Here is a 47,328-nt window from a genome sequence, read left to right as displayed (position 1 = left end):
GCGTTCTTCGCACCCGAGATCGGAATGCTGCCGTTCAGACGATGGCCACCGACTATGCGTATGCGATCCATGCTCTCTCCGGGCTCGAAAGAGAACCCGCTCCCGTTTCTCTACGCGACGTGGACGATTGGCGCGGAGCTTGCGCCCGGCGTGGTTAACGCGTCGTTAAGCGTGCCGTGTGTCGCGATCGCCGGATCAGACGCGGACGAGATCGACGCCGTTTTCCTGCATCGTCAGCTCGACGATGAAATCGTACCGGTCCGCCCGGTAGGTCGAGCGCGTGAATTCGAGGACCGTCCCGTCCGCCGTGTAGCTGCGCCGTTCGAGGACGAGCACGGCGGAATCCGGCCGCACCGACAGGAGTTCGGCATCCCGCGGCGAAACGGTATCGGCGGAAATGCGCTGAAGCGCGCGAACCGGCGGGCGCCCGCGCTGAGCGAGCGTCTCGTAAAGCGAATCTCCGATCTCGGCGATGTCGCCGATGAGGCTGTGTTCGATCGTCACCCGTTCGATCGCCATCGGAACATCGTCGGCAAGCCGCAACCGGTTGTAGCGCAACACACGCGCTTCGGAGCCGAGGCCGAGTGCCAGCATCTCCTCCGAAGCGGGTTGCGCAACGGTTTTTTCGAGCACTACCGAAGACGGGTTCATCCCCCGCGCGCGAATTTCCTGAGAAAAACTTCGCAACCCCCACAGCCGTTGCTCCACGCGCGGGATCACATAGGTGCCGGAGCCGTGTCGCTGGTCGAGCAGGCCTTCGGCGACGAGGACGTCGATCGACTTGCGCACGGTGGTTCGCGAAACGCCGATGAGCGCGGAAAGCTCGCGCTCGGGCGGAAGGGGCGAGGTGGAATCGAAATGGCCACTGAGGATTGCGGCCCGCATGCGCTCGGCAAGCTGCATGTAGATCGGCCCGCTCGCCTTCGCGTTCAGGTTCAGCCATTCGACGAGCTTTTCCTGCTCGCCGACGCTCGGGCATTTCGCGGTCATCGGGCCCTTCCGCCGAAGTTTTTCACAGCCAGTTGCGCTGCCGCCAGCGCGACGTCGATCGCCTCGAAGCGTATCTGCACGTCGCCAAGCGCTTGCCTGAACGTGTCGCGCAGCACGGGCGAAAGCGACGGAACGCGGCCGGTAACGTGGATCGGGAGCCGCCCGCAACGGGCGCGAAGTGCGTTTGCCAGAAGGGCGAGTTCGTCGCCGGCGCGTTTCATCAGATCGGCGGCAATAGGATCACCCTCGCTTTCGGCGGCGCTGACGGCAACGGCCAGTTCGCCGAGTTTTCCCCGGCCGTTGCCGTAGACGTAGCCGCGCACCGTATCCCAGTCGTATCCATCGATCGCCGCGAAGAGGTGGCGCGCGAGGATCGCCGTTTCGGTAGGCCGGCCGTTCCGGTCGATATCGCGGAAGACGGCTTCGAGCGCGCGCAAGGCGAGCCAGCTTCCCGAACCGGCATCGTCGATCAGCGGACCGCGTCCGCCGACGCGCGTCGACGTTCCGTCGGGTGCGACATGAAGGCCGATCGTACCCGTTCCGGCCGCGATCAGATGACCTTCGCCGGGCGAGAATGCGGCGTGATAGGCGAGTTCGGCGTCGTTGAAGAGGCCGATGGCATCGACCGGCAGATCGAGGACGTCGGCGAGGATCCCCCGCGCGGTCGGTTCGACCGGCGCGCCGAGGCCGGTGATGCCGGCGACGGTCGCCGTGATCGCATGCGGTCTGCAGGCCGTCGCGATCTCGGCGATCGCCTCATGGAATTCGCTTCGCGCGGCATCGCTGAAAAGGTTACCGGTGCCGCCACCCGCCACGCCGCGGACGATGAGGGTTCCGTCACGATCCACGAGCGCGAAACGCGAACCGGTGCCGCCCATGTCGATACCGAGGAACGTCGTGTTCATGCGGGAGAAACCCGTGCGGCGAATGCGCGGGTGATCTCGCGCGGATTGGTGATCATCGTGCCGACGACGACGGCGTGCGCACCGGCGTCGATCGCCGCCCTTGCGAGTTCTGGTGTGTTGAAGCGCCCTTCCGCGACGACCGGAACGGTGCAGCGGCTCGCAAGCGCTTCGATCAGCGCGAGATCGGGCAGGGCGGGGACCGGGCCGCCGGTATGGCCGGCGAGCGTCGTCGCGACGTAGGCCGCGCCCATCGCCTCGGCCGCGATGCCTTCTTCGAGGGTGGAAATGTCGGCGAAGACTGGACGATCGAGTTCTTCGCGGATGCGGCGCACGAGGACCTCGGGTGCTTCGCACGGATGGGGGCGATGCGTGCAGTCGAGTGCGACGATATCGGCGCCGGCACGCGCGACGGCCTCGGCCGCTTCGAAGCTCGGCGTGATGTAGACCGGATGGTCGGAGAAGATCTTGTTGATGCCGATGATCGGCAGTCCGGCCTCGCGTGCCGCCGCGATGTCCTCGGGGCCGTTGACGCGAAGGGCACCGGCACCGCCTTCGGCCGCCGCACGCGCCATCGCGCCCATGAACTGCGGGCCGTGCAGCGGGTTGTCGACGCGCGCCTGGCAGGAGACGACGAGGCAGCCTTTGGGAATGGCGCTCATTTCACGGCTCCCGAGGTCATACCGTTGATGAACTGACGCGACAGCACGATGTAAACCAGGGTGATCGGCGCCGCGGCCAGCGTCAGGCCCGCGAAGAGCACGCCCCAGTTCGTGTTGTATTCGCCCATGAAGGTCGTCAGCCCCTGCGGCAGGGTCTTCAGCGATTCCGTCTGGATGAAGACCAGGGGGAAGAAGAAGTCGTTCCAGATCGGCACGAGGTTCTGGATGGCGGCGATGACCATGGCGGGGCGCGCCAGCGGCAGAATGACTGACCGCATGATCTTGAACTCGCTTGCACCGTCCATGCGGGCGGCGTCCTCGAGGTCGCGCGGCAGGGTTCGGATGAAACCGGTCATGATGAAGACCGTCGAGGGCAGGCCCATCGCCGTATAGACGCAGATCAGCGAAAACTGCGTATCGAGAAGGCCGAGATCGCGCATGAGGATGAAGAGCGGAATGATCGCGAGCTTCAGCGGCACGGTCAGGCCGGCGATGAAGAAGAGGAGCAGCAGGCCGGACCCGCGAAAGGCGTAGCGCGCGATCGCGTAGGCGGCCATCGTTCCGAGGATCAGGATGAAGCCGATGGAAAGACCGGTGACGAGCACGGAATTGAAGAGGTAGCGCACGAAGCTCGTGCCGGTGGCGATCGCCTCGAAATTCGAAAGGTTCTGGAAATTGGGCAGCGCGAACGGCGAGGAGAAGATCTCGGCATTCGTCTTGAACCCGTTCAGCACCATGACGAGGATCGGGAACAGCATGATGAACGTGTTCGCGATCAGGAAGATCTGCAGGAGCGCGTCCTGCGTGAAGACGCCGAGGCCGGAGCGCTCGCGCGCGGCGGCGTTTCGGGAAGCGTCCACCGCCGTCATAGCTCGATCTCGCGCTTGCGCAGGTGCACCGTCCAGAAGCCGGCGACGACGGCAATGAAGAGGAAGGTGATGACGGCGAGCGCGCTACCGTGGCCGAAGTCCTGCGTGCCGGCGCTCTGGTTGCCGAAGGCGGTACGGTAGAAATAAAGGCCGAGAACGTCGGTCGAGCCGTAGGGCGAGCCGTCGACGCCCGCCATGATGTAGGGAAGTTCGAACCAGTTGAACGAGCCGATGAAGGTGAGGATGAAGACGATGGTCGCGCTCGGCGCGATCAGCGGCCAGACGATGCGCCTGAGGATCGAGAGTTCGCTGTCGCGGTCCATGCGGGCGGCATCCATGATCTCGCCCGGGATGCGCTGCATGCCGGCGAGATAGATGAGCGAGGGAAATCCGATCCAGTGCCAGGCGTTGACGAGAATGAGCGCGCCGAGCGCCGTCGAGCTCTGTCCGAGCCAGGGTTGGGCGAGCATGTCGAGGCCGATCGCCCGCAGTGTCTGGTTCACCAGACCGAAGAGCGGATTGAAGAAGAGCTTCCAGACGAAGCCGACGATGATCGTCGACAGGACGACCGGCAGGAAGACCGCGACGCGATGGAAGCGCGCGCCCGGCAGGTTGCGCCATAGCGCGTAGGCGATCAGGAAGCCGATGCCGTTCTGCACGACCATCAGCACCGCGAAGACGACGATGTTGTGCAGGAAGGCGTTGCGGGTCCACGTCGCGAAGGGTTCGCGGAAGAGCACGTCCCGGAAGTTCTGAAGGAAGACGAAGTCGCCCTGCGCCGCGCCGTTCCAGTCGAAGAAGGCGTAGCCGAGCGCCGTGACGATCGGGTAGACCGTGAAGAGCGCGAGGACGAGAACCGGGGGCACGATCAGACAGGCGATCCACAGGCCGCGTCGCGTTATCCGCATTCCGAACATCGCCTCCTCATTCCCTTCGTCGTTGCCCGGCAATGTCGCACGCCGCCGTTCGCCACGCCGGCGCGCGCACGTGCTGTTACTGGTTCTGGAACGGCTTGTAGTACGTTGCCAGATCCTTGGTCAGCTTGGCGCCGACTTCCTTCGGCGTGGCCTTGCCGGCCATCATCTTCTGGATCTGCTGTTGCAGAACCACCGAGCCACTCGGCTTTTCGTAGCGGAAATCGACCAGCATGACGTAGGGGATCGATGTCGTGTTCAGATCGGCGATACGCGAGAGCAGCGGCGACTTGAACTGCACGCCGGGAACCGGGGAAACGTTGCCGAGGCCGTTCGCGAAGGCCTGGCCGAACTTCTTCGAGGCAAGGAACTTCAGGAACTCGAGCGCCTCCTTCGGGTGTTCGGTTTTGGCGTTGGCCGCATAGCCGCCATCGTAGAAGACGCTGACGAGCGCATCCTTGCCGGTCTTTTCCGGCGGAGCGGGAAAGACGCCGATATCGAGTTTGGGATTCTGCTGCTTGAAGTTGGCGATCTCGAACGACCCGCCGGCGAACATGCCCGCCATGCCCGACGCGAAGAGTTGCTGGGAGGAGGGGTAGTCGATCCCCGTGAAACCGTTGGGGAAATATTTCTTGACCGCGTCGAGCTTGGCGAGCGCCTCGACGAAGCGCGGGTCCTCGAACGTCGCCTTGCCGGCCTGCAGGTCGTCGTAGAAGCCCTTGCCCATGATGGACGAGCCGAGCGCGAAGACGATGGTCTCGTTCTGCCAGGCGGTCGCCGTACCGTTCGCGAAGGGGTAGATGCCGGCCTGCTTCAGCTTCTTGCAGTCCGCCATCAGGTCGTCCCAAGTCTTCGGCGGCTCGATGCCGTTCTTCTTAAAGACTGCCTTGTTGTACATGACGAGCATGGTCTGCGAGGCGAAGGGGACGGCGTAGACCTTGCCGTCGGAGCGCAAGGTCTCGGCCTTGATCGCCGCCTTCGGGAACGTGTCGAGCGCCGGGATCTTGCTGTCGAGATCCATCAGGTAGCCTGGGCCCGCCACGGATTCGAACGCGCCGTAGGCACGCACCATCATCAGGTCCGGTCCCTGGTCGCCGGCGAGCGCCGTCGAAAGGATCGTGGCGTAGTTGTCCGCCTCGTACGCCTTGAACTTAATATGCGTGTCGGGATGGTCCTTCTCGAACATCGTGATGTACTTCTCGTACTGGCTCTTGTCCTCCTGGCGCCAGCTCCAGAACGTCAGATCGCTCGCGCTCGCGGGCACCATCGAAGCCGCGATCGCCGCTGCGCCGGCGGCGATACCAAGGGTCTTGAATACGGACACGTCTACCTCCTTGCCTGTTCCACTCGATTGAAATCCCCCCGTTCGTCGGCCAGCGAACCGTGCCGAAGTCGCCTGCCGCTTTCCGGGTCGAAGAAATGCAGCATGCCCGACCGCGCCTGCACGCGCACCGGTTCGTCCGGACCGTAATCCTCGTTCGGCGGAACGGCGACGGCGGCCATCGTGCCGTCGGCGAGGCGCACATAGGCGTAGGCCTCGTTGCCAAGATATTCCGTGTAGACCGTCTCGGCCTCGAAGCCTTCGGCCGTGCGGTCGCGGGTGAGCGTGAGGGCATCGGGACGCATGCCGAGCATGACGTCGCCCTTTGCGTCCGCCGGCGCATCGGCTTCGATCGCTCCGCCATCGGAAAGCGAAAAGCGCCGGCCCTCGCGCCGGGCGGTGACGAGGGTCATCTTCGGCGAACCGATGAAGGTGCCGACGAAGGCGTTGGCCGGCGTTTCGTAGAGTTCGCGCGGGCTGCCGACCTGTTCGATACGGCCCTCGTTCATCACGACGATCTTGTCGGCGAGCGTCATCGCCTCGATCTGGTCGTGGGTGACGTAGATCATCGTGCCGCCGATCTCGCGGTGCAGGCGGGCGATTTCCAGGCGCACCTGCGAGCGCAGGGCCGCGTCGAGGTTGGAGAGCGGCTCGTCGAGCAGGAAAACCTTCGGCTTGCGGGTGATCGCCCGGCCGATCGCGACGCGCTGGCGCTGGCCGCCGGAAAGCTCGCGCGGCTTGCGTTTGAGCAGCGGCTCGAGCTGCAGCATGCGGGCGGCCTCGTGTACGCGCCCGTCGATCTCGTCCTTCGTCAGGCCGAGGATGCGCACGCCGAAGGCCATGTTCTCGTAGACGTCCATGTGCGGATAAAGCGCGTAGGACTGGAAGACCATGGCGATGTCACGGCGTGCCGGCGGCACCCGCGTCATGTCCGCGTCGTTGACGCGCAGCGTTCCGCCGCTGATCGGTTCGAGGCCCGCGATCAGGCGCAGAAGCGTGGACTTGCCGCAGCCCGATGGCCCGACGAAGACGACGAATTCCTGGTCGGCGATCTCGAGATCGATCCCGTGCAGCACTTCGGTCTCTCCGAAACGCTTGGAAACCTTGTCGAGCGATAGCGTCGCCAACGTTCACCCCCGATCGATCCGTTGTTGCGACCCGAAGGTTTCATGAGCCGCTTGCGCAAGTAAAGGCCTTTATCCGAATTGGGCTCTATTAATATACCAATCAGGACCATCGAACATCGAGGTCCCCGGCGGGAGATCGAAACAATACGGCGCTTGGCCGGCCCGGCCGGAAGTTTCAGCTTCCGCCCCGAAGGCGGGGATCCAGTTCGTCGCGCAGCGCATCGCCGAAGAGGTTGAGCCCGAAGGCGACGACGACGATGGCGAGACCGGAGAAGATCGCCGGCCACGGATTGAGGAAGAGGAAGTTGCGACCCTGCGAAAGCATCATGCCGAGCGAGGGCGTTGGCGGCTGCGTGCCAAGGCCGAGGAAGGAGAGGGACGCTTCGACGAGGATCGCCGCCGAAAGCAGCAGGCTCACCTGTACGAGGATGACGCTGACGAGGTTCGGCAGGATGTGCATGAAGATGATGCGCAGGTCCGACGCACCGATCGAGCGCGCGGCGTCGACGTAGTCGCTCCGGGTGATGGCGAGCGCCGGGCCGCGCAGGAGCCGCGCGAAGATCGGAGAATAGACGATGGCGATCGCAAGGGCGGTCGGCAGGCTGCCCGCACCGAGCACGGCGATGACGCCGATCGCGAGCAGCATGATCGGAAAGGCGAAGAGGATATCCATCAGCCGCATGATGACGCGTTCGGCAAGCCCGCGGTAATAGGCGGCGAGAAGCCCGAGCGTACCGCCGACGAACAGCGCCACGAAGACGGCCGCCGCCGAGATCGTCAACGACGAGCGCAATCCGTAGATGAGACGGGACAGCACGTCGCGCCCGATCTGGTCGGTGCCGAGCCAGTGGACGGCACTCGGACCGGACATACGGTTGACGATGTCCTGTGCGAGCGGGTCGTAGGGGGCGATGAGCGGCGCGGCAAGCGCCACCAGGATCTCCAAGACGACGAGGCAGGCTGCGAACCGGAAGAGGCCGGACCGCCGACGCATGCGCGGCAGGGCGAAAAGGCGCGTGCGCTTCGGTGCGCCGGCCGCGACGGGGGCATTGTCTTCGATGCGGCTCATCGGTGCGATACCCGCGGATCGATGACGGCGTAGAGCAGGTCGACCACGAAGTTGACCAGCACGAAGACGAGCGTGACGAGCAGGATCGCGCCCTGAAGAAGGGGATAGTCGCGCTGCGAGATGGCGCTCAGAATGAGCTGGCCGAGGCCCGGTATCGTGAAGACCTGTTCGATGACGATCGCCCCGCCGAAGAGATAGCCGGCCATGATGCCGACGCTGGTGACGAAGGGGATGAGCGCGTTGCGAAGGGCATGGCGATAAACGGCGCCGCGTGCCGAAACGCCTTTCGCGCGCGCCGTGCGCACATAGTCCTGCTGCAGCGCTTCGAGAAGGGTGGAGCGCAGGAGCCGCGCGAGGTTCGCCAGGATCGGCAGGCTGAGGGCGAAGGCTGGCAGCAGCAGATGGCCAATATTGGCGAGCGGATCCTGCGAGAACGGGACGTAGCCGAGAATGGAAAGGTTCGGCGCGAGCGTCGAGAAGAGCAGGATCAGGAGAATGCCGAGCCAGAACGGCGGTATCGTCAGGCCGACGACGGAGGTCGCCTGGATCACCGGTTCGCCGGCGCGTCCGCGCACGCGTGCCATCAGAATGCCCGTCGGCACCGCCAGGACGACGGCGAGGAAGAGGGCGATGACGGTGAGTTCGGCGGTCGGTCCCGCATGGGTGGCGATCTCGTGGAGCACCGGCTTCCCCGTCCAGATCGACGCGCCGAAATCGCCCTGCACCACATTGCCGACCCAATGGAAATACTGTTCGTAGACCGGCTGGTCGAGGCCGAGGCGATGGCGCACCGCCGCGATGCGTTCGGGCGTCACCTCGGCATTCGCACCCAGCATGATCGCCACGGCGTCGCCGGGGATCATGCGGATGAACGAAAAGGCCAGCAGCGACACGCCGACGAGCACGATCGCCAGATCGAAAAGCCGGGCACGAAGCATCTTCATCGGTGGGCGGTTCCCTGCCGCAGCGGTGCTACTTCAGCGTCACGTCGGCGAGCGACGACAGCGAACGGTCGGCGCGCATGGTGAAGCCCTCGACGTCCGAACGCATCGCCGTATAAAGCTGCGCGTAGGTCAGGAACGCGACCGGACCCTTGCACGCCGTCATCTCCTGGATCGTGTCGTAGCTCTTCTTGCGAGCGGCCAAGTCCGTCTGCGTGCGCGCCTTTTCGAGGAGCGCGTCGAGCTGTTCGTTCTTGTAGTTGAAGACGTTCGTCGAACCGCCCGAATGGAAGGTGCGGTAGAAGTAGTTGTCGGGATCGGCCGATCCGCCGTTGGCCGAGATGAAGAGATCGAAGTTCGAGTTGCGCCAGTCCTGCACGAACTTGCCGATCTCCGGGCTTTCCAGCTTGACGGTGATGCCGACGGCCGAAAGCTCCTGCTGGATGATCTGCGCCATGACGCGCGTATCGTCGCGCGGCAGCACGAGAAGCGTGAGCTGGGTGCCGTCGGCAACGCCGGCTTCCTTGAGCAGGGAGCGTGCCTTGTCCTGATTGCTCGAATAGCAGGGGAAGGAGGAGACGGGTTCGGCCCAGTTCTTGAGTGCCGGAGAAAGCGGCCCGGCCGGAACGCCCGCACCGAAGAGTGCACCCTTCACCAGATCGCCGCGATTGATCGCGTAGTTGATCGCCTCGCGCACCTTCGGGTTGCCAAGCGGCTTGCGGTCGACGTTCATGCCGAGCAGCGTGTAGGAAAGCTCGACCGTATCGTCGAGCTTCACGTTCGGACGGCCCTTGAGCTGCAGCGCCGCCGAGGCGTCGATATTGGGGAGCATCTGGTACTTGTCGCTCGTCAGGCCGACCTGACGCGTGGCTGCTTCCGGCACGATGTCGAAGTTCACGCCGTCGAGCTTGGGCTCGCCCTTCTTCCAGTAGTTCTTGTTGGCGGCAAGCTTGATGCCGACGTTCTGCTGCCAGCTCACGAACTTGAAGGGTCCGGTGCCTTCGGGCGTCTGCTGGAGCGTATCGGTATCCTTGCGATACTTCGCTGGTACGATCGCGATCGAGCTCAGGGCGTCGAGCAGCGGTGCGGTCGGCTCCGAGAGGTGAAGGACGACGGTATGGTCGTCGGGCGTTTCGATCGAGGTGACGGTCGAGATGCGGCTTGCGAGCGGCGAGCCGGTGTCGACATCCTCCACGCGCTTCAGGCTGGCTGCGACGTCCTTGGCGGTCATCGCGCTTCCGTCGTGGAACTTCACGTCCTGCCGGAGGTCGAACGTATAGGTCTTTCCGTCGTCTGAAATCTTCCACGACTTCGCAAGCGAGGGCTCGACGGCGAGCTTGGCGTCCACCCGCGTCAGCCCCTCGTAGATCGTACCCTGGATCACCTGAAAGGAGGCGAACGACGTAACGATGTGCGGGTCGAGGCCGGAAGGCGAAGTGTCCATCGCGATATCGAGCGTGGCGGCCGAGGCGGGCAGGGCCGGCAGGCACGCGAATGCGACGGCAGCACCCAGACAGGTAGCGGCGAGACGTTTCGAGATCATGGACGAAAGCTTTCCCTTCGACGCGCGAAGCGTTCAAAAAGACGGTGCAGGCCTTGCGGCGACACGGCGAATGACCGTAGGGTAGTCCACATGCATACCAATTACAACGCCGATCTCGGAGGCGTCAGTTGACGGAAAGCGCCGAGCTTCGCGACGACGCCGCGGCGGCCGAAGCCGGGACGCCGGCGGATACCGTTCTCGAAGTCAGAAACCTCTCGCTCGCCGCATCGGCCGGCGCGCTCGTCGAGGATGTGAGCTTTTCGCTCGCGCGCGGCGAGACGCTCGGCCTCGTCGGCGAATCGGGTTGCGGCAAGACCGTGACGGCGCTTGCCGTGCTCGGTCTCCTGCCGAAGCCGGGCGTCGCGGTCGCCGGCGGAGCCATCCTTCTGGAAGGCCGGGATCTGCTGGCGCTCGACGATACGCAGATGGACGACGTGCGCGGCGACCACGTCTCGATGATCTTTCAGGAGCCGATGACGTCGCTGAACCCGGTCCTGCGGGTCGGCGAACAGATCGGCGAGGCGCTGAGCCTTCATCGCGACATGAAACGGGCGGCGGTCGAAGCGCGGGTCGGCGAACTCCTCGCGCTCGTCGGGCTGCCCGAGGCGCATCGCCGGCGCTATCCGTTCCAGATGTCCGGTGGCCAGCGACAGCGCGTGATGATCGCCATGGCGCTCGCCTGCCAGCCCGCCGTCCTGATCGCCGACGAACCGACGACGGCGCTCGACGTGACGATCCAGGCGCAGATCCTCGAACTCATCAAGCGCATGCAGAAGGAATTCTCGATGGGCTGCGTCTTCGTCACGCACGATCTCGGCGTCGTGGCGGAAACCTGCGACCGCGCGGCGGTGATGTATGCCGGACGCATCGTCGAGACGGGACCGGTCGACGCGCTCTTCCACGCACCGCTGCACCGCTACACCGACGCGCTTCTCGACACGGTTCCAGGCGGCGAGGAGGGTTGCGATATCGAGTTGCCCGCCATTCCCGGCATGGTGCCGCCACCGGGCGCCCGGCCGCCCGGTTGCGCCTTCGTCGAACGGTGCGCGCACGCGACGGAGCGGTGCCGCGAGGAACGCCCACCGCTCGTCGAGCGTGGCGCGCACAAGGCATGGTGCTGGAACCCCGTGCCATGACCAACATCCTCGAAGTGCGCGATCTGGTGAAGACCTATCCGGCGGCCGATGGCGGTCGCGTGCGGGCGCTCGATGGGGTCAGTCTCGACCTCGAACGCGGCGAGATCCTCGGCATCGTCGGCGAATCGGGGTGCGGCAAGAGCACGCTCGCCCGTTCGGTGATGCGGCTCGAGGAGCCGGATTCAGGCTCGGTCCGGCTCGGCGACACCGATCTGACGACGGCACGCGGCCGCGCGCTGATGCGTGCTCGTGCGCGCATCCAGATCGTCTTTCAGGACCCGTTCGGTTCGCTCAATCCCCGTCACCGCGTTCGCACGATCGTCGGCGAGCCGCTGGTCGTCCATGGTCGCAAGGGGGTCGATGCGCGCGTGCGCGAGCTGCTGGAAATCGTCGGGCTGCCGACGAGCGCCGGCGATCGATTGCCGCACGAGTTCTCCGGCGGCCAGCGCCAGCGCATTGCCATCGCACGCGCGCTCGCCCTTTCTCCCGAAGTCATCGTCGCCGACGAATCGGTTTCGGCGCTGGACGTCTCCATCCAGTCGCAGATCATCAACCTCCTCGCCCGGTTGCGGAAGGAGCTCGATCTCTCGATCGTCTTCATCAGTCACGACCTTTCCGTCGTGCGCCACCTGTGCGACCGGACGGAGGTCATGTACATGGGCCGCGTCGTCGAGGCGAGTAAGACGCGCGCTCTCTTCAAGGACCCGCGTCATCCGTATTCGCGGGCGCTTCTCTCGGCGATCCCGGTGCCGCCGAAGAAGGCTGTGCGTACCGAGCGCGGCGAACGCATCATCCTTTCCGGCGAACTGCCGGATCCGGCACACCGCCCTTCGGGCTGCGCATTCCATCCGCGCTGCTTCATGGCTGAAGAACTATGCCGGCATGAAGAACCGGCCCTGCTGCGCCGGCGTTTGGAAAAGGATATCGGGCAGGCGGATGAAGGCCGTCTGGCCGCATGCCATTTTGCCGGCGATCCCGTTCCGGGCGGTACATGATCCGGTAAGTAAGCAACGACTGACCGATGTGAATGCAGATTGGAACGACGAGCGACGATGTCCGACGATGAACCGAATGCGGTAGCCACCGAAAGCGCGAATGCGCGATACGGTAGTCTCGAACGTCTCGAGGGCGAGGCGCTGACGAACGCGCTGCTTGAAGGGCAGAATACGGCGTTCACCGCAATCGCCGACGCCGTTCCGGCTTTGACGCGCGTGATCGAACGCGCATCCAAACGTCTGCGGTCGGGCAATGGGCGCATCGTCTATGTCGGGGCGGGCACATCCGGGCGCATCGCCGTTCAGGACGGTGCGGAGCTTCATCCTACCTTCAACTGGCCGATGGAGCGGCTGGTCTTCCTTCTCGCCGGCGGTTCGGAAAGCCTGATGGTGGCAAGAGAAGGCGCCGAGGACGATATCGAGGCGGGGGCGAACGGGATCGCGGACATGGCATGCGGGCCGGACGACGTCGTCTTCGCGCTCGCGGCCAGCGGTACGACGCCCTACACGATCGCAGCGGTGGAAGCTGCCAAGCGGGCCGGCGCACTTACCGTCGGCATCGCCAACAATAAAGGTTCGCCGCTTGCGGCCACGAGCGAAGAGGCGATCGAGCTTTCGACGGGCGCCGAGGTTCTCGCCGGCTCGACGCGCATGGCCGCCGGCACGAGCCAGAAGATCGCGCTGAACATCCTTTCGACGGGGATCATGGTGCGGCTTAACAAGGTCTATCGTGGACGCATGGTCGACATGCGCACCACGAACGCCAAGCTTCGCCGGCGGGCCGTCGCCATGGTGATGGATCTTGCCGGATGCGACGCGGATGGCGCCGAACGTGCGCTGGAAACCACGAAATACGATCTGAAGACGGCCATCCTCGTCGCTCACGGGCACGCCCTGTCGCAAGCGAAGGCGATGCTCGTCGAATGCGATGGCGATCTCGGTGCAGCACTCGGCGAGGCCAGGGCGTGACGATCTCGATGTCGCAGGGGGAAGCCGATGCACGAACCTGAGGACATCGTCGAGCGCGCCTTCGCACCGGCGGCGCGAGCGGTCGACAGCGGCGCCATTCCATGTGCCGCGCTCGGCGTCGTCACACGCGAGGGAAAGCGCGCCGTGCGCTTTGCCGGTGCGGCTGCCCGCGAGCCGGAACACGAAGCCTTGACGCGCGAGCACTGGTTCGACCTCGCATCGCTGACCAAGGTCATCGCGACGACGCCGGCTGTCATCCGGCTTGCCGAACAGGGCACGATCGACCTCGACGCGACGCTCGCGAGCGCGATACCCGATCTTCGCCAATACGATACGGCCGGCGCGCCCGAACGCAGGCTCACCTTTCGCCAATGCCTGACGCACGCCACCCATCTGCCCGGCGTCGAACCCATCTATACCTATGGCAGCGACCCGGACACACTGCGCGCTTTCGTACTTCAGCGCGCCTGGAAACCGGGGCCGAGCGTCTATTCCGACATCAACTTCATCCTGCTCGGTATCGCGATCGAACGGCTGACGGGTGGTCGTCTGAACGACCTTCCGTTGGGCGAAAGCCTTCGCTACGGCCAGCCGCCGGGCCCGGCGGTCGCCACCGAGCAGTGCACGTGGCGAAGGCGCGTCCTGAAGGGTGAGGTCCACGACGAGAACGCCTTCGCGCTCGGCGGCGCTTCCGGCCATGCCGGCCTGTTCGGCACGGTGGACGGCGTGCTGGGTTTTGCAAGCACGCTGCTCGACGGCAGCGCCTGCTCGCCCGCGATGCTCGAAGCCATGCGCACGCCCGTCTTCAACGACCGAACGCTCGGCTGGCAAAGCCGCTATGCCGGCTGGCACGGCGGGGAGGCGTGCTCGGTGGATACGATCGGCCATACCGGCTTCACCGGAACGGGGCTCTGGATCGATTTCGAGAGCGGGCTCGCCTGGACGCTGCTGACCAACCGCGTGCACCCGACCCGCCACCGCGAAACCGGCATCGCGGCGTTGCGCGTCGAGACCGGAAACGCGGTTTCTGACGCGGCCGGCTAAAGCGGTTCAGGCTTATGCGGAAGCGCTCTGTTCGACCGTTTGCCGATCAGCGCGAGGCGACCTGCGTGGGCAGGTCGGAAAGGTCGGCGACCACGACCATCCGGTTGATCTTGCCGTTCTTGAAGGCCTTCAGGAACTTCGAATAGTTCTTGAACACCACGCAGCCATTGGACTCGCCGGGCCGGCCGGCCAGCATGTAGGTATGGGCAAGGAAGCCGTCGCGGCCGTATTTCTTTTGACCGTCGGCCGGCAGCATGCGCACGGCCTGCACGCCGTGGAAGAGGTGCCGGCGCATCGTCAGATTGTAGACGTTCACCGGCGTCGGACCGTGGTTCTTGGCGCGCGTGTAGCGCGGATCGTCGGTCATCCGGCCCATGCCGGAGTGGGCTTCGAGGGTCTCGCCGCCCGGCAGGTAGACCGTCGCGTCCTTGATCGAGTAGACGGCGACGTTGGTGCCGACGTTCGCCAGATGCGACTTGTGCGAAAAGCCGAAGAGCCGGCTTAGAAAGTTGCCGTTGCGTTTTGGTGCGGCCGCTTCCGGCGCAGCCGGTTCGGGCCGTACGGTTTCCAGCTTCGCGATCTTCGGTGTCGCGACTTTCCGTTCGACGATCTTCGGCGCGGCGATCTTGGGCCTGACGGTTTCCGGCCGGATCGTTTCGGGTGTCACGGTCTCGGGCTTGGCGTAGGCCAGCTCGTAGTTTTCCGGTGCCGTCGGCTCGGCCGTAAGCGCGGGCTGTGCCGTCAAGTTCGGCTGCGGACGGGAAGAGGGAAGTGGTGCGTCCGGGAGCGGCGCCGGGACATCCTCTACCGTCTCGGTCTCGACCGGCGTGGTCACGGGCTCGGCGACGGCGACCTCGATGGCGGTCGCTGCCGGGTTCTCCGCAGCCGGCTCGTTCGGCCTGCCAAGGGGCAGGGGAACGGTATCCACTTCGGGCCCGACCGCCTCCGCGACGACCGGCTCGCTTCCTTCGACCGGTTGCGCCGCCGATGCAGGCTCGGCCGCCGGGACGGCAGCCTCGGCCAGTTCGGGTCCGGCGTTCGGAAGCGAAAGTTCGGGCGCCGGTGTCGGAACGGGCACGTGCGAAGGTTGCAGGCCGCGAGCGAGGTTCGGGAAGGTGGAACCTCCCGCCATCGCCGAGCGGATCGTCCGCTTCGCATCGTCGGAAAGCGCCGGCTCGACGAGCGCCGCGCTCTCCGATGATGCGATGGGCGCACTCACGGGCCGTCCCGAGCGTGAAAGGGCGATGGTCTTCATGCCGCGCGGCGCATGGAATTGTTCATGCGGGCGCGTGACCCGGCTTGTGCGCACCAGCGTGACGCCGGGCGAGGGCCGCGGCAGGTCCGTATCGGGCGCGAGGCTTGCCGTCTCGAGGGTTTCGGAGCTGTGATCGCGCATGAGTGCGGCGGCGATCATCGGATCGGAACGCAGGCGGTCGACGACCGAGGGATTCAGAACGACGACGCCCGCAACGGCGGCCATCGCAGCGAAGACGCCCACGCCGACATATCGCGCGAGGCCGGAACCTCCGGCTTCATGTGGCTGAAGGGCCCAGCCGTCGGCGGCGATCCCCTCGAAGCATGTTTCGCTCGACATTCGATCCCCCGGCGGCATTCCCGATGCCCGCCGTCATTCGTACCCGATCCTACGAAGCGTTCTTACGTTCGCATTTCATGGGTCCCAGAATCAACCAACCGGGTAACCAAGTCCTTTATGTTTTGCCGTTTTTCGTTCGCTCGCGGTAAACGAACGGTAAGGCACGGCGCCCGGGCCCGTCAGCGGACCGCGCGGAATGTGCGCACGAGCAGGCTCTTAAGGGGTTTGGCATGGTGATAGACGGTTGCGACCGCACGTCCCCTGAACGTCGCGACGCTCGTCAGGTTGACGAGCGGTGAACCGGTGGCGCCGAAATTGCTCTTGTAGTTCCCGTCGCCCATGCCGAGATCGAAATAGCGGTCGCCACGGGCGTGGCGCGCTTCGATCAGGCCGAGCAGCGACTGGATGCCCGGCGAATAGCGGCCATACGTCTTGAGGCCGGCGCCGCAAAGCGTCGAGACGGTGAAGTCGGTGCCGACCATGCCGAAATCAGCGGCGATCAGACGGTCGCCGGCCGTCATACCGTAAGCGACCGCGCGACCGGTACGAAAACCGGTGCGCGCGAACCGACGGTAGAAGGCGAAATAGGCGGGTTCGTGCAGAAGGTCGCCGGCGAAGCGGGCGGTGCGTTCGGCATGGATGAAGTCGAGCGCGGCGTCGACCTGTTCCAGCGTTTCCATAGCGCCGATGCGCACGGGACCGTGCGCCTCTTCGATACGGCGTCGCTTGCGGCGAAGATCCTTGCGGAAATGCTTTTTCAGATGGCGCTTCTGCCAGTCCTGGAAATCGGCGCCGTCGAGGGGGACGGCGTGCGTGCTGTTTTCGTTCGGCGTGCTGGCCTGGCAGTCGAGCAGACGGGCGATCAACGTCGCATGCTCGCGCACCTTGCGGAAGAAGACGATGTCGATGCCCGCGAAGGCACCCTGCAGCGCCCCGCGCAGATCGGCGTTCTCCGCCATGCGTTTCAGGACGTCGAGCGAACAGACGACGGCGTTGTAGTCCGAGACGCCGAGATCGGCCGGTTGGGCGATGCGGATGCCGCCCATGCGCTGGATCGTCATCGGCAGGACGGCCAGGAGAGCGCCGTCCGTCTCGCGGCGAACGGTGATGACGAGCGGCCGCGCGACGAGGCCAGGAACGAGGGTTTCGTACATGCAGGCGAGCCATTCCGGCCCCTGGAACACCGTGGCGACGGAGTGTGCGAAGAGCGTGCGGTAAGCGGTCGAGAGGAAATCGAAATCGTTCTCGATGCCGACCACGAGCCCGGTGTCGCGATCGAGCGTCGTCGGACGATCCGCCATGGCGATCGGGCGCGCGGAAGCGGTTCGCTCGACGGTATCGGCCGACGACATTCCATGCGATTCGGGTTCGACGCGCTCCGTCATCACGCGGTATCTCCCTGCGCGCGCCGATGCTTTGCGAACACGCGCAGCGGCGTTGGATCGAGCGCCGTGCGCCCGATCGCGGCTGCACGCAGGAGAAGCATGATCGCGACGTAGGAAACGGTCGTGGCGACGGCCGCACCTGCAAGCCCGAAGAGCGGCGTCAGAACGACGAAGCCGGCAATCCTCAGCGCAACGCCGGCGCCGATGACCGCGAGATATCGACCTTCGTTGCCGGTAATCATCAACAGCGGCGCGCTCGGCCCCGCCGCGGCGAGCGCAGCCGTTCCAAGGCACAGCACGAGCAGCCACGGGTAGAAGCGGGCGGTATCGGGATCGATCAGCACCAGGAGCCACGATCCGCCGATCGCAATGGCGACGAGACCCACGACGATGACGGCCAGCGTCACGCCGGCGACGACGTCGAGCAGACGGGCGAGTTCGCCGAAACGACGATGAAAGAAGAGGTCCGGAATGCGTCGCGTCGTCATGATGTTGGCCGAATCGGCCGCCGCGAGAAAGATGTTGGCGATGCGCGTGGTGACGAAGTACGCGCCGGCAAGGCTCGGTGAAAGCAGCAGGCCGATCATAAGTACGTCCAGGAACTGGTTGACGGCCTCCAGGCTCGTCGAGAACCAGAGCTTGAGCGAACGGTGTATCCAACTGCGCCGGAACGTGTGTGAGCGTATCTGCGCGCCGGCGGGAAACTGCCGTCGGATCCGGTAGGCGGCCATGGCCACCTGCGTGACGAGCGCCGCACCGGCACCGAGTGCGAGCAGCATGAAGATGTCCGCGATGTCGCAGCCGCCACCGGTAACGAGCACGAAGGCCAGATAGACGACGGCGGGAACGAACATCGCGAAGTTCGCGAGCCCGTCGCCTGCAATCATGCCGATTGCCGTGCGCACCAGATGGTTCACCGCCTGGAGCAGGACGAAGATCACCAGATAGGTGCTCGCAGCAAGCGCAAGGCTCGTGCCGTGCGCCACGTAAAGCGTGCCGCCGAGTGCCGGGAAGGCAAGGACGCACCCCGCGAGTACGAGTGTCGCGGAAAACGTCAGCGACGCTTTCAGGCCGGGACCGTCGTCGGTCGCGACGTGCTCGTTCCAGGCGCGAAGCAGGAATATCTGCTGGCCGAAGGTTGCCACCACGGCGACCAGACCGACGGCGGAGAACACCATCGAATAGATGCCGAAACGGGTGGGGCCGAGAACGCGGGCAGCAAGCGTGATCAGCGCGAAATTGACCGCGACCATGCCTGTCTTGATGGCGAACGCGCCCGCCATGTCGGCAAGGTTGCGGTCGGCGAGCAACCGCGTCACGCGTCGCGTCAACCCGCCGGTGGTTCGTCTGCCCTTGCCGCCGTCGCCCGAAACCGTGTCGACCGGCATCTTCATGCGTAGGTCACGAGGCCCTCGGGCGCGTCGGCGTCGATACGAAAATGACGTTGCTTGACGACGTCGCCGCTCGTCTGGCGGCCGAGCCGCTTCCACAGCAGCGCGGAGGCCGCCTTCGGATAGACGTGAAGGCCGCGATCGCGCGTCGAGGCGTTCTTGATGCCGAGCGTGCGCCGCATGACGCCGTTTCCGTAGTGGACGGCATAGGCGTTGCGGATCTCGCGCGTCCAGTGCTCCATCGTCACCGAGATGTTCAGGCAATCGTGGTTCTGTACGCGGTGCGGCGCGTAGAGCGGCCAAGTGATCATCTCGCCCGGCTTCAGAACGATCTCGTCGGCGTAGTCGTCGTACCAGAGCTCGTAGGGCAGATCCTCGTCCGTCTCTCGAAGCAGGATCTTCTCGATGTTCCGATCGTCCATGAAGACCGAGGAGCGGGGATAGAGAAAGACGCTCTTCTGCCCCTCGATCTGCCAGAGCGACTGGCCCTGAATGTCGGCGTGGTAATAGACCTTGGCGTTCGGCGAGGAGATCAGCACGCCGATGTTGCGCTTGAACGTCGAAAAGCCCGGCATGCGCCGTTCGAATTCGTCGAACACCTGATCGAGCAGGGCGCGGTATTCCGGCGACCAGTCCATGATGCGGCGCACGTTCATCCACATGCGGCCCTTCTCGATCGCGCGGATGGCGTCCTCGCCGCTAGACCCGCCGAGCTCGCCCTGGATACGGTCGGGCTTGTCCGTCTCGTGACACATGGATTCCAGCCCGAGTTCTTCCGGCGGGCACTGCTCGATCAGCCTTCCGAGCGCGGACCGGCTGAAGAGGCCGGTTTCGCGCAGGCGGTGATTGAGCTTCAGGCGTTCATGACCGAAGAGCGCGGCATGGCGCGGCTGCCAGTCTGCGATGATCTCTCGTTCCTCAGCCGTCGCGGTCATGAATCGGGCCCCTCTTCTCGTTGCAGACAGCGAAGCGATCCCCCGCGCCGCAGCGCGGAGTTCTTCGACGACGGGAAGAGTGGCACGAACACCGTTTCCATTTGCCCAAACGCATCGATCACATTTGAGACAACGGCGGTTTTTCTACGGTTTACGGACAAGGAAGCGGCCGGATGCGGCCGCTCGCAACGCCTGACGTCGCAGAGCGGGGCAAACGCTTTCGCCTGCTGTGGCGACGTCATGCGTACTGCTCCATGCCGGGCGATGGGCAGGTGCGCGCATCCGCAAGCATGGGCCGGCGAACCTTCGACAGGCCGCTCGAAGCGGTCTCAGTCCGGAACGATCGCCGTCGCCTCGATCTCGACCAGAGCGTCGGGCTCGACCAGATTGGCGACCTCGACGAGGGCCATGGCCGGATAATGCCGTCCGATCCGGTCGTGGTAGATGCCGCCGAGGTCACGCAGCGAGGCGCGATAGGTCTCGATGCTGCGAACGTACCAGGTCAGGCGCACCAGATGGTTCGGTTTTGCATCCGCCTCGGCCAGCACGGCGACGATGTTGGCGAGCGTCTGGTCTACCTGTGCGAGAAAGCCGTCCGCGAGCGTTTCATCGCCGTCCCAGCCGATCAGCCCGCCCGTCATGACGACGGTACCGCGCGCCATCACGCCGTTGGAATACCCGCGCGGCTTCTTCCAGCCGCCCGGCTGGAGAATCCGGAAGACTTCGTCGTCCCGCGTGCCCTCGTCCTTCGCATCCAATGGTCGGGTCTCCTGATCGATTATCGTGTTCGTTCGGTATCTGCCGATGTCTCGGCGGCCTCGGCGCGCGTCAGCATCTGCCGGGCGATGATGAGCTTCTGCACCTCGCTCGCCCCTTCGTAGATGCGCAGCGCCCGGATCTCGCGGTAGAGCGTTTCCGGCACGCTGCCTGCGCGCACTCCGTCGCCGCCGTGAAGCTGCACCGCGCGGTCGATGACGCGTTGCGCGTGCTCGGTCGCGATCAGCTTGGCCATCGCCGCCTCGCGAGTAATGCGCTCGGCGCCGGCATCGCGCGTCCATGCCGCGCGGTAGACGAGGAGGGCCGAGGTATCGACCTCGCATTCCATTTCCGCGAGCGCGGTCTGTGTGGTCGGCATGTCGGCAAGCGGCGCGCCGAAGAGTTCGCGGGTGCGCGCACGTTCGATCGTGGCGGCGAGTGCGCGACGGGCGAAGCCGAGTGCGGCCGCGCCGACGCTCGCGCGAAAGATGTCGAGCGTCGTCATCGCGAGGCGAAAGCCCTTGCCGGCCTGCCCGATCCGGTGATCGGCCGGAATGCGGCAGTCGTCGAAGCGAAGCCGGGCGAGCGGATGCGGGGCAATCGTGTCCAGACGCTCGGCGATCGTCAGGCCCGGCGTGTCGGCCGGCACGGAGAACGCCGCAAGACCGCGGGCGCCCGGTGCTTCGCCGGTGCGCGCAAAGACGACGTAATGATCGGCGATGCCACCGTTCGAGATCCACGTCTTCTCGCCGTCGAGACGGATCGTGTCGTTGCCCGCAGGCGTTGCGGAAAGCGCTATGTTGGCGACGTCGGAGCCTGCCGCCGGTTCGCTCAGGGCGAAGGCCGTAATCGAGCGTCCGGCACGCACGTCCGGCAGGATGCGCGCCTTCATGGCGTCGTCGCCGGCAAGCGTAATCGCTGCGCTGCCGAGCCCCTGCATGGCGAAGGCGAAGTCGGCGAGCCCGTCGAAGCGGGCGAAGGTCTCGCGCAGGATGCAGATCGAGCGCACGTCGAAGCGGCCGTCTTCCGGCGCGGCATAGGCGAGGAAGCCCGCTTCGCCCATGGCACGCACGAGCCGCCGACAGCTCGCGTCCACCTCGCCATGGTCGACGAGAGAGGCGACGTTCGTCGCCGCCCATTCCGCCGCCTTTTCGGCCAGCGCGCGGTGGCGCGGTTCGAAGAACGGCCAGTCGAGGAAGCGCGGATCGATCACCGTCAGTTTCCCTCGAAAACGGGCTTCGTCTTGGCGGCGAACGCCTCGAATGCGCGTCGGAAGTCCGCCGTCTTCATGCAGAGTGCCTGGGCGATCGCTTCGGAATCGATCGCCGCGTCGACGCTCATCGCCCATTCCGTGTGAAGCATCCGCTTCGTCAGCGAATTGGCGTAAGCCGGGCCGCTTGCGAGCGCACCGGCAAGGTCCTTGGCGCTCGCGAGCGCTTCGCCCTTGCCGACGATCCGGTTGTAGAAGCCCCAGCACTCGCCTTCCTCTGCGGACATGAAGCGTCCGGTATAAAGCAATTCGCTGGCGCGACCCTGGCCGACGATGCGCGGAAGCAGGGCGCAGGCCCCCATATCGCAGCCCGCAAGGCCGACCCGGTTGAACAGAAAGGCGGTCTTGGCGCCTTCGCCGGCAACGCGCATGTCGCTCGCCATGGCGACAATTGCGCCGGCGCCGGCACACACGCCCTCGACCGCGGCGACGATCGGCTGCGGGCAGGCGCGCATCTCCTTGACGAGATCGCCGGTCATCGTCGTAAAGGCGTGGAGATCGGCCGCTTCGAGCTTTGTCAGCGGCTCGATGATCTCGAAGACGTCGCCCCCCGAGGAGAAATTGCCGCCGGCACCGGTGACGACGACCGTGGTGATCGTTTCGTCGAAGCGCAGTGCATGGAACGTATCCCTCAGTTCGGCGTAGGATTCGAAGGTGAGGGGGTTCTTCTTCTCCGGGCGGTCGAGCGTGATCGTCGCGATCGCGCCTTCGACGGCGAGCTGAAAATGTTCCGGCCGATAGTCGGAAAGCGGCGCGCGGGCCTCGCTTTGTCGTTTCATCATTTCTTGCCTCCCTCGCCGGGCATCGTCGCGTTGCGCACCGAGCGCTTCACGTCGCCGAGCCGGCGCCACAGCCGTTCGCGGTCGTTCTCGCTCAGATCGCCGAGCAGTTCGGCGATCCAGTCCGCATGCGCGTCGGCCATGACCGCGAATTCGCTGTGGCCGTGCGGCGTCATGCGCACGCGAACCGAACGCCGGTCGGTCTCGCTTACCTGCCGCTCGATCAGCCCCTCCTGCACCAGCCGTTCGACGAGGCCGGTCACGTTGCCGTTCGAGACCATCATGCGCTGGGACAGTTCACCGAGAAGCACGCCGTCCTCGCTGCGAAAAAGCTGCGCCATCAGATCGAAGCGCGGAAGAGTCGTGTCGAACCGTTCGCGCAGGCGCCGGCGTATCTCCGTCTCGATGAGGTTCGAACAGGTGAGCAGGCGCAGCCAGAGACGCAGTTCGCTGCGATGGTCGCTCGGATTTTCCTGCAGCGCCGACTCGGCGTCGATATGCGCCGAAAGCTGGCGCTCGTGCTTGTTCATAGTTCTCCTCCGGCAACGGGAACGGCCTGCCCGGTGATAGCCGAGGCGTTCGCTCCGGCCAACCACACCACCGTACCCGCAACCTCCACCGGGTCGATCAACCGGCCCATGGGGTTCTGGCGCGTGAAATTGCCGAGAAGCTCCTCCTTTGGGCGGCCGGTCTTTTCGTGCAGTGCGTCGATCGACTGACGGATCATGTCGGTATCGGCATAGCCCGGGCAAACGGCATTGACCGTGACGCCGGTTCCTGCCGTTTCCAGCGCCACGGCGCGTGTTAGTCCGACGGCGGCGTGCTTGGAAGCGCAATAGGCGGAGGCGTAGGCGTAGCCCTTCAAGCCCGCCGTCGAAGCGACGGTGACGATACGCCCGAAACCCGCCTCGACCATGCCAGGCAGGACGAACTGCATGGCGGTGAGAAGCGGCTCGACGTTGAGCGCCATCATGGAACGAAGCTGGTCCACGCTCGTCCGTCGGAAGGGGGCCGTCTCGGCGCTGCCGGCATTGTTGACGAGTACCTCGACGGGTCCGTGCCCGTTTACGGCCTCGGCAAGCGCGGCTTCCAGCGCTTCGCGGTCGCGAACGTCGGCGTGGACGTGGCCGGCCGCGCCCAAAGCCGCCGCCGCGGTCGCCGCGCTTTCCGCCCTGCGCCCGAGCACGGTGACGCGATAGCCGGCCTCCACGAGGCCTCCGGCGATCGCATAGCCGAGGCCGCGTGTGCCGCCCGAGACGAGGGCGTGAGCGGTGCGCGAAGGGTTTGACAACAGCGTGATCCGATGTGGGCGAATTTGTTTTAGGTTTAAACAATCAGCGATGCCCCATCAATAGGACAGTTCGCCGGATGCCGAAACCGCCTTCGTCCCGCCGGATGGCGTTGCCGGCGGATGAAGGGGAAACGCAGGCGGTAAACCTTCGCTCGTTTTGGGGTTGAAAGTTTTAAGTCTAAAGCTTTTACTGCGTTGGGAACGAGGGCCGTACGCGATGAAAATTGCAGTGCTTGGCGGTGGAAACGGATGTTACGCCGCAGTCGCCGATCTCGCGGAGGCGGGCCACCAGGTTCGTTTCTGGCGTCGCAACTATCGCGATTTCGGCCCCGTAGCCGAGCGTGGCGCGCTGATCCTGCGCGACTCCAAGGGTGAGCGCGAGGTTCGCCCCGATCGCATCACCGACGATATCGGCGAGGCGGTCGATGGTGCCGCGCTGATCGTCGCGCCGCTTCCAGCCTTCGCGCAGGCCGATCTCGCGGAGCGGCTCGCACCGCATCTGACGGACGACCAGGTCATCTTCCTGCCGCCCGGCACGTTCGGCTCCTATGCCATGCTCGCCGCCTTGAGGGCGAAGGGGTGTAACGCCGCGATCATGATCGCCGAGACCGGAACGTTGCCATGGCTTGCGCGCAAGCGCGATGCCGGCACGGTCGCGATCACGACACGGGCAAGCCGCCTGCCGACCGGCGTCGTCCCGGCGCGGCGCAGCGAGGAAGCGCTGAAGGTCGTGGCCGAAGCCTTCCCGAACGCGATCGAACCCGTCGAGGACGGGCTGTCGGGTGCCCTGATGAATGCCGGGCCGATCATCCACCCGCCGCTCATCCTGATGAACGCCGGGCCGATCGAGCATTTCGACCGGTGGGATATCCACAACGAAGGCACCCAGCTCTCGATCCGCCGTGTTCACGGCGCGCTCGACGGCGAGCGTATCGCCATCCGCGAACGGCTCGGCTACGCGCCGCCGCATTTCCCGCTCGCCGATCACTACGAGACCTCGAACTGGATGTATGGCCATCTCGCCCACGACCGGCTGGTCGACTCGGGGGACTGGCACGAGACGCTCGACTTCGAGTCCCATCGCTACATGCGCGAGGACATCGCGATGGGTCTGGCGCTTCTCGTTTCGCTCGGCGAGTGGAGCGGGACGCCGTGTCCCGTCGCGGCCGGGCTCTTGTCGATCGCGAGCGCGGTCACCGGCGAGGATCTGCGCGCGAACGGACGGACCGTCGAAACGCTCGGTCTCGCCGACTACAGTCCGGCGGACCTCAAGGCGATGCTTGCGGAGGGCCCATGACGCGGACGGTGCCGGAGATCGCGACGATTGCCTGCTACGGCGCCGGGCGGATGGGCCGCGGCATTGGCCATTGCCTTGCCTATGCTGGATACGAAGTCGCACTGATCGATTCGCGCACGCGTTCGCACGAGGCGTGGACGGCCTATCGCGAACAGGCGAAGGCGGAGGTCCATGCGTCGCTTTCGGCACTCGCGGATATCGGCGGTTTCGAGGCCTCGGCGATCGGCGCGATCCTCGAGCGCGTCCATCTTTACGCACGATCCGAAGCCGGCGACGCTCTGGCTACGGCCGATCTCGTCTTCGAGGCGGTGCCGGAGACCGACGAGGCAAAGCGCGACGCGCTCGCCGAAATCGACCGGCTTGCGAGAGAGACGGCGATCGTCGCCTCGACCACCTCGACCTATCTTTCCACGCAACTCGCTGCGTGGAGCGGGCGACCCGACCGCTTTTTGAATGCACACTGGTTGAACCCGGCCTATCTCGTCCCGCTCGTCGAGGTGAGCCCCTGCGAAGAGACGGACGAAGCCGTTCTTTCGGCGGTGAACGCATTCCTGGAGGCGATCGGCAAGGTGCCCGTCACCTGCAAGGCTTCGCCCGGCTACATCGTGCCGCGGCTTCAGGTGCTGGCGATGAACGAGGCCGCCCGTCTCGTCGAGGAGGGCGTGGCGTCCGCCGAGGACGTCGACAAGGCGGTGCGATACGGCTTCGGCTACCGCTTCTCCGTGCTCGGCCTTCTCGAATTCATCGACTGGGGCGGCGGCGACATCCTCTTTCACGCGAGCCGCTACATGGCCGATGCGACCGGCGAGGACCGCTTCGCCACGCCGCCGATCGTGCGCGAGAACATGGCCGCCGGGCGCAACGGACTGCGTGACGGGCAGGGTTTCTACGACTACCGTGATCGCGAGATCGCCAGCTACCGGCGAGAGCGGATGGCCGTCTTTCTCGATCGTCTGAAGGATGCCAGCCTGCACCTGCCGCCGTCGTCCGGCGCCGGCGGGGGGCATACGGCGAACGAAGAAGGTGCGACATGAGCGATCTGACCTTCACCGTGCGCGAGAGCGTCGAGGAAGCGCCGCTGGTGCGTTCGCTGGTACTCGAGGCGCCCGAAGGCGAGACGCTGACGGAGTGGCACGCCGGTGCGCATATCCGCATTCACCTGCCGGAAGGCGGCGACCGGCCCTATTCGCTCATCGACCATCCCGACTGGCGAACGGGGCGCCACTACGTCGTGGCGGCACGGCTCGAGGACGAAAGCGCCGGTGGGTCGCGCTATATCCATGCGTGCCGGCCGGGCGACGCGGTGAAGAGTTCGCAGCCGATCAACCAGTTCGAGCTTCGCGAAGACGAAGGCGAGACGCTGCTTCTCGCCGGCGGCATCGGCATCACGCCGCTCTTTTCGATGGCCGCGGCGCTCGACCGGGCCGAGCGTCCCTTCACGCTTCATTATCTCGGCCGCGCGCAGGGCCAGCTCGCCTTCACGGAAGCGCTCGAGGCCATGTGCGGCGATCGTCTGACGGTGCATTACGACGACGCGGAAAAGGGGCGCCCGGACTTCGCACGGGTGATCGAGGCATTGCCGTCGGACGGCGCCATCTATGTCTGTGGTCCGGCGCCGATGATCGAGGCGGCGAAGACGGCCTGGGCGCTTGCCGGGCGGCCCGCCGAACGCCTGCATGCCGAGCTCTTCACCGGCGTACAGCCTCCCGTCGGCGGCGACCGGAGCTTCGAGGTCGAGATCGCTTCCACGGGCGCGGTCGTGACCGTCGGGCCCGAACAGACGATCATCGAGGCGCTGGAGGCCGCCGGCCTCGATATCGTCTACGATTGCCAGCGCGGCGATTGCGGGATCTGCCAGACCGAGGTGCTCGACGGCATTCCCGAACACCGCGACGTGGTGCTTTCCGACGAGGAAAAGGCCTCGAACACGGTCATGCAGATCTGTGTCTCGCGCGCGAAGACGCCGCGTCTCGTGCTCGATCTCTAAACGCAAGGAGGTAATGCGATGCCCCGATATGCGCCTCGATACGCAAACGATCCGTCTGCCGTCAAATCGCTGGTCGAGGCGGAGCGCGTGCATCGCGACGTCTATACCGACCCGGAGGTCTTCGACCTGGAGATGGAGCATCTCTTCGCCAACACGTGGGTCTATGTCGGCCATGCGAGCCAGATCCCGAATGCCGGCGACTACCTGACGACGGAAATCGGCAGGCAGCCGATCCTCGCATCGCGCCACACGGACGGTTCCGTCCACGTGCTCTACAATCGCTGCCCCCACAAGGGCACGAAGATCGCTTCCGAGCCCTGCGGCAACACCGGCAAGTTCTTCCGCTGCCCGTATCACGCCTGGTCGTTCAAGACGAACGGCAAGCTGCTCGCGATCCCCTTCAAGAAGGGCTACGAGGGAACCGGCCTGAAGGAGAGCGGTGCGGCCGAGGGGCTCGCACCGGTGGGCGCGAGCCATGTCTATCGCGACTTCATCTTCGCGAGACTGGCCGAGACCGGCATCGAGTTCGAGACCTTCTTCGGCGACAGCCTGTCCTCGATCGACAACATGGTCGACCGCTCGCCGGAAGGCAGGCTGGTGCTCGAAGGCGCGCCGCTGCGCTACATGCATCCGTGCAACTGGAAGATGCTCGTCGAGAACCAGACCGACACCTGCCACCCGATGGTCGCCCACGAATCCTCCGCCGGCACGGCGATCTCCGTGTGGGAGCGCGAGGAGGCCAAGGGCGGCAAGAAGCCGATGGCCGTCGAAGTCTACGCTCCCTTCATGGCGCCTTACGAGTTCTTCGAGGACATGGGGCTGAGGGTCTGGCCGAACGGGCACGGCCACACCGGCGTCACGACCTCGATCCATGCCGATTATTCCGCGATCCCGGGCTATTTCGAGGCGATGAGCGAAGCCTATGGCGAGGAACGCGCGAAGGAGATCCTTGGCGAAAACCGGCACAACACGGTCTATTTCCCCAACATCATGGTGAAGGGGCCGATCCAGACACTGCGTGTCTTCAAGCCGATCGCCGCCGACAGGACGCTTGTCGAAAGCTACACCTTCCGCCTTGCCGGCGCACCGGACATGCTCTTCGAGCGCACGCTCATGTATAACCGGCTGATCAACGCACCGACCTCGATCGTCGGTCACGACGACCTCGAAATGTACGAGCGTGCCCAGCTCGGTCTGCATGCCGACGGCCAGGAATGGGTGAACATCCAGCGGCTCTACGAGCCGGGCGAGGAAGCCGACGTGACCGCACTTGCCGGCGGCACGAGCGAGCGCGAAATGCGCAACCAGTTTCACGCCTGGGCGAAGTTCATGACCGCTTCGATGGAAGAGCCGGCCGGCGAACGCGTGCACGAGGCCGCGGAATGAGCGGCATAACCGAACGCGACCTGACGGACTTCGTCTACCGCGAGGCGCGCCTGCTCGACGAGCTGCGCTACGAAGACTGGCTCGCCCTTTACGCCGAGGACGGGCACTACTGGATGCCGGCGGAATGGCAGCAGACCGATCCGCGACTCCAGGCCTCGCTGATGTACGAGGACGTGCTGCTTCTCAGGATCCGCGTCGAGCGGCTTTCGGGCGCGCGCACCTTCAGCCAGAAGCCAAAGAGCCGCGCGCAGCACCTGTTGCAGACGCCACAGGTCGACGAGATGAACACGGACGAGAACCGGTATCGCACCTTCACGCCGTTCCACTACGCGGAGACCCGCGGCGACGAGTTCACCATCTTCGCCGGCTGGGCGCGGCACGAACTGAGGCTCGAGGATGACCGGCTGAAGATCGTCCTGAAGCGTGTCGAACTCGTCAATTTCGATGCGCCGTTCGGCAATATCCAGCTCTTGATGTGAGATCGCGTATGCATGCTGTTCTTGCCGATGCCGGCCGCGACGCGAGCGTGTTTCGCCGCTTCGAGCGGATCGCCGGGGCGTTTCCCGACCGGTCCTTCTTCGCGGTGCTGCCCGAAACCGCCAAGGCCTACGGGATCGAGGCCGAGGAGATCACCTATGCCGAAGGGCTTGCACGCATCGATGCGCTTGCGAACGCCTATCGGCAGGCGGGCTACGGGCGCGGCCACCGGGTCGGGCTGCTTTTGCAGAACCGGCCGGCGTTCGTCTTCCACTGGTTCGCGCTGAATGCGCTCGGCGCCTCGGTCGTGCCGATCAATCCGGACCTGCGTCAGGCCGAGCTCGAATACCTGATCGCCCATTCCGGCATGCAGCTTGCCGTCGCCGTTCTGGCGCGCGTGGACGACCTGAAGACGGCCGCCGCGGCTGCCGGATGCGAGATCGCGGTCATTCCGCCCGACGAAGCGCCCACCGAGGCGCGCGAGCGTGCCGTGAACACCGAGACGGGCGAGCGCGAGGACGAATGCGCGCTGCTTTATACCTCGGGCACCACCGGCAAGCCGAAGGGCTGCGTGCTCGACAACGAGTACTTCCTGCTCGCCGGCGAATGGTACGCGACGGTCGGCGGGCTCTGCACGCTTACGGTCGATCCGCCCGAGCGCATGCTGACGCCGCTCCCGCTCTTTCATATGAACGCGATGGCCTATTCGCTCGTGGCGTCCATCACGGTCGGCGGTTGCATCGCGGTGCTCGACCGGTTCCATCCGCGCAGCTGGTGGGCAAGCGTGCGTGGCTTCGGCGCGAGCGTGATCCACTATCTCGGCGTGATGCCGGCGATGCTGATGTCCGCGCCCGAGGGCGAGGCGGACCTCGACCATGCCGTGCGCTTCGGTTTCGGGGCCGGTGTCGATCGTGGCCTGCACGCCGAGTTCGAACGCCGCTTCGGATTTCCGCTGCTCGAAGCCTGGGCGATGACCGAGACGGGGGCAGGGGCCGTCGTCATCGCCGGCGAGGAACCGCGCCAGATCGGCACGAACTGTTTCGGCGCTCCGGGGTCCGACATCGAGGTGACGATCGTGCGCGACGATGGCGGCGAGGCGGCGACGGCCGAGCCCGGCGAACTTCTGGTGCGCCATGCCGGCAGGCCGGGGCTCGGCTTCTTTCGCGAATACCTGAAAGATCCGAAAGCGACCGCCGAGGTCTGGCGCGACGGCTGGTTTCACACCGGCGACGTGGTCGCCCGCGATGCGGACGGCAAGCTGCACTTCGTCGATCGCAAGAAGAACGTCATCCGCCGTTCGGGCGAGAACATCTCCGCCGTCGAGGTGGAAAACGTGCTCGCCCGCCATGCGGGCGTCGAGCAGGTCGCCGTGGCCGCGACGCCGGATCCGGTGCGCGGTGACGAGGTGGTGGCGCTCGTGGTGCCCGGCGAGGAAGCCGTTGCCCGCGACCGGGAGGCCGCCGAGGCGATCGTGCGGTTCTGCCTGACCCAACTCGCCTATTACAAGGCGCCGGGCTACCTCGTCTTCGTCGACGCGATCCCGCTGACGGCGACGTCGAAGATTCAGCGCGGCGAACTCCGCCAACTGGTCGAAACCCTGCTGGAAGAAGGCCGAGCCTTCGACACCTGCGCACTCAAGAAGCGAACGGCGTGAGCATGGCGAAGTACGGATCTCCCCGCCGTGGCTATCGCGATGTCGCCGTTGCCGTGCCGGTCAGCATTCCCTACGAGCGTTACTCGATCGAGACCGCGCACTGGTGGATCGCCCGCGCCCTCGAAAAGCTGGTGGAAGGGGCCGGCATCGAGAGCGGCGACATCGACGGGCTTTCGATCGCAAGCTTCACCCTTGCGCCCGACACGGCGGTCGGCCTTACCCAGCATTTCGGCCTTTCGCCGCGCTGGCTCGACAATATTCCGATGGGTGGGGCGAGCGGGGTCGTCGCCCTTCGCCGTGCAGCCCGTGCCGTCGAGGCGGGTGACGCCTCGATCGTCGCATGCATCGGCGGCGACGCCAACCAGGTTGATTCGTTTCGCCGGCTGCTCTCCTCCTTCTCGCGCTTTGCGCAGGATGCGAGCTACCCGTACGGCTACGGCGGACCGAACGGTTCCTTCGCGCTGATTACCGACTACTACATGCGCCAGTACGGCGTGAAGCGGGAGGATTTCGGCCGCATCTGCATTGCCCAGCGCGAGAATGCCCTGACATATCCGAACGCCGTCATGAAGAAGCCGCTGGATATGGAAACCTATATGGCTGCACGTCCGGTGGCCGACCCCATCCATCTGTTCGATTGCGTGATGCCGTGTGCGGGTGCCGAAGGCTTCATGGTCACGACGCCCGACATCGCCCGCGATCTCGGGCTTGCGCATGCGAACCTGCTTTCCACCATCGAGCGGCACAATGCCTTTCCAGACGACCCGATCCAGGTGCGCGGCGGCTGGGCAATGGATGTCGACGAGCTCTACGCCGTCGCCGGGCTCGGCAGCGATTCGATCGACGTTCTCGAAACCTATGACGACTATCCGGTCATCGTCATGATGCAGTTCGAGGATCTCGGCTTCTGCGCCAAGGGCGAGGGGGCGGAGTTCGTGCGTCAGCACGATCTTACCAATACGGGAAGCTTCCCCCACAACACTTCCGGCGGTCAGCTTTCGGCCGGGCAGGCCGGTGCGGCGGGTGGCCATCTCGGCCTCGTCGAAGCGATCCGGCAGATTACCGGCCGGTCGCTTTCGAGGCAGGTGCCGGATGCGCGCACCGCGCTCGTCTCCGGTTTCGGCATGATCAACTACGACCGGGGCCTATGCTCCGGCGCGGCGATCCTTCAGGGAGAAGGCGCATGAGCGTGCCGATCGAACGCCCGCCGCGCAAGGATCCGCAGAGGGTAACGCGTCCGCCCGAGCTGCCGCCGACCGAGCGCAGCCGGGCCTCGCTGGCGCTTTCGGCGGCTGCGGCGCGGGGCGGCTTCTCGATGCAGGTCTGCGACGCGTGCGGCGCGGTCGCCTATCCGCCGCGCGATGCCTGCGCGCATTGCCTCGGCCGTTCGCTCCGCTTTCGTCCGGTGGACGACGGCGGCGAAGTCCTTGCCGAAACCAGCGTCCAGACGAGCCCCAATCTTTATTTCCGGGAGCGTACGCCGTGGCGCATCGGCATCGTGCGGCTCGATAGCGGCCCTTCGGTCGTGGCGCACCTGCATGGCGACGTCACGGTGCCCTCACGCATCCGCATGATCCTGCGCCTGGACACTGGCGGAAACGGGGTTCTCATGGCACTGCCTGCCGGGCGGGAGAGCGAAAACATGGCCGACGATCCGCAGATGCGCGAGCTTGTCGCCGATCCGAAATATCGGCGTGTGCTGGTGACTAACGGGCGAACCGAAGTGGGGCAGGCCGTTGCGACCGCGCTTTCGCGTGCGGGGGCGGAAACCGTGTTCGTCGGTGTCGCCGAACCGTGGAAGCCTTTCGCGGGGCAGGAAGCGCTTGCGGCACTGCCGGGCATCGCGATGGTTCCGCTCGACCTGACGGACACGGACTCGGTCAAATCGCTTGCCGGTCAGATCGGCGGCAAGACGGATATCCTCGTGAACACGGCCGATCACGCGCGCCCCGGCGGGCTCATGGCGGACGGCGCCGCGGTGACGATGCGCGATACCTTCGACGTGAACGTCTTCGGCTTGCAACGCCTCGCCCAGCATTTCGGGGCCGGCATGCGCGCGCGCGGCGCGGACGGCACGAATTCGGCCGTGGCTTTCGTCGACGTGCTGCCGGTCTACGCGCTGGCGAGCACGCCGGACTACGCGCTCTACGCGGCGAGCGCGGCAGCGCGCCATTCGGTGCTTCAGGCGCTGCGCACCGAACTCTTGGCCGGTGGCGTACGGGTTATGAGCATCTTCACCGGCCCGATCGAGGACGAATGGCATCAGGCCGTGGCGCCGCCCAAGGTTCAGCCGGCACGCATCGCAAAGGCGGTCGTCGCCGCTCTTCGCGAGGGACGCGAGGAAAGTTTCGTCGGCGACATCGCCGAGGACATCGCAGCACGCTACCGCGACGACCCCAAGGTCCTCGAACGGGAGTTGAGGGTTTGAGCATCACCGCTTCGCACACCAGCGTGCTGGCCTCGCTGCTCGGCGAGCTTGCTTCCGGCGAACTCGAGATCGTCGATCTCACCCATACGCTGACGCCGGATTTTCCCGTCATGGTCCTGCCGCCGGAGTTCGGCCAGTGCCAGCCTTTCCGTATCGAGGAGGTCTCGCGCTACGACGGGCGGGGGCCGGCCTGGTACTGGAACAATCTCTTCATGAGCGAGCATGCCGGCACCCATTTCGATGCGCCGGCGCACTGGGTGTCGGGGCGCAATCTGCCCTTCTCGACCATCGACGAGCTTCCCTTCGAAAGGCTGGTCGGCCCAGTCGTCGTGCTGGACTTTTCCGCCGAGAGCGCTGCCGACGAGGACTTTCTCGTCACCCGCGCGCATCTGGAAGCATGGGAGGCGGAAAACGGCACGATCGAGGCCGGCGCCTGGGTGATCCTGCGCACCGACTGGTCGAAGCACCTGGGTTCCGACACCTACCTCAATCTTCGCGAGGACGGCGCGCACTCGCCGGGCCCGACGGCCGATGCCGTCGCGTTCCTCGTCGAAGAGCGCGACATCGTCGGTTTCGGGACGGAGACGATCGGTACGGATGCGGGGCAGGGCAGCCACCTGACGCCGCCCTATCCGGCGCATACCATTCTGCACGGCAACGGGCGCTACGGCCTGCAATGCCTTGCGAACGTCGATCGTCTGCCGACGCGCGGGGCCGTTCTCTTCGCAGCACCCCTCAAGATCCGGCAGGGTTCGGGCAGTCCGCTGCGCGTCTTCGCGATCGCGCCGTCGCGGAAGAAGGAGGGGCAGAATGGATGAAGCGACATTCACCGCACTCGTGACGGGGGCGAGTTCCGGGATCGGACTCGAAATCGCGCGACGGCTGCTCGATCGCGGTTGGCGCGTGATCGGACTTGCGGAGAAGGCACCCGATCTGAAGCACGAGCGCTTCGAGGCGATGGCCGTCGACCTGCTCGACGAGGCTGCCGTCCGGAAGGCGGCCGCGGAGATCGCCGAGCGCCACTCGGTCACGCATATCGTCCACAATGCGGGGCTCATCTGGCCGAACCTGCTCGAAGACGTGAAGGCGGAGGAGATCGACGGGCTCACGAGGCTGCACATCACCTCGCCGACGATCCTCACACAGGCGCTGGTGCCGGCGATGCGGCAGAACGGTTTCGGCCGGATCGTCTTCGTTTCCTCGCGCGCTGCAATTGGAACGCCGACACGCAGCGCGTATGCGGCGACGAAGGCGGGTGTCCACGGCCTTGCGCGCACATGGGCGCACGAACTCGGGCCGGAAGGCATCACGATCAACGTCGTCGCGCCGGGACCGATCCTGACGGACAATTTCTGGAGCATCGTACCGAAGGATTCCGAGCGGCAGGAAAAGATCGCCGCGCAACTGCCCGTGCGCCGGATCGGCACCGTCGAGGACGTCTCGCGCGCGGTCGTGTTCTTCCTCGAGCCCGAAGCCGGCTACGTGACGGGGCAGGTCCTTTTCGTCTGCGGAGGCAGCAGCCTCGGCGGCCTCTCGATATAGCGTACGGCCGCGGACGAACGACCGCGGGCCGGTACGACGGGCTTCGCCGCGCGGCAACTTTCGTGTTGCGTCGGGCGGGTGAATTACTTTAACTTTAAAATAATTCACGCCTCGCAACGGAGAGCACTGATGCGCATAACGGTGGTCGGCGGTGGCCCGGGCGGGCTCTATTACGCCCTTTTGACCAAGAAGCAGCGCCCGGACTGGACGGTCTCGGTCTACGAGCAGAACGAGGCCGAGGACACGTTCGGCTTCGGCGTCGTCTTTTCCGACGAGACGTTGCACGAGTTCCTGTCGCGCGACCGACCTTCGTTCGATCGCATCCGTACCGAATTCGCCTATTGGGACGACGTCGCGATCCACAAGGACGGTCGCGAGATGCGCTGCGCTGGCAACGGGTTTGCCGGCATCTCCCGCATGAAGCTTCTCGCCATCCTGCAGGAGCGATGCCGCGAAGAGGGCGTCGATCTCCACTTCGGCGTCCCGCTCGATCCCGCGGAGATCGAAACCCGATTTGCCGATTCCGACGTGATCGTCGCCGCCGACGGGGTGAACTCGCGTATTCGCGAGCATTACCGCGATGCCTTACAGCCGGACGTCTCCGTCAAGGCGAACCGCTTCTGCTGGATGGGCTCGACGCGGCCCATGGACGAGTTCAACTACTTCTTCAAGGAGACCGAGCACGGGATCATCTGCGCCCACTGCTACCAGTACGAGGCGGGTCGCTCGACCTGGGTCTTCGAAATGGACGAGGCGTGCTGGCAGGGCCTGAACTTTTCCGAGACGGACGAGGAGGATTCCCGCGCTCGTCTCGAAAAGCTCTACGCGGACGAGCTCGACGGCCATCACCTGCTTCTCAATCGCTCGCACTGGCGCCGCTTCCCGCGTATCTTCTGCCAGAACTGGTCGCACGGGCGCATCGTGCTGCTTGGCGACGCCAAGGCCTCGGCGCACTTTTCCATCGGCTCAGGCACCAAGCTCGCCATGGAATGCGCGATCGCGCTTGCCGATGCGGTGGTCGCCCACGGCGAAAGCAGCGTGGACGCGGCCTTCGCCGCCTATGACGACGCGCGCCGCGCCGCCTGCCAGATCATCCAGCACAACGCCGACGTGTCGCTCGCCTGGTTCGAGCACATGAACCGTTCGTGGGACATGGATGCCGAGCAGTTCTCGATGGTCGTCATGTGCCGCGCGAAGTCGATCACCTACGACAATCTCCTCGTGCGCGATCCGGCGTATGTCGAACAGGTCGACACGGCCTTCTACGAGCGCCACTACCACGAGACCGGCGACGACTACCGCAAGAGCCGGCCGACGCCGATGTTCACGAAGTACCGGCTGCGCGACATGGAAGTTCCCAATCGCGTGGTCATGTCGGCGATGGCGCAGTATTCTGCCGACGACGGCGGCAACCTGACGGACTGGCATTTCGTGCACTACACGTCGCACGCCGTCGGCGGCGCGGGCATGATCGTCACCGAGATGACCTGTCCCTCGCTGGATGCGCGCATCACGCCCGGCTGTACGGGACTGTGGACGGACGAGCACGAGGCGCAGTGGAAGCGCATTGCCGACTTCGTTCACGAGAACACCGAAACGCAGCTGTGCATGCAGCTCGGCCATGCGGGCCGCAAGGGCTCCACGCAGCTCGGCTGGGACCGCATGGACTGGCCGCTCGAGGACAAGGCGCGCAACTGGCCGATCTATTCGGCCTCCGCCGACCCCTACATGGAAGGCGTCAGTCAGTCTCCCAAGCCGCTCGACCGCGAGGACATGGATCGCATCAAGGCGGATTTCGTCCAGGCGACAGAGCGCGCCGACCGCGCCGGCTTCGACATGTGCGAACTGCACTGTGCCCACGGCTATCTGCTCGCCTCCTTTCTTTCGCCGCTGACGAACACGCGGACGGACGAATACGGCGGTTCGGTCGAAAACCGGATGCGCTATCCGCTGGAAGTCTTTCGCGCGATGCGTGAGGTCTGGCCGGCGGCAAAGCCGATGTCGATCCGCATCTCGGCCAGCGACTGGAAGGAAGGCGGCATTTCCGAAGCGGACACCTTCGCCATTTCGGAGGCCTTCGCGGAGGCCGGCTGCGACCTGATCGACGTTTCGGCAGGCCAGACGGTGGCCGACCAGAAGCCGACCTACGGCCGCATGTTCCAGGTGCAGTTCGCCGAGGCGATCCGCAACGTGCCGAAGATGGCGGTGATGGCCGTCGGCGCGATCACCGAGCCCGGCCAGGTCAACACCATCCTGCACACGCGGCGTGCGGACCTCGTGGCGCTTGGCCGCCCGCATATGTGGAACCCGTATTTCTCGCGCGAGGCCGCTGCCTGGTACGACGCCCGCAACCAGGCATGGCCGAAGGCGTATCTCGCCGGCCGCGACCAGGCCCATCGCGAAATGGCGAAGAAGCGCGAACAGGACCGGGATCTGCGTCGCAAGGCGCGGCCGAAACCGCCGGAGGTGCAGGCCGGGCGCCCCGATGAGGCCCCGGGCCAGCCGAAGGCGGCCGAGTGAACCGGGCGCGGCAGTGCTGATCGACGATCTGAAGCCCGCGGCGCACCGGGTGCTGCCGCGCCTTCTTCAAACGCAGGCCGCGCACGACGGCGATCGCCCCTTCATCGAGATCGGCGAGGCGCGCTGGTCCTTTGCCGAGGCAGCGGCTGTCGCCGCGGCCAGCGCCCGCATGCTCGACGAAGCGGATGTGAAACCCGGCGATCGGGTGGCGCTGATGGTCTCCAACCGCGCGGAGTTCCTCACCGTCTTCTTCGGCTGCGCCTGGCTCGGCGCCGTGGTCGTGCCGATCAATACCGCTTCTCGCGGCGCGCAGCTTCAGCACATCCTCGAAAATTGCGGCGCCAGGCTGATGGTGATCGAGGAGGCATTCGCCGAATGCCTCGAAACGCTCGATCGCGACGTGCTCGCGCTGGAAGATATCTGGTGGATCGGAGAGGCGGGTCTTGCGGCGACCCCGACACATGGCGGAGGGGAACCCGCGCCCGCCGATCTGAAACCGGGCGATCTCGCCGCGATCATCTACACGTCGGGCACCACCGGCCCCTCGAAGGGCGTGTGCTGCTCGCATGCCCATCTGGTCTGGTGGGGCGCGAACACGGCCCGTATCCTCGATCTCTCGGAGGGCGAGCGGCTCTACACCACGCTTCCGCTCTTCCACGTCAACGCCCTCAATACGGTCTATCAGGCTCTCCTGACCGGCTCGACCGTGATCGTCGGGCGCAAGTTCTCCGCTTCCGGCCTCTGGCCGGCGCTCGTCGAGAACCGTGCAAGCGTGACCTACCTTCTCGGCGCCATGGTGCCGATCCTGCTTTCGAGACCGGAAGGCGAATACGATCGCGCACACCATGTGCGCCTCGCGCTCGGCCCCGGCGTCCCGGCACGCTTTCACGAGCCGTTCCGAAAACGCTTCGGTTTCGAGCTCATCGAAGGGTACGGCTCGACGGAAACGAACTTCGTCATCGCCTCGCGACCGGGCGAGGCGCCGACCGGGGCGATGGGACACGTGCGGGAAGGCTTCGACGCACGCATCGTCGACGAGAACGACGACGAATGCGCAGCCGGGCAAGCGGGTGAACTTCTCCTTCGCGCGGACGAACCCTATGCGTTTTCGAGCGGCTATTTCGCGATGCCGGAAAAGACGGTGGAGGCGTGGCGCAATCTCTGGTTCCACACCGGCGATCGCGTCGTGCGCGAGACCGACGGCAGCCTGCGCTTCGTCGACCGGATGAAGGATGCCATCCGCCGGCGCGGCGAAAACATTTCCTCCTACGAGGTCGAGCAGGTTCTGCTCGCGCTGCCCATGGTCGCGGCGGCCGCGGTCTTTCCCGTCCCGTCGGACATGGCTGAGGACGAGGTGATGGCCGCGCTGGTGCCGGCCGCGGATGCGAAGATCGATGCGGCCGAGGTGATCGCCTTTTGCAAGGCACGGCTTTCCTATTTCGCGATCCCGCGCTTCATCGATATCGTCGAGGCGCTTCCGACGACGGAAAACGGCAAGGTCCGCAAGGTCGCGCTGCGCGAGCGCGGCGTCACCGATGCGACATGGGACCGGGAAGCCGCGGGCATCCCGGTCCGCTGATCCGTTCGCCTTACCCGACGGAGAGCGTCACCTCGACATTGCCGCGCGTGGCGTTCGAATACGGGCAGCGCTCGTGTGCGCCTTCGAGGATCGCCTTGGCCTCTTCGGCGGCGACGCCCGGCATGGTGGCGACGAGTTCCACGGTCAGCGCGTAGCCGACCTCGACGGGTCCGATGCCGACCTTGGCGCTGATCGCGGTCTCGTCGGGGAGCGACGTCTTGCGCTGGCGTGCGACCAGCTTACAGGCGCCGAGGAAGCACGCCGCGTAGCCGGCCGCGAAAAGCTGCTCGGGATTGGTGCCTTCGCCGCCGGAGCCGCCCATCGCTTCCGGCACGGTGAGGCGGACGTCGAGCTTGCCGTCCTCGCTCTTCGCCGTTCCCTCGCGGCCGCCGCTGGCGGTAACCCGCGTCTCGTAGATGATCTTCTCGGGCGTCATGGTCATCGGTATTCCCTTCAGGGTTTTCGAGATGGGTCGTCTTCGGCTTTCGCCCAACGCCCGGCATTGACGAGGCGTCGGAAATCGGCGCGGGCGCGCTCCGGCGCACGGGCGTGGCAGGCGCCGCGATTGGGTTCGATGCCGTCGATCGCGCGGAGCTGCCCCCACATTTCCGCGTTCTTCAACCCGACGCTCGCGCAGTTGATGACCGGCGCGCCGCCGACCGTGAAACCGCGTTCGCCGCCCAAGAGAAGGCCGGGCAGCACGCCGGCCGGCACGATGACGTCCGCACCCGCATCGCGCAAGGGTTGGGCGCAGGCGGCAAAATCTTCGAGCATACGCACGCGGGCATCCTCGTCGCCGGCGAATGCCTCGCTGAAATCCTCCGGACGGCAGGCGAGGCCGGTCACGCCGGTCAGCCGATCGGCGAGGCCGTAGCGGTCCGCCTGTTCGTGGTGCCAGACCTCGAAGACGGGGTCGAGGCTGACGAGGCCGAGCCGGCGTCCGAGCTGCGAAGCGGCGAGCATCGTCGCCTCGCCGACACCGACGACCGGGATCGCGAGCGCCGAACGCATTTCGAAGAGGCCGGGATCCTGGAAGTGGCCGATCACGCAGACATCCGCGCCCGCTTCTTCCGCCGCGAGCGCGTTGTCGATCGCGAGCACGGCGCAGCGCAGTTCGCTGAGACGGGAGAAGTCGCGGTCCGGCGGAGATACGCCGGCAACCTCGACTTCCGTGCCCGGTGCCGCGATCGCGTTCAGATAGGCGCCGAGGCGCTCCATGTACGGCCGGCTCGCCGTCTCGTCGATGAAGCTTTGCCAGAAGATCTTCATACGGGTTCTCGCTTTCACCCTATCGCCGGTTTCGAACGATCGCCCGTCAGGCGTGCTGGCCGCCGAGATAGCTGGCGATCAGACGCGGATCGTCGATCAGGTCACCCGCGGTTCCGTCATGGACGATTTCGCCGGTCTCCATGACATAGCCGAAATCGGCCGTCTCGAGCGCCGCTCTCGCGTTCTGCTCGACGAGCAGGATCGAAACGCCGAGATCGCGCAGCGAAGCGATGATGCGGAAGATCTCGCGAATGATGAGGGGCGCAAGCCCGAGGCTCGGCTCGTCGAGCATCAGGAGGCGCGGGCGCGCCATCAGCGCGCGGCCGAGCGCCAGCATTTGCCGCTCGCCGCCGGAAAGCGTGCCCGCATGCTGCTTGTGCCGCTCCTTCAGGCGCGGAAACCGGTCGTAGATATCGTCGATATCGCTCTTGATCTTCGCGGTCTCGCGCCGGCGCGTATAGGCGCCGAGGACGAGGTTGTCGCGAACCGACATGTCGGCGAAGAGCTCGCGCCGCTCCGGCACGAGACAAAGCCCGCGCTCGACGCGCTGCTCGGTTTCGAGCCGTGAAACGTCCTGCCCGTCGAAGGTGATGGTACCGGAAGAGGGCAGGAGCCCGATCGCCGCGGTGAGCAGGCTCGTCTTGCCTGCGCCGTTCGGGCCGATGACGGTCACGATCTGCCCCGGCTCGACGGAGAGCGATACGCCGCGCACGGCCTCGGCCTTGCCGTAGGCGACGGCGATATCGGAAAGCGCCAGAAGGGACATTACGCGCTTCCCCCGAGATAGGCTTCCTGCACCCGCTCGTCGGCGCGGATCGCGGCCGGTTCTCCCTCGCAAAGCTTGCTGCCGAATTCCATGACGACGATGCGGTCGACGAGGTTCATGACGAATTCCATGTCGTGCTCGACGATGAGGATGGTGAGCCCTTCCTTGCGCAGATTGTGCAACAGCTCGCCGAGCGCCTGCTTTTCCCTGCTGCGCAGGCCGGCGGCCGGCTCGTCGAGGACGAGGAGCACCGGATCGGCGGCGAGCGCGCGAGCGATCTCGAGAACGCGCTGCGTGCCGAGCGGCAGATTGCCGGCGAGTTCGTAAGGCCGGTCGCCGAGCCCGACTCGTTCGAGCTGGCGCATCGCTTCGCTGCGTGCGCGCCGCTCTTCCTCCCGGTCGAGCCGCAACGCCCCGGTGACGAAGCCCGACTTCGTGCGGGTGTAGGCGCCGAGGAGCACGTTGTCGAGCAGGGTCATGCGCGGGCGAAGCTTGACGTGCTGGAAGGTCCGGGCGACACCGGCGCGTGCGATGGCACGCTGCGGCTGGCGGGTCACGTCGCGTCCCGCAAAGGTGATGCGGCCGCCGCTGACGGGCATCGCGCCGGTCAGAAGGTTGAACATCGTGCTTTTGCCGGCGCCGTTCGGGCCGATCAGGCCGAGGATCTCGCCGGCCCTGAGGTCGAAGCTCACCTCGTTGACGGCGACCAGCCCGCCGAAGCGGCGCGTCGCCTTGTCGACGGAAAGCAGCGGCTCGCCTGTTGCCGGCTTGTCGCGCGGCGGCAAGGGCTCGCTTTCCGCCGGCCGCTTCGGCTTGCCCTCCGGCAGCCAGCCGGCGACGTAGGGCACGATGCCTTCGCGTGCGTACTGGAGGAAGAGGATGAAGAGGGCGGAAAAGACGACGATCTCCAGCTGACCCGCCGCGTTCGGTGCGATCAGCGGCAGGTAGTCCTGAACGCTGTTCTTCAGGAGCGTGATGAACGCCGCGCCGACGACGGCGCCGAGCAGATAGCCGGAACCGCCGACCATCGCCATCATCAGGAACTCGATGCCCATCGTCGCGTCGAAGGGGGTCGGACTGATGAACCGGTTCATATGCGCATAGAGCCAGCCGGCGACCGCGGTGAAGAGCGCGGCGATGACGAAGGTGGCAAGCCGGACCGCAAAGGCGTTGATGCCGAGCGATTCCGTCAGCAGATTGCCGCCCTTCAGCACGCGCATCGCCCTGCCGGTGCGTGAATCGAGCAGGTTGCGCGAAAGCAGCATCGCGCCCAGCAGGAAGATCCAGATGACGTAGTAGATCTGGTCGCTGCCGAGAAGCTGCCACCCGCCGATGGAAAGCGGGGGAATGTCCCGGATGCCGTTAAAGTTGCCGAGACCTTCCACATTGCCGAAGGTGAAGTAGATCGCCAGGCCCCAGGCGATGGTGCTGAGCGCGAGGAAGTGGCCGCGAAGCTGCAGGGTGGCAGCGCCGAGCACCATTGCGCCGAGGCCCGTCACGACGAGCGCGAAGGGTAGGCCGAGCCAGGGCGAAAGGCCCATGCGCGTCGTGAGCCAGGCGGTCGCGTAGGCGCCGATGCCCATGAAGGCCGCCTGACCGAACGAGATGATGCCGGCGATCCCGGTCAGGAGAACGAGGCCGAGGGCCACGAGCGCGTAGACGCCGATGAAGTTCAGGAGCGTCAGCGTGAAGGGCGCGAGATAGAGGGGTGCCGCCGCGAGCAGTAGAATGGCGAGGGCCCCGACGACGCGTGACATGCGCGAGTTCATTCCTCGGTTTCCTCCTCGGAGTGAACGGCGGTGTAGGAGCGCGCGACCAGCACGGGAATGAGGATCGCGAAGACGATGACTTCCTTGAACGCGCTGCTGTAGAATGCGGCGAAGCTTTCGAGGATGCCCACGCAGAGCGCGCCGATGGCGGTGAGCGGGAAGCTCACCATGCCGCCCATGATGGCGCCGACGAAGGCCTTCAGCCCGATGAGGAAGCCCGAATCGTAGAAGATCGTGTTGACGGGCGCGATCAGGACCCCCGAGACGCCGGCAAGCAGCGAGCCGAGCAGGAAGGCGATCGTGCCGGACTTTTCCGGACGCACGCCCATCAGCCGTGCGCCGGTCCGGTTGACCGCGGTCGCGTGCAGCGCCTTGCCGGAAAGCGTGAACCCGAAGAACACGAAGAGAAGGGCGGCAAAGACGATGGCGGCGATGACGATCAGCAGCGTCTGCCCGGAGATCGGTATGCCGCCGAGGATCATCGTGTAGTCGGTCAGGCTTTTCGTGCGCACGCCTTCCGGGCCAAAGAAGAGCAGGCCGAGACCGACGAGCGCGAAGTGCAGCGCGACGGAGACCGTCAGCAGGAGAAGCACGCTCGCGTCCGCGATCGGTCGATAGACGATGCGGTCGAGAAGCGGTGCGATCGGCAGGATGAGGGCGAGCGACAACACGATACGAAGCGGCATCGGCAGGATGATCGAACCGCTCGCCCATACGAGGGCGGCGGGGACGAGCGGAAGCACCAGATAAAAGAGCAGCCGCCGCGGGATCCTGTCGCGCTGGCCGGAACGAAGCAGGGAGACGACTTCCATCGCGCTCGCGAGGATTGCGAGCGCGACGGTCAGGCCGACCGTGCCGGGAACCTGCCCGGTTTCGAGCGCGGCCAGCGTCAGCGCGGTGAACGCCGCGATGTCGCCGAACGGCACGAAGATGATTCGCGTGACGGAGAAGATGAGGACGAAGCCGAGCGCGATCAGGACATAGATCGCGCCCGTGGCCACGCCGTCGATCGTCAGGATAGCGGCGATCTGCGCAGTCATCGATTTCCGGTTCCCGGCCGGTGGACGTTCAGTCGAGGCTCAGGGCTGGTAGACCCATTTGCCGTCGACGAGCTTGACGACCACGAGGCTGCGCTCGTCGACGCCATACGCCGAGTCCTGCGAGAAGTTGTAGATGGCGTGGACACCCTTCAGGTCCTTGATGTCATAGATCGCGTCCATCAGGGCCTGGTGGAACTCCGGCGTGCCGGGCTTGGCCTTGTCGAGCGCCTTCTCGGCGGCGGCGAGGAAGATCAGCCAGCCGTCGAAGGAGTAGCCGGAAAAGCCGTCCTTGGCGTCGCCGCCGTTCACCTTGTGGTAGATTTCGTGGAACTTCGTGCCGATCTTCTTGGAGAAGTGATCGTCGGGAAGCTGCTCGGTCACGACGACCGGTCCGGCCGAAACCTGGACGCCTTCGGCCGCATCGCCGCCGACGCGGATGAAGTCGTCGTTGAGCATGGCGGGCGTGCCGAAGAACGGGCCCTGGTAGCCGCGCTTGCGCAGCTCGAGCAGCGGCAGGGCCGCCTGGGTTGCCGAAGCGCCGTCGAGCACCGCCTGCGGGTTCGTGGCCATGACCTTCAGCGCCTGCGCGGTAACGGTCGTGTCGGTGCGTGCGAAGCGCTCGTTGCTGGTGACCTTCGGGTCGCCATTGTCTTCCTGCGCCTTGGCGCCTTCGTAGACGAGGTCGCCCCAGGAGTCCGAAAAGCCGATATAGCCGGTATTCTTGATGCCTTCGCGCGCCATGCGGTCGACGATCACCTTGACCATCAACGCCGGCGTCTGCGGTACCGCGACACCCCAGAGATGACCGTTCTTCGGCGGCTTGATCTTGACCGGGGACACGGCGATGAAGGGTACGTGCAATTCGTCGGCAACGGACATCATCGCCGTCGTCGAGGGGGCCGTCGCCGTGCCGATCAGGACGTCGACCTTTTCCTGCTGGATCAGCTTGCGCGCGTCCTGGGTAGCGGCGGCGGGATCGGAACCGTCGTCGAGCTTGATCAGCTTGATCTTCTCACCGCCGACCTCGTCCTGGTAGGCGTATGCCGCCTTCATGCCCTTGTCGTAGAGCGTTCCGATCGAGGCGCCCGGTCCGCTGAGCGAGGTCACGAAACCCACGCGGATCTCCGCGTTCGCGGCCATGGCGGTCGCGGAAAGTCCCGCAAGAAGCGTCAGTGTGAAAGCAAGCTTTTTCTTCACGAGTTCCTCCATCGAGGTTTGCGTTTCGAAGACCTTCGGACGTCATCCTCACTCGTTCGGCTTCGTTCGGAACGATCGACTGCGTTCGCCTCCCGCCACCGTTCCCGTAATGCCTGCCTTCTTTGGAAGGAGAGGGATTGGAGGCTGCTCCCGCGCGCCGGCCGGTTGATCCCGTTTGCCGAGCTATTATTTGAAGCTTAAAAGGATTATGTTTCGAGCGTCAACAAAGTGTTTGGAGAAGCCGCGGCGCATCGACACTTTTTTTACGACGACGTAAACATCTTGGGCAAGGGAACGTGACCGGCATGGATGAACGCGGGCAGGAGCGCACCGTCGAGACCCTCGAGCGAACTGCGAACGGCAGGACATGGCTGGTCGTCACGCTCGACAATCCGCCCGTGAACGCGACGTCCGAAACCGTCCGTGCGGATCTTCTCGCCGCGTTCGAGGCGATCGATGCGCGCCCGACGGCCCCCGACGGCGTGGTGATCGCCGGTCGCAACGATGCGTTCGTCGGTGGAGCGGACATCCGCGAATTCGGCAAGGCACCGGCCGAGCCGACGCTGTCCCGGGTTCTGGCGGCGGTCGAAGCCTGTCCGGTCCCGGTCGTCGCGGCGATCGACGGTCCGGCGCTCGGCGGCGGGTACGAGCTGGCGCTCGTCTGCGACGGCCGGGTGGCGACGGCACGCTCGATCATCGGTCTCCCGGAAGTCACGCTTGGCATGATCCCCGGTGCGGGCGGTACGGTCCGACTGCCGCGGCTGGTCGGCGTCGCCGAGGCGATCGCGCTGGTGACGTCCGGCAGTCGCATTGGTGCCGAAAAGGCGCTTTCGCTCGGCATGATCGACGCGATCGCCGAAGACGACGTCGTCGAAGCCGCGTGCGCCCTGCTCGAAAGACTGGAGGGGCACAAGGCACGGCTTCTCGACCGACCGGTGCCGGATTCGGCAGAGGGCGCCGTCGGGGAAGCCGAGAAGGCTGCCCGCAAGAAGGCCCGCGGCTCCAATGCGGTCGCTGCCGCGATCGATGCGGTCAAGGATGCGGCCCGGCTGCCGGTGAACGAGGCGCTCGAGCGCGAACGTCGGACATCGCTGGACCTTCGTCATGGCGAGCAGGCGGCGGCGTTGCGTCATCTCTTCTTCGCCGAACGCGCGGCAGGCTCACGCGCCAAGGCGGCCAAGCCGCTGCCGGTCGCAAAGGTCGGCGTGGTCGGAGCGGGGCAGATGGGCCGCGGCATCGCGCTTGCCTTCGCCACGCGCGGCTTCGACGTACGGCTCTGCGACGCTTCGCCGGACGCGCTCGCCGGCGCCGTCGACCATTTGCGCAAGGCGGCCGAATCCATGGAGGCGGCAGGCCGCATGCCTTCGGCGTCGAAGATCGTCGAGCGGATCTCCACGGGGGAGGTCGCTTCGCTCGGTGACTGCGATCTCGTGATCGAGGCGATCATCGAGGACATGGACGCGAAGAAGGCGCTGATCGGCGAACTCGATACGATCGTCCGGTCCGAAGCGATCCTCGCCAGCAACACCTCCTATCTGGACGTCGATGCGATCGCGGCATCGAGTGCGCATCCCGGTCGGGTCGCGGGCATGCATTTCTTCAATCCGGCACATGTGATGCGTCTCGTCGAAGTCGTGCACGGAGCGGCAAGCACGCCCGAGACGATCGCCACGTTGATGACCGTGTGCAAGAAGCTCGGCAAGGTCGCCGTGCCGGCCGGTGTCGGCGAAGGCTTCATCGGCAACCGCATCTTCAGCGCCTATCGCCGTCAATGCGAATACCTTCTCGAGGATGGCGCCTATCCCGAGGACATCGACGCGGCGATGCGCGATTTCGGCATGGCGATGGGTCCCTTCGCGGTCTTCGATCTCGCCGGCCTCGAGATCGCCTGGGCAACGCGCAAGCGGCTCGCGCCGACACGCGATCCGCGCGAACGCTACGTCGTGGTCGCGGACCGGCTGTGCGAAGCCGGCCGTTTCGGCAGGAAGGCCGGGAAGGGCTGGTACGCTTACGACGAAGCCGGCAAGCCGGTTCCCGATCCCGAGGTGCGCACCCTGATCGAGGAGGCCTCGGCGGAAAAGGGCATCATTCGGCGGCCGTTTTCTAGCGACGAAATCCGCACGCGGCTGCTTGCCACCATGGTCAGCGAGGCATGCCTCATTCTCGACGACGGCATCGCGGAACGCGCGGGCGACATCGATCTGGTTCTCGTCAACGGCTACGGCTTTCCACGCCTTGCGGGCGGACCGCTGTTCTGGGCCGCGCGGCAGCCGCGCGAGGCGATGATGGAAGCGATCGATGGGCTGACGGTGGCATCCGGCCTAACCGCGCGGCACGCCGAAAATCTGGAAAGCGTACTCGACGAGGTGTCGGCCCGAGGCCGCAGGCCTCGCTGATATCAAAGCGTTACGGAAACATCACTGGAGATAGGGTCAGATGGACAAGGCAACCATGGAGAAGAGTTCGGGCATGGCGCCCTTCGTATGGGACGATCCGTTTCTCTTGGACGACCAGTTGAGCGAGGAAGAGCGGCT

The 47,328-nt window shown here is 65.7% G+C and carries 42 protein-coding genes; 17 read left to right on the top strand and 25 right to left on the bottom strand.

What is annotated here, in order from left to right:
* Positions 1-195 precede the first annotated feature (195 nt).
* The 10 genes from FJU11_RS15375 to FJU11_RS15330 all read right to left on the bottom strand — a co-directional run bounded on the left by FJU11_RS15375 (position 196) and on the right by FJU11_RS15330 (position 10,338).
* A complete protein-coding gene (locus tag FJU11_RS15375; RefSeq protein ID WP_141167959.1) occupies positions 196-990 on the bottom strand; it encodes a GntR family transcriptional regulator in 795 nt (264 codons plus the stop codon).
* A complete protein-coding gene (locus FJU11_RS15370; RefSeq protein WP_141167958.1) occupies positions 987-1,895 on the bottom strand; it encodes an N-acetylglucosamine kinase in 909 nt (302 codons plus the stop codon). The genes FJU11_RS15375 and FJU11_RS15370 overlap by 4 nt, the downstream gene beginning before the upstream one ends.
* On the bottom strand, positions 1,892-2,554 hold the full coding sequence (locus tag FJU11_RS15365; protein WP_141167957.1) for an N-acetylmannosamine-6-phosphate 2-epimerase: 663 nt from the start codon (positions 2,552-2,554) through the stop codon (positions 1,892-1,894). Before FJU11_RS15365 ends, FJU11_RS15370 begins: the two co-directional genes overlap by 4 nt.
* Positions 2,551-3,423 (bottom strand): carbohydrate ABC transporter permease, encoded by an 873-nt coding sequence (locus FJU11_RS15360; RefSeq protein WP_141167956.1) that lies wholly within the window; start codon positions 3,421-3,423, stop codon positions 2,551-2,553. The genes FJU11_RS15365 and FJU11_RS15360 overlap by 4 nt, the downstream gene beginning before the upstream one ends.
* Entirely contained in the window at positions 3,420-4,331 is a 912-nt protein-coding gene (locus FJU11_RS15355) for a carbohydrate ABC transporter permease (protein ID WP_235891059.1), read from the bottom strand. Before FJU11_RS15355 ends, FJU11_RS15360 begins: the two co-directional genes overlap by 4 nt.
* A gap of 85 nt (positions 4,332-4,416) precedes the next feature.
* Complete coding sequence (locus tag FJU11_RS15350) at positions 4,417-5,661, bottom strand: extracellular solute-binding protein (protein WP_141167954.1); 1,245 nt, start codon at positions 5,659-5,661, stop codon at positions 4,417-4,419.
* Positions 5,662-5,663: 2 nt separating this feature from the next.
* Positions 5,664-6,785, bottom strand: a complete 1,122-nt coding sequence (locus FJU11_RS15345) for an ABC transporter ATP-binding protein (protein ID WP_141167953.1) — start codon at positions 6,783-6,785, stop codon at positions 5,664-5,666.
* 175 nt (positions 6,786-6,960) lie between these two features.
* Positions 6,961-7,854: an ABC transporter permease gene (locus FJU11_RS15340; RefSeq protein ID WP_141167952.1), complete on the bottom strand. Its 894-nt coding sequence runs from the start codon at positions 7,852-7,854 to the stop codon at positions 6,961-6,963.
* Positions 7,851-8,798, bottom strand: coding sequence for an ABC transporter permease (locus FJU11_RS15335; RefSeq protein WP_141167951.1), 948 nt, complete (start codon positions 8,796-8,798; stop codon positions 7,851-7,853). The genes FJU11_RS15340 and FJU11_RS15335 overlap by 4 nt, the downstream gene beginning before the upstream one ends.
* A gap of 28 nt (positions 8,799-8,826) precedes the next feature.
* A complete protein-coding gene (locus FJU11_RS15330) occupies positions 8,827-10,338 on the bottom strand; it encodes an ABC transporter substrate-binding protein (RefSeq protein WP_141167950.1) in 1,512 nt (503 codons plus the stop codon).
* Between the two features lie 128 nt (positions 10,339-10,466).
* Here FJU11_RS15330 and FJU11_RS15325 point away from each other — a divergent pair, with 128 nt between their 5' ends.
* From FJU11_RS15325 to FJU11_RS15310, 4 genes are read left to right on the top strand one after another with little or no spacing between them, the layout of a single operon-like run.
* The gene (locus FJU11_RS15325) at positions 10,467-11,474 is read left to right on the top strand and encodes an ABC transporter ATP-binding protein (RefSeq protein ID WP_141167949.1); all 1,008 of its coding nucleotides are present in this window, start codon (positions 10,467-10,469) and stop codon (positions 11,472-11,474) included.
* Positions 11,471-12,469: an ABC transporter ATP-binding protein gene (locus tag FJU11_RS15320; RefSeq protein ID WP_141167948.1), complete on the top strand. Its 999-nt coding sequence runs from the start codon at positions 11,471-11,473 to the stop codon at positions 12,467-12,469. Before FJU11_RS15325 ends, FJU11_RS15320 begins: the two co-directional genes overlap by 4 nt.
* 57 nt (positions 12,470-12,526) lie before the next feature.
* Positions 12,527-13,438, top strand: a complete 912-nt coding sequence (locus FJU11_RS15315) for an N-acetylmuramic acid 6-phosphate etherase (RefSeq protein ID WP_141167947.1) — start codon at positions 12,527-12,529, stop codon at positions 13,436-13,438.
* Positions 13,439-13,465: 27 nt separating this feature from the next.
* A complete protein-coding gene (locus FJU11_RS15310; protein WP_141167946.1) occupies positions 13,466-14,482 on the top strand; it encodes a serine hydrolase domain-containing protein in 1,017 nt (338 codons plus the stop codon).
* A gap of 46 nt (positions 14,483-14,528) precedes the next feature.
* Here FJU11_RS15310 and FJU11_RS15305 read toward each other — a convergent pair whose 3' ends face one another.
* The 9 genes from FJU11_RS15305 to FJU11_RS15265 all read right to left on the bottom strand — a co-directional run bounded on the left by FJU11_RS15305 (position 14,529) and on the right by FJU11_RS15265 (position 23,883).
* Positions 14,529-16,076, bottom strand: a complete 1,548-nt coding sequence (locus tag FJU11_RS15305) for a DUF2778 domain-containing protein (RefSeq protein ID WP_235891058.1) — start codon at positions 16,074-16,076, stop codon at positions 14,529-14,531.
* A gap of 179 nt (positions 16,077-16,255) precedes the next feature.
* Positions 16,256-17,461, bottom strand: a complete 1,206-nt coding sequence (locus FJU11_RS15300) for a GNAT family N-acetyltransferase (protein WP_141167945.1) — start codon at positions 17,459-17,461, stop codon at positions 16,256-16,258.
* Positions 17,461-18,855, bottom strand: a complete 1,395-nt coding sequence (locus FJU11_RS15295) for a lipopolysaccharide biosynthesis protein (protein WP_141167944.1) — start codon at positions 18,853-18,855, stop codon at positions 17,461-17,463. The genes FJU11_RS15300 and FJU11_RS15295 overlap by 1 nt, the downstream gene beginning before the upstream one ends.
* Positions 18,852-19,787 (bottom strand): cupin domain-containing protein, encoded by a 936-nt coding sequence (locus FJU11_RS15290; RefSeq protein WP_141167943.1) that lies wholly within the window; start codon positions 19,785-19,787, stop codon positions 18,852-18,854. Before FJU11_RS15290 ends, FJU11_RS15295 begins: the two co-directional genes overlap by 4 nt.
* 329 nt (positions 19,788-20,116) lie before the next feature.
* Positions 20,117-20,545: a RidA family protein gene (locus tag FJU11_RS15285; RefSeq protein ID WP_235891057.1), complete on the bottom strand. Its 429-nt coding sequence runs from the start codon at positions 20,543-20,545 to the stop codon at positions 20,117-20,119.
* A gap of 20 nt (positions 20,546-20,565) precedes the next feature.
* Positions 20,566-21,756, bottom strand: a complete 1,191-nt coding sequence (locus FJU11_RS15280; protein WP_141167942.1) for an acyl-CoA dehydrogenase family protein — start codon at positions 21,754-21,756, stop codon at positions 20,566-20,568.
* Positions 21,757-21,758: 2 nt separating this feature from the next.
* The gene (locus FJU11_RS15275; RefSeq protein ID WP_141167941.1) at positions 21,759-22,595 is read right to left on the bottom strand and encodes an enoyl-CoA hydratase family protein; all 837 of its coding nucleotides are present in this window, start codon (positions 22,593-22,595) and stop codon (positions 21,759-21,761) included.
* Complete coding sequence (locus FJU11_RS15270) at positions 22,592-23,122, bottom strand: MarR family winged helix-turn-helix transcriptional regulator (RefSeq protein ID WP_141167940.1); 531 nt, start codon at positions 23,120-23,122, stop codon at positions 22,592-22,594. Before FJU11_RS15270 ends, FJU11_RS15275 begins: the two co-directional genes overlap by 4 nt.
* A complete protein-coding gene (locus FJU11_RS15265; protein WP_235891056.1) occupies positions 23,119-23,883 on the bottom strand; it encodes an SDR family NAD(P)-dependent oxidoreductase in 765 nt (254 codons plus the stop codon). The genes FJU11_RS15270 and FJU11_RS15265 overlap by 4 nt, the downstream gene beginning before the upstream one ends.
* A 217-nt stretch (positions 23,884-24,100) precedes the next feature.
* Between FJU11_RS15265 and FJU11_RS15260 the strand changes: the two genes are divergently transcribed.
* From FJU11_RS15260 to FJU11_RS15205, 12 genes are all read left to right on the top strand, one after another.
* Positions 24,101-25,180, top strand: coding sequence for an NAD/NADP-dependent octopine/nopaline dehydrogenase family protein (locus tag FJU11_RS15260; RefSeq protein ID WP_141167938.1), 1,080 nt, complete (start codon positions 24,101-24,103; stop codon positions 25,178-25,180).
* The gene (locus FJU11_RS15255; RefSeq protein WP_235891055.1) at positions 25,177-26,214 is read left to right on the top strand and encodes a 3-hydroxybutyryl-CoA dehydrogenase; all 1,038 of its coding nucleotides are present in this window, start codon (positions 25,177-25,179) and stop codon (positions 26,212-26,214) included. Before FJU11_RS15260 ends, FJU11_RS15255 begins: the two co-directional genes overlap by 4 nt.
* Positions 26,211-27,167: a PDR/VanB family oxidoreductase gene (locus FJU11_RS15250; RefSeq protein ID WP_141167937.1), complete on the top strand. Its 957-nt coding sequence runs from the start codon at positions 26,211-26,213 to the stop codon at positions 27,165-27,167. The genes FJU11_RS15255 and FJU11_RS15250 overlap by 4 nt, the downstream gene beginning before the upstream one ends.
* Before the next feature lie 18 nt (positions 27,168-27,185).
* Positions 27,186-28,553, top strand: a complete 1,368-nt coding sequence (locus tag FJU11_RS15245; protein ID WP_141167936.1) for an aromatic ring-hydroxylating dioxygenase subunit alpha — start codon at positions 27,186-27,188, stop codon at positions 28,551-28,553.
* Positions 28,550-29,032 carry an aromatic-ring-hydroxylating dioxygenase subunit beta gene (locus FJU11_RS15240; protein WP_141167935.1) on the top strand — a complete coding sequence of 161 codons (483 nt, stop codon included), beginning with the start codon at positions 28,550-28,552 and terminating at the stop codon, positions 29,030-29,032. The genes FJU11_RS15245 and FJU11_RS15240 overlap by 4 nt, the downstream gene beginning before the upstream one ends.
* 8 nt (positions 29,033-29,040) lie before the next feature.
* The gene (locus tag FJU11_RS15235; protein WP_141167934.1) at positions 29,041-30,684 is read left to right on the top strand and encodes an AMP-binding protein; all 1,644 of its coding nucleotides are present in this window, start codon (positions 29,041-29,043) and stop codon (positions 30,682-30,684) included.
* A gap of 2 nt (positions 30,685-30,686) precedes the next feature.
* Positions 30,687-31,871, top strand: coding sequence for a thiolase family protein (locus FJU11_RS15230; protein ID WP_141167933.1), 1,185 nt, complete (start codon positions 30,687-30,689; stop codon positions 31,869-31,871).
* Entirely contained in the window at positions 31,868-33,112 is a 1,245-nt protein-coding gene (locus tag FJU11_RS15225) for an SDR family oxidoreductase (RefSeq protein WP_141167932.1), read from the top strand. Before FJU11_RS15230 ends, FJU11_RS15225 begins: the two co-directional genes overlap by 4 nt.
* Positions 33,109-33,930 carry a cyclase family protein gene (locus FJU11_RS15220; protein ID WP_141167931.1) on the top strand — a complete coding sequence of 274 codons (822 nt, stop codon included), beginning with the start codon at positions 33,109-33,111 and terminating at the stop codon, positions 33,928-33,930. Before FJU11_RS15225 ends, FJU11_RS15220 begins: the two co-directional genes overlap by 4 nt.
* On the top strand, positions 33,923-34,654 hold the full coding sequence (locus FJU11_RS15215) for an SDR family NAD(P)-dependent oxidoreductase (protein WP_141167930.1): 732 nt from the start codon (positions 33,923-33,925) through the stop codon (positions 34,652-34,654). Before FJU11_RS15220 ends, FJU11_RS15215 begins: the two co-directional genes overlap by 8 nt.
* Positions 34,655-34,783: 129 nt before the next feature.
* Positions 34,784-37,174, top strand: a complete 2,391-nt coding sequence (locus tag FJU11_RS15210) for an oxidoreductase (protein ID WP_141167929.1) — start codon at positions 34,784-34,786, stop codon at positions 37,172-37,174.
* Between the two features lie 13 nt (positions 37,175-37,187).
* Positions 37,188-38,753: an ATP-dependent acyl-CoA ligase gene (locus FJU11_RS15205; protein WP_235891054.1), complete on the top strand. Its 1,566-nt coding sequence runs from the start codon at positions 37,188-37,190 to the stop codon at positions 38,751-38,753.
* Between the two features lie 10 nt (positions 38,754-38,763).
* Here the strand turns inward: FJU11_RS15205 and FJU11_RS15200 are convergent, their stop codons facing one another.
* The 6 genes from FJU11_RS15200 to FJU11_RS15175 are packed head-to-tail and all read right to left on the bottom strand — an operon-like array spanning position 38,764 to position 44,794.
* Positions 38,764-39,195: an organic hydroperoxide resistance protein gene (locus FJU11_RS15200; protein ID WP_456320051.1), complete on the bottom strand. Its 432-nt coding sequence runs from the start codon at positions 39,193-39,195 to the stop codon at positions 38,764-38,766.
* 11 nt (positions 39,196-39,206) lie between these two features.
* Positions 39,207-40,022, bottom strand: a complete 816-nt coding sequence (locus FJU11_RS15195; RefSeq protein ID WP_181408207.1) for an aspartate/glutamate racemase family protein — start codon at positions 40,020-40,022, stop codon at positions 39,207-39,209.
* A gap of 46 nt (positions 40,023-40,068) precedes the next feature.
* Entirely contained in the window at positions 40,069-40,788 is a 720-nt protein-coding gene (locus FJU11_RS15190; RefSeq protein WP_141167926.1) for an ABC transporter ATP-binding protein, read from the bottom strand.
* The gene (locus FJU11_RS15185; protein ID WP_235891053.1) at positions 40,788-42,545 is read right to left on the bottom strand and encodes a branched-chain amino acid ABC transporter ATP-binding protein/permease; all 1,758 of its coding nucleotides are present in this window, start codon (positions 42,543-42,545) and stop codon (positions 40,788-40,790) included. Before FJU11_RS15185 ends, FJU11_RS15190 begins: the two co-directional genes overlap by 1 nt.
* An 8-nt stretch (positions 42,546-42,553) precedes the next feature.
* Positions 42,554-43,597, bottom strand: a complete 1,044-nt coding sequence (locus FJU11_RS15180; protein WP_141167924.1) for a branched-chain amino acid ABC transporter permease — start codon at positions 43,595-43,597, stop codon at positions 42,554-42,556.
* A 39-nt stretch (positions 43,598-43,636) separates the two neighbouring features.
* Entirely contained in the window at positions 43,637-44,794 is a 1,158-nt protein-coding gene (locus FJU11_RS15175) for an ABC transporter substrate-binding protein (RefSeq protein ID WP_235891052.1), read from the bottom strand.
* Between the two features lie 305 nt (positions 44,795-45,099).
* Here FJU11_RS15175 and FJU11_RS15170 point away from each other — a divergent pair, with 305 nt between their 5' ends.
* Entirely contained in the window at positions 45,100-47,190 is a 2,091-nt protein-coding gene (locus FJU11_RS15170; RefSeq protein WP_141167960.1) for a 3-hydroxyacyl-CoA dehydrogenase NAD-binding domain-containing protein, read from the top strand.
* The last annotated feature ends 138 nt before the right edge of the window (positions 47,191-47,328 follow it).

Source organism: Pararhizobium mangrovi (assembly GCF_006516965.1).
Lineage (GTDB): Bacteria > Pseudomonadota > Alphaproteobacteria > Rhizobiales > Rhizobiaceae > Pararhizobium_B > Pararhizobium_B mangrovi.
Note: the sequence above shows the minus strand (reverse complement) of the source record. Positions and strands in the feature narration are given on the sequence as shown.

Excerpts from the sequence above, each read along its gene's own strand:
- FJU11_RS15375 (WP_141167959.1), bottom strand. The coding sequence starts at position 990 with ATGACCGCGAAATGCCCGAGCGTCGGCGAGCAGGAAAAGCTCGTCGAA.
- FJU11_RS15370 (WP_141167958.1), bottom strand. The coding sequence starts at position 1,895 with ATGAACACGACGTTCCTCGGTATCGACATGGGCGGCACCGGTTCGCGT.
- FJU11_RS15365 (WP_141167957.1), bottom strand. The coding sequence starts at position 2,554 with ATGAGCGCCATTCCCAAAGGCTGCCTCGTCGTCTCCTGCCAGGCGCGC.
- FJU11_RS15360 (WP_141167956.1), bottom strand. The coding sequence starts at position 3,423 with ATGACGGCGGTGGACGCTTCCCGAAACGCCGCCGCGCGCGAGCGCTCC.
- FJU11_RS15355 (WP_235891059.1), bottom strand. The coding sequence starts at position 4,331 with ATGCGGATAACGCGACGCGGCCTGTGGATCGCCTGTCTGATCGTGCCC.
- FJU11_RS15340 (WP_141167952.1), bottom strand. The coding sequence starts at position 7,854 with ATGAGCCGCATCGAAGACAATGCCCCCGTCGCGGCCGGCGCACCGAAG.
- FJU11_RS15335 (WP_141167951.1), bottom strand. The coding sequence starts at position 8,798 with ATGAAGATGCTTCGTGCCCGGCTTTTCGATCTGGCGATCGTGCTCGTC.
- FJU11_RS15330 (WP_141167950.1), bottom strand. The coding sequence starts at position 10,338 with ATGATCTCGAAACGTCTCGCCGCTACCTGTCTGGGTGCTGCCGTCGCA.
- FJU11_RS15320 (WP_141167948.1), top strand. The coding sequence starts at position 11,471 with ATGACCAACATCCTCGAAGTGCGCGATCTGGTGAAGACCTATCCGGCG.
- FJU11_RS15315 (WP_141167947.1), top strand. The coding sequence starts at position 12,527 with ATGTCCGACGATGAACCGAATGCGGTAGCCACCGAAAGCGCGAATGCG.
- FJU11_RS15310 (WP_141167946.1), top strand. The coding sequence starts at position 13,466 with ATGCACGAACCTGAGGACATCGTCGAGCGCGCCTTCGCACCGGCGGCG.
- FJU11_RS15305 (WP_235891058.1), bottom strand. The coding sequence starts at position 16,076 with ATGTCGAGCGAAACATGCTTCGAGGGGATCGCCGCCGACGGCTGGGCC.
- FJU11_RS15300 (WP_141167945.1), bottom strand. The coding sequence starts at position 17,461 with ATGACGGAGCGCGTCGAACCCGAATCGCATGGAATGTCGTCGGCCGAT.
- FJU11_RS15295 (WP_141167944.1), bottom strand. The coding sequence starts at position 18,855 with ATGAAGATGCCGGTCGACACGGTTTCGGGCGACGGCGGCAAGGGCAGA.
- FJU11_RS15290 (WP_141167943.1), bottom strand. The coding sequence starts at position 19,787 with ATGACCGCGACGGCTGAGGAACGAGAGATCATCGCAGACTGGCAGCCG.
- FJU11_RS15275 (WP_141167941.1), bottom strand. The coding sequence starts at position 22,595 with ATGATGAAACGACAAAGCGAGGCCCGCGCGCCGCTTTCCGACTATCGG.
- FJU11_RS15270 (WP_141167940.1), bottom strand. The coding sequence starts at position 23,122 with ATGAACAAGCACGAGCGCCAGCTTTCGGCGCATATCGACGCCGAGTCG.
- FJU11_RS15260 (WP_141167938.1), top strand. The coding sequence starts at position 24,101 with ATGAAAATTGCAGTGCTTGGCGGTGGAAACGGATGTTACGCCGCAGTC.
- FJU11_RS15255 (WP_235891055.1), top strand. The coding sequence starts at position 25,177 with ATGACGCGGACGGTGCCGGAGATCGCGACGATTGCCTGCTACGGCGCC.
- FJU11_RS15250 (WP_141167937.1), top strand. The coding sequence starts at position 26,211 with ATGAGCGATCTGACCTTCACCGTGCGCGAGAGCGTCGAGGAAGCGCCG.
- FJU11_RS15245 (WP_141167936.1), top strand. The coding sequence starts at position 27,186 with ATGCCCCGATATGCGCCTCGATACGCAAACGATCCGTCTGCCGTCAAA.
- FJU11_RS15240 (WP_141167935.1), top strand. The coding sequence starts at position 28,550 with ATGAGCGGCATAACCGAACGCGACCTGACGGACTTCGTCTACCGCGAG.
- FJU11_RS15235 (WP_141167934.1), top strand. The coding sequence starts at position 29,041 with ATGCATGCTGTTCTTGCCGATGCCGGCCGCGACGCGAGCGTGTTTCGC.
- FJU11_RS15230 (WP_141167933.1), top strand. The coding sequence starts at position 30,687 with ATGGCGAAGTACGGATCTCCCCGCCGTGGCTATCGCGATGTCGCCGTT.
- FJU11_RS15225 (WP_141167932.1), top strand. The coding sequence starts at position 31,868 with ATGAGCGTGCCGATCGAACGCCCGCCGCGCAAGGATCCGCAGAGGGTA.
- FJU11_RS15215 (WP_141167930.1), top strand. The coding sequence starts at position 33,923 with ATGGATGAAGCGACATTCACCGCACTCGTGACGGGGGCGAGTTCCGGG.
- FJU11_RS15210 (WP_141167929.1), top strand. The coding sequence starts at position 34,784 with ATGCGCATAACGGTGGTCGGCGGTGGCCCGGGCGGGCTCTATTACGCC.
- FJU11_RS15200 (WP_456320051.1), bottom strand. The coding sequence starts at position 39,195 with ATGACCATGACGCCCGAGAAGATCATCTACGAGACGCGGGTTACCGCC.
- FJU11_RS15195 (WP_181408207.1), bottom strand. The coding sequence starts at position 40,022 with ATGAAGATCTTCTGGCAAAGCTTCATCGACGAGACGGCGAGCCGGCCG.
- FJU11_RS15190 (WP_141167926.1), bottom strand. The coding sequence starts at position 40,788 with ATGTCCCTTCTGGCGCTTTCCGATATCGCCGTCGCCTACGGCAAGGCC.
- FJU11_RS15185 (WP_235891053.1), bottom strand. The coding sequence starts at position 42,545 with ATGTCACGCGTCGTCGGGGCCCTCGCCATTCTACTGCTCGCGGCGGCA.
- FJU11_RS15180 (WP_141167924.1), bottom strand. The coding sequence starts at position 43,597 with ATGACTGCGCAGATCGCCGCTATCCTGACGATCGACGGCGTGGCCACG.
- FJU11_RS15170 (WP_141167960.1), top strand. The coding sequence starts at position 45,100 with ATGGATGAACGCGGGCAGGAGCGCACCGTCGAGACCCTCGAGCGAACT.